41 protein-coding genes and 1 riboswitch are annotated in these 42,740 nt (G+C 72.6%); of the genes, 25 read left to right on the top strand and 16 right to left on the bottom strand.

Annotated elements, in window-relative coordinates:
* Positions 1 to 504: 504 nt before the first annotated feature.
* The 4 genes from ABD979_RS18580 to ABD979_RS18565 are packed head-to-tail and all read right to left on the bottom strand — an operon-like array spanning position 505 to position 4,652.
* Positions 505 to 1,449, bottom strand: a complete 945-nt coding sequence (locus ABD979_RS18580; protein WP_345509005.1) for a glycoside hydrolase family protein — start codon at positions 1,447 to 1,449, stop codon at positions 505 to 507.
* Between the two features lie 3 nt (positions 1,450 to 1,452).
* Positions 1,453 to 2,415, bottom strand: coding sequence for a carbohydrate ABC transporter permease (locus tag ABD979_RS18575; RefSeq protein ID WP_425584009.1), 963 nt, complete (start codon positions 2,413 to 2,415; stop codon positions 1,453 to 1,455).
* Positions 2,412 to 3,347 (bottom strand): carbohydrate ABC transporter permease, encoded by a 936-nt coding sequence (locus ABD979_RS18570; RefSeq protein ID WP_425584008.1) that lies wholly within the window; start codon positions 3,345 to 3,347, stop codon positions 2,412 to 2,414. The genes ABD979_RS18575 and ABD979_RS18570 overlap by 4 nt, the downstream gene beginning before the upstream one ends.
* Before the next feature lie 9 nt (positions 3,348 to 3,356).
* On the bottom strand, positions 3,357 to 4,652 hold the full coding sequence (locus ABD979_RS18565; protein WP_345509004.1) for an ABC transporter substrate-binding protein: 1,296 nt from the start codon (positions 4,650 to 4,652) through the stop codon (positions 3,357 to 3,359).
* A 225-nt stretch (positions 4,653 to 4,877) separates the two neighbouring features.
* Between ABD979_RS18565 and ABD979_RS18560 the strand changes: the two genes are divergently transcribed.
* From ABD979_RS18560 to ABD979_RS18550, 3 genes are all read left to right on the top strand, one after another.
* On the top strand, positions 4,878 to 5,906 hold the full coding sequence (locus ABD979_RS18560) for a LacI family DNA-binding transcriptional regulator (protein ID WP_345509003.1): 1,029 nt from the start codon (positions 4,878 to 4,880) through the stop codon (positions 5,904 to 5,906).
* Between the two features lie 67 nt (positions 5,907 to 5,973).
* On the top strand, positions 5,974 to 7,752 hold the full coding sequence (locus ABD979_RS18555; RefSeq protein WP_345509002.1) for an HNH endonuclease signature motif containing protein: 1,779 nt from the start codon (positions 5,974 to 5,976) through the stop codon (positions 7,750 to 7,752).
* Between the two features lie 188 nt (positions 7,753 to 7,940).
* Complete coding sequence (locus ABD979_RS18550; RefSeq protein WP_345509001.1) at positions 7,941 to 8,330, top strand: tautomerase family protein; 390 nt, start codon at positions 7,941 to 7,943, stop codon at positions 8,328 to 8,330.
* 18 nt (positions 8,331 to 8,348) lie between these two features.
* Here ABD979_RS18550 and ABD979_RS18545 read toward each other — a convergent pair whose 3' ends face one another.
* Together ABD979_RS18545 and ABD979_RS18540 are read right to left on the bottom strand one after the other, a co-directional pair.
* On the bottom strand, positions 8,349 to 9,392 hold the full coding sequence (locus ABD979_RS18545; protein ID WP_345509000.1) for a cation diffusion facilitator family transporter: 1,044 nt from the start codon (positions 9,390 to 9,392) through the stop codon (positions 8,349 to 8,351).
* Between the two features lie 115 nt (positions 9,393 to 9,507).
* Complete coding sequence (locus ABD979_RS18540; RefSeq protein WP_345508999.1) at positions 9,508 to 11,841, bottom strand: glycoside hydrolase family 31 protein; 2,334 nt, start codon at positions 11,839 to 11,841, stop codon at positions 9,508 to 9,510.
* A gap of 63 nt (positions 11,842 to 11,904) precedes the next feature.
* On the opposite strand from ABD979_RS18540, the gene ABD979_RS18535 reads away from it, so the two are divergent.
* The 3 genes from ABD979_RS18535 to ABD979_RS18525 all read left to right on the top strand — a co-directional run bounded on the left by ABD979_RS18535 (position 11,905) and on the right by ABD979_RS18525 (position 13,606).
* Positions 11,905 to 12,378, top strand: coding sequence for a cupin domain-containing protein (locus ABD979_RS18535; protein WP_345508998.1), 474 nt, complete (start codon positions 11,905 to 11,907; stop codon positions 12,376 to 12,378).
* Complete coding sequence (locus ABD979_RS18530; protein WP_345508997.1) at positions 12,378 to 12,776, top strand: SRPBCC family protein; 399 nt, start codon at positions 12,378 to 12,380, stop codon at positions 12,774 to 12,776. Before ABD979_RS18535 ends, ABD979_RS18530 begins: the two co-directional genes overlap by 1 nt.
* A gap of 149 nt (positions 12,777 to 12,925) precedes the next feature.
* A complete protein-coding gene (locus ABD979_RS18525) occupies positions 12,926 to 13,606 on the top strand; it encodes a hypothetical protein (RefSeq protein ID WP_345508996.1) in 681 nt (226 codons plus the stop codon).
* On the opposite strand, the gene ABD979_RS18520 is transcribed toward ABD979_RS18525, so the two are convergent.
* Complete coding sequence (locus ABD979_RS18520; protein WP_345508995.1) at positions 13,578 to 14,936, bottom strand: MFS transporter; 1,359 nt, start codon at positions 14,934 to 14,936, stop codon at positions 13,578 to 13,580. The two genes, ABD979_RS18525 and ABD979_RS18520, sit on opposite strands and share 29 nt — an antisense overlap.
* Before the next feature lie 49 nt (positions 14,937 to 14,985).
* Here ABD979_RS18520 and ABD979_RS18515 point away from each other — a divergent pair, with 49 nt between their 5' ends.
* From ABD979_RS18515 to ABD979_RS18500, 4 genes are all read left to right on the top strand, one after another.
* Entirely contained in the window at positions 14,986 to 16,008 is a 1,023-nt protein-coding gene (locus tag ABD979_RS18515; protein ID WP_345508994.1) for a pirin family protein, read from the top strand.
* Positions 16,009 to 16,090: 82 nt separating this feature from the next.
* Positions 16,091 to 17,107 (top strand): zinc-dependent alcohol dehydrogenase family protein, encoded by a 1,017-nt coding sequence (locus ABD979_RS18510; RefSeq protein ID WP_345508993.1) that lies wholly within the window; start codon positions 16,091 to 16,093, stop codon positions 17,105 to 17,107.
* Positions 17,108 to 17,259: 152 nt separating this feature from the next.
* Positions 17,260 to 17,976, top strand: coding sequence for a dienelactone hydrolase family protein (locus ABD979_RS18505; RefSeq protein WP_345508992.1), 717 nt, complete (start codon positions 17,260 to 17,262; stop codon positions 17,974 to 17,976).
* Positions 17,977 to 18,118: 142 nt separating this feature from the next.
* Positions 18,119 to 18,505 carry an iron chaperone gene (locus ABD979_RS18500; protein ID WP_345508991.1) on the top strand — a complete coding sequence of 129 codons (387 nt, stop codon included), beginning with the start codon at positions 18,119 to 18,121 and terminating at the stop codon, positions 18,503 to 18,505.
* Between the two features lie 4 nt (positions 18,506 to 18,509).
* Here ABD979_RS18500 and ABD979_RS18495 read toward each other — a convergent pair whose 3' ends face one another.
* Complete coding sequence (locus tag ABD979_RS18495; RefSeq protein ID WP_345508990.1) at positions 18,510 to 18,917, bottom strand: VOC family protein; 408 nt, start codon at positions 18,915 to 18,917, stop codon at positions 18,510 to 18,512.
* Positions 18,918 to 19,179: 262 nt separating this feature from the next.
* On the opposite strand from ABD979_RS18495, the gene ABD979_RS18490 reads away from it, so the two are divergent.
* From ABD979_RS18490 to ABD979_RS18475, 4 genes are all read left to right on the top strand, one after another.
* Entirely contained in the window at positions 19,180 to 19,959 is a 780-nt protein-coding gene (locus tag ABD979_RS18490) for a CHRD domain-containing protein (protein WP_345508989.1), read from the top strand.
* Positions 19,960 to 19,974: 15 nt separating this feature from the next.
* Positions 19,975 to 20,775 (top strand): sortase domain-containing protein, encoded by an 801-nt coding sequence (locus ABD979_RS18485; protein ID WP_345508988.1) that lies wholly within the window; start codon positions 19,975 to 19,977, stop codon positions 20,773 to 20,775.
* A 223-nt stretch (positions 20,776 to 20,998) separates the two neighbouring features.
* Positions 20,999 to 21,191, top strand: a riboswitch (cyclic di-AMP (ydaO/yuaA leader).
* Positions 21,192 to 21,195: 4 nt separating this feature from the next.
* Complete coding sequence (locus tag ABD979_RS18480) at positions 21,196 to 22,095, top strand: CHAP domain-containing protein (protein WP_345508987.1); 900 nt, start codon at positions 21,196 to 21,198, stop codon at positions 22,093 to 22,095.
* Between the two features lie 272 nt (positions 22,096 to 22,367).
* Positions 22,368 to 23,438 (top strand): alkene reductase, encoded by a 1,071-nt coding sequence (locus ABD979_RS18475; protein WP_345508986.1) that lies wholly within the window; start codon positions 22,368 to 22,370, stop codon positions 23,436 to 23,438.
* 89 nt (positions 23,439 to 23,527) lie between these two features.
* On the opposite strand, the gene ABD979_RS18470 is transcribed toward ABD979_RS18475, so the two are convergent.
* Positions 23,528 to 24,133, bottom strand: coding sequence for a GNAT family N-acetyltransferase (locus ABD979_RS18470; RefSeq protein ID WP_345508985.1), 606 nt, complete (start codon positions 24,131 to 24,133; stop codon positions 23,528 to 23,530).
* Between the two features lie 85 nt (positions 24,134 to 24,218).
* Between ABD979_RS18470 and ABD979_RS18465 the strand changes: the two genes are divergently transcribed.
* Positions 24,219 to 25,217 (top strand): DUF389 domain-containing protein, encoded by a 999-nt coding sequence (locus ABD979_RS18465; RefSeq protein ID WP_345508984.1) that lies wholly within the window; start codon positions 24,219 to 24,221, stop codon positions 25,215 to 25,217.
* Positions 25,218 to 25,248: 31 nt separating this feature from the next.
* On the opposite strand, the gene ABD979_RS18460 is transcribed toward ABD979_RS18465, so the two are convergent.
* Positions 25,249 to 25,998 carry a potassium channel family protein gene (locus tag ABD979_RS18460; RefSeq protein ID WP_345508983.1) on the bottom strand — a complete coding sequence of 250 codons (750 nt, stop codon included), beginning with the start codon at positions 25,996 to 25,998 and terminating at the stop codon, positions 25,249 to 25,251.
* Between the two features lie 113 nt (positions 25,999 to 26,111).
* Here ABD979_RS18460 and ABD979_RS18455 point away from each other — a divergent pair, with 113 nt between their 5' ends.
* The 3 genes from ABD979_RS18455 to yidC all read left to right on the top strand — a co-directional run bounded on the left by ABD979_RS18455 (position 26,112) and on the right by yidC (position 28,011).
* Positions 26,112 to 26,669: an AAA family ATPase gene (locus tag ABD979_RS18455; RefSeq protein ID WP_345508982.1), complete on the top strand. Its 558-nt coding sequence runs from the start codon at positions 26,112 to 26,114 to the stop codon at positions 26,667 to 26,669.
* Positions 26,670 to 26,762: 93 nt separating this feature from the next.
* Entirely contained in the window at positions 26,763 to 27,098 is a 336-nt protein-coding gene (locus tag ABD979_RS18450) for a hypothetical protein (RefSeq protein ID WP_345508981.1), read from the top strand.
* 91 nt (positions 27,099 to 27,189) lie between these two features.
* The gene (yidC, locus tag ABD979_RS18445) at positions 27,190 to 28,011 is read left to right on the top strand and encodes a membrane protein insertase YidC (RefSeq protein ID WP_345508980.1); all 822 of its coding nucleotides are present in this window, start codon (positions 27,190 to 27,192) and stop codon (positions 28,009 to 28,011) included.
* Between the two features lie 46 nt (positions 28,012 to 28,057).
* On the opposite strand, the gene ABD979_RS18440 is transcribed toward yidC, so the two are convergent.
* On the bottom strand, positions 28,058 to 28,279 hold the full coding sequence (locus tag ABD979_RS18440; RefSeq protein ID WP_345508979.1) for a hypothetical protein: 222 nt from the start codon (positions 28,277 to 28,279) through the stop codon (positions 28,058 to 28,060).
* 66 nt (positions 28,280 to 28,345) lie between these two features.
* Here ABD979_RS18440 and ABD979_RS18435 point away from each other — a divergent pair, with 66 nt between their 5' ends.
* Positions 28,346 to 29,848, top strand: coding sequence for a sulfatase family protein (locus ABD979_RS18435; RefSeq protein ID WP_345508978.1), 1,503 nt, complete (start codon positions 28,346 to 28,348; stop codon positions 29,846 to 29,848).
* Here the strand turns inward: ABD979_RS18435 and ABD979_RS18430 are convergent.
* The 4 genes from ABD979_RS18430 to ABD979_RS18415 are packed head-to-tail and all read right to left on the bottom strand — an operon-like array spanning position 29,834 to position 34,703.
* Positions 29,834 to 31,492, bottom strand: a complete 1,659-nt coding sequence (locus ABD979_RS18430) for a glycoside hydrolase family 13 protein (RefSeq protein ID WP_345508977.1) — start codon at positions 31,490 to 31,492, stop codon at positions 29,834 to 29,836. The genes ABD979_RS18435 and ABD979_RS18430 overlap by 15 nt on opposite strands.
* 42 nt (positions 31,493 to 31,534) lie before the next feature.
* A complete protein-coding gene (locus ABD979_RS18425) occupies positions 31,535 to 32,359 on the bottom strand; it encodes a carbohydrate ABC transporter permease (protein WP_345508976.1) in 825 nt (274 codons plus the stop codon).
* A 5-nt stretch (positions 32,360 to 32,364) separates the two neighbouring features.
* Complete coding sequence (locus ABD979_RS18420) at positions 32,365 to 33,342, bottom strand: carbohydrate ABC transporter permease (RefSeq protein ID WP_345508975.1); 978 nt, start codon at positions 33,340 to 33,342, stop codon at positions 32,365 to 32,367.
* Complete coding sequence (locus tag ABD979_RS18415; protein ID WP_345508974.1) at positions 33,339 to 34,703, bottom strand: ABC transporter substrate-binding protein; 1,365 nt, start codon at positions 34,701 to 34,703, stop codon at positions 33,339 to 33,341. The genes ABD979_RS18420 and ABD979_RS18415 overlap by 4 nt, the downstream gene beginning before the upstream one ends.
* Positions 34,704 to 34,944: 241 nt before the next feature.
* Here ABD979_RS18415 and ABD979_RS18410 point away from each other — a divergent pair, with 241 nt between their 5' ends.
* Positions 34,945 to 35,976 (top strand): LacI family DNA-binding transcriptional regulator, encoded by a 1,032-nt coding sequence (locus ABD979_RS18410; RefSeq protein ID WP_345508973.1) that lies wholly within the window; start codon positions 34,945 to 34,947, stop codon positions 35,974 to 35,976.
* A gap of 241 nt (positions 35,977 to 36,217) precedes the next feature.
* Here ABD979_RS18410 and ABD979_RS18405 read toward each other — a convergent pair whose 3' ends face one another.
* A complete protein-coding gene (locus tag ABD979_RS18405) occupies positions 36,218 to 37,171 on the bottom strand; it encodes a CHAD domain-containing protein (protein WP_345508972.1) in 954 nt (317 codons plus the stop codon).
* 106 nt (positions 37,172 to 37,277) lie between these two features.
* Here ABD979_RS18405 and ABD979_RS18400 point away from each other — a divergent pair, with 106 nt between their 5' ends.
* From ABD979_RS18400 to ABD979_RS18380, 5 genes are all read left to right on the top strand, one after another.
* The gene (locus tag ABD979_RS18400; protein ID WP_345508971.1) at positions 37,278 to 38,222 is read left to right on the top strand and encodes a S1C family serine protease; all 945 of its coding nucleotides are present in this window, start codon (positions 37,278 to 37,280) and stop codon (positions 38,220 to 38,222) included.
* A gap of 135 nt (positions 38,223 to 38,357) precedes the next feature.
* The gene (locus ABD979_RS18395; RefSeq protein ID WP_345508970.1) at positions 38,358 to 39,455 is read left to right on the top strand and encodes an AAA family ATPase; all 1,098 of its coding nucleotides are present in this window, start codon (positions 38,358 to 38,360) and stop codon (positions 39,453 to 39,455) included.
* Positions 39,434 to 40,450 (top strand): DUF58 domain-containing protein, encoded by a 1,017-nt coding sequence (locus ABD979_RS18390; RefSeq protein ID WP_345508969.1) that lies wholly within the window; start codon positions 39,434 to 39,436, stop codon positions 40,448 to 40,450. Before ABD979_RS18395 ends, ABD979_RS18390 begins: the two co-directional genes overlap by 22 nt.
* A 32-nt stretch (positions 40,451 to 40,482) precedes the next feature.
* A complete protein-coding gene (locus ABD979_RS18385) occupies positions 40,483 to 41,508 on the top strand; it encodes a VWA domain-containing protein (protein WP_345508968.1) in 1,026 nt (341 codons plus the stop codon).
* Positions 41,509 to 41,521: 13 nt separating this feature from the next.
* A complete protein-coding gene (locus ABD979_RS18380; protein WP_345508967.1) occupies positions 41,522 to 42,670 on the top strand; it encodes a VWA domain-containing protein in 1,149 nt (382 codons plus the stop codon).
* The last annotated feature ends 70 nt before the right edge of the window (positions 42,671 to 42,740 follow it).

Below are 42,740 nucleotides of genomic sequence, written 5' to 3'. Positions count from 1 at the left end.
ACGCCGCCAGCGTTCGTCCTGAGCCAGGATCAAACTCTCCGTTGATGTTCAAACACCAGAAACCCATCCACGCCCGAAGACACGAACCGGCCTGGCAAACTTTGAACCCGTGAAGGGCTCGAAAACCTGACTGAAGTCGAACAACCAGCTCTTAAAGAGATGATCATTCAGTTTCAACCAAAGGATAATTCGTCCAAGACACGACCCACCCACCCCGAACGGGGCAGAGAAGATGCGAGCCTCGGGACGAGGTAATTGGCATCGATTTTTGACACGCTGTTGAGTTCTCAAGAATCGGACGCACACCATCAACCAACTCTGCGAGCCGGCCTCCGGGGCAACCCTTCAAACTTACCCGCTAGTAGCTATCAGGACCAAATCCGGCGATCCGGCCTTCAGGCCGTCCCAGCAGGTCCTGCGCAGTCCCAGCGGTTTCTGCTCGAGCAACTCTACACGAGCTTTGGGGGTGCTCTGACCACTCCACGGAGACCCCCACGCCGCCCGTCACGAGAGGCGCAGGCGGTCGCCCTCCCAGGACACGGCATACGGGTCGGTGATCTCCCCGACGAAGGCGCCGTCGCGGTCGTGAACGAACGCGAGGAACTTCGTCTGCCCCGTCACCCGGTCATCGACGAACTTGCCGACGTAGAGCGACGGGTCGTCGACCACCTGGGCGCCCGCGACGTCGTAGGGCCCCAGCGGCGACTTGGCGTCAGCGATCCACACGCCTCCCACGACGCCACCGGCGCGGGCAGCCTCCGGCATGTCGCCCACCATGCAGTTGAAGAGCAGCACCTGCCGACCGTCGACGACGTGCGTCTGCAGCACCTCGAGCTGGCCGAAGCCGGCGCCGGGCTGCGTCAGAGGCTCACGCAGCTCCCATGTCTCGAGGTCGGCCGACCACGCGTGCCCCACCACCCCCCGGTCGACGACGTCACCGTGGTTGGCCCGGGCGGTGATGAGCATGTGCCACCCCTCGCCGTCCGGGTCCTCGAAGACCCACGGGTCGCGGAAGGCCTCGTCGTGCCAGTTGCCGTCCGCGAACGTCTCGTACCACCGCGCGTCGGCCTCGAGCACCGGGCCCGGCGCCTTGTCCCACACGTAGAGGTCGGTCGAGACGGCATACCCGATGGACTGCACGTTGGCGCCCACCTCGTTGAGGCGCGCCCCCGTGTAGAACATGAACCACCGCCCGTCCGGGTGCCGCACGACCGATCCCGTCCACGTGGCGAGCTCGTCGAACGCCGGCGCGTCCGAGCGCACGAGCGCGTCGGTGACCCGTTCCCATGTGACCAGGTCGGACGACACCGCGTGACCGACTGACGCACGGTAGTGACGGGCGTGCGGATCCTTGAGCGCGCGGGACGCGTAGAGGAAGAACAGGTGGTAGCGCTCCCCGTCGTCGACGGTCCAGAAGTCCCACACCCACGCCTCGGGCAGCTTGAACACGATTCAGCCTTTCACGCCACTGCTGGCGATGGAGTTGATGAACGACCGCTGGAAGGCGATGAACAGGACGAGCACGGGCGCCGTGATCATCGACGCGTACGCCATGATCTGCCCCCACGAGGTGTTGAGCTGCTTGAAGTAGTCGATGCCGACCATGACCGGCCGCAGCTCCTCGCTCTGCACCGACATCAGCGGCCAGAGGTACTGGTTCCACATCGGCAGGAACGTCAGGATCGCAACCGTCGCGACCGCCGGCCCCGACAGCGGCATGACGATGTTGCGGTAGATCCGCCACCAGCCCGCGCCGTCGACCTTCGCGGCCTCGTCGAGCTCCTTCGGGATCGAGTCGAAGTACTGGTAGAAGAGGAAGATCGAGAAGGCGTTCGCGATGAAGGGCACGATCTGCACCTGGTAGGTGTCGAGCCACCCCTCGCTGAAGCCGTCGGGCCCCAGGAACGGCAGCTTGTTCGACCACCACAGCAGCGGCAGCGCGAGCGTCTCGAACGGCACGATGAGCGTCGCGAGGATGATGCCGAGCACGGCGCCCGCGCCGCGGAACCCGATGCGCGACAAGGCGAAGGCGGCCATCGAGTTGACGACGATGCCGAGCACCACCGTGACGACAGTGATGACCACCGAGTTGATCATGAACTGCGCGAACGGAACCCGCCCGAAGACGCCCGAGTAGTTGTCCGTCGACAGGTCGCCCACCGGCAGGAACGCCTTGAGGCTGCCGAGGTCGCCGAAGATCTGCAGGTCGGGCTTGAAGCTGCTGACGAACATGAAGAGCAGCGGCAGGCCGAAGACGAGGCAGAGCACGACGCGCAGCACGATGCCGAGCAGGTGGCGTATGCCGTGTCGTCCCTCCCCGCCCCGGCGCGGCGCCGTCGTGGTGGCCTCGACGACGTGCGCGAGGTGGTCAGAGCCCAGGCCTGGCCCGACGCCGGGTGCGGTCGTGGTGCTCATCGGGCGTCCTTGTCTCGGGTCAGGTAGCGGTTGACGAGGGTGACGGCGAGCACGAGCACGAAGAAGACGAGCGAGATCGCCGAGGCGTAGCCGGTCTGCTGCTGCTGGAAGCCGGTGCGCACCGCCATGAGCACGACCGTCGACGTCGAGTCGAGCGGGCCGCCCTGGGTCATGATGTTGACCTGGGTGAAGAGCGCGAACGCCGAGATCGTGATGGTGATGAGGATGAAGGTCCGCGTCGCGCGCAGCCCGGGCCACGTGACGTAGCGGAACTTCTCCCAGGTGCCCGCGCCGTCGAGCTCGGCCGCCTCGTAGAGCTCGCCCGGGATCGTCTGCAGCCCGGAGAGCCAGATGACCATGTGGAAGCCCATGGCCTGCCACGCCGACATGAGGATGATCGCGAGCAGGGCCGTCTTCGGGTCGCCGAGCCAGTCGGGACCCTCGATGCCGAAGGTCGTGAGCACCTGGTTGATGAGGCCGTTCTTCTGGTACATGAACAGCCACAGCATCGACACGACGACCATCGAGGTGACGACGGGCAGGAAGTAGACGGTGCGGAAGAAGTTCGTGCCGCGCATCTTGACGTTGACGAGCAGGGCGAGGCCGAGCGCGCACGCCGACTGCACCGGCACGATGACCGCCGCGAAGATGATCGTGTTGCGCAGCGACGCCCAGAACGTGTCGTCCTCGAAGAGCCGCACGAAGTTGTCGACCCCGATGAACTCCGCCGGCCGCGGCGAGATGAGCCGCGCGTTGGTGAAGGCCAGGCCGAAGGTCAGCCCGATCGGGATGAGCAGGAAGGTGATTAGCAGGACCCCGGCCGGCGCCAGCATGAGCAGCGCCGTCGTGGTGGAGGAGCGGGAGCCCTTGACGGGCTCCCGCCTGCGCCCGGCGACGGCCGAGGCGTTCTCGGCCGCGGTGATGGTCGTCATCTCAGTCACTCACTGGAAGTAGCCGTTGGACTTCTGGTTGGCGTCGATGTTCTTGACGGCCTGGTCGAGCGCCGTCTTCGGGTCCGCGCCGTTGAGGATGTCCTGAGCCGTCTTCGTGAACTCCGTCGCGATGAAGGGGTAGCCAGGGGTGACGGGGCGCAGCACCGCGAACTTCTTCGCGTACTCGAGGAAGACCTGGTTCTCGCCGCCCTTCTCGTAGCCCTTGACCTGGGCGGCCGCGGCGTCGGTGGCGGGGATGTTGTTCGTGTCGCGGGCGACGCTCGCGACGTACTTGTCCTGCGCCGCGAACTTCATGTAGTCGAGCGCGCCGGCCGTGTCGGAGCAGTTCTGCGAGATGCCCCACTGCCACGAGCCGCCACCGATCTTCGGGCCGTTGCCGAGGTCCGGCGGCGGGAGGAAGAGGGTGTCCTTGCCGAAGGCCTTGCGGGTGTCGACCGCGGTCCACGTGCCGTTGTAGAGGATCGCGGACTTGCCGTTGATGAAGTCCTTCGCCGGGTCGGCGCCCGACTTGAGCGGCACGAGCCCGTCGGTGACGAGGCTGCGGAACCACGTCGCCCACTCGACGGCCTTGGGCCCGTTGAGCACGCCCTCGGCGCTCTTGTAGCCGTCGCGGTTGATGAGGTCACCACCGAAGCTCTGCAGCATCGGGCTGTACGCGTAGGGCCACCACTCGCCGGTGAAGCTCGTCGCGATGTCGAGCGGGTTCTGGAAGTCGCCCGAGGCCTTGATCTTCTTCAGGGCCGCGGTGAACTCGTCCTTCGTCCACGGCTTGTCGACCGACGGCACCCGGATGCCGTACTTGTCGAGGATCGTCTTGCGCGTGACCATGACGAGCGCGACGTCGTAGTAGCCGTAGGAATACGTCTTGCCGTCGACCTTGCCGAGCACGGTCGGCAGGTACTTCGAGAGCGTGTCGTCCATGCCGTCGAGCGGGGCGAGGTAGCCGGCCCACGCCCAGTTCGGCACGTTGGGGCCGTCGATGTCGAGGATGCAGGGCAGCTTCTTGCTCGCCGCGGCCGCGACGACCGACTGGTTGTACGAGTCCTGCGGGAAGGCCTGGATCTTGACCTTGTACTTGCTCTGGCTCGCGTTGTAGTCGTTGACGATCTGCGTGATGGCCCCGAGCTCGCCCTTGTTGCCGGCGTTGTGGGTCCACATGGTCAGCTCACCTCCGGCCGAGTCGGACGAGCTGCTGCCCCCCTTGGCGCACGCTGCCATCGAGAGCGGGAGCGCAGCCGCCAGCAGGCCGACGGCGAGACGCTTGGGGGTCGGGGTGAGCTTCATGGGTTCCTCCGTGGGAGTCAGGTCAGCTACGGTGCTAAAACCTTTCAGCACGAGAACGTAGCGGGTCGGGAGGCGACGCACAAGGGTTTGCTAAAACCTTTCCACCTGCGACGATGCGTCGGAGCCCCGCTACCGGTGGGTTAGGCTGACCGCGGGCGCGTCACGAACCGGACGCACCCGGCATACGGCCTCGGCGACCCACCGCGGCGACACGAGAGGGACGACGTGAACAAGCGACCGACGCTCGCCGACGTGGCCGAGCGCGCGGGCCTGTCGAAGACGGCCGTGAGCCTCGTGCTCAACGACCGCCCGGGCTCGCGGCTGTCGGCCGACGCCGTCGCGCGCATCCACGAGGCCGCGCGCGAGCTCGACTACCGCCCCAACGCCCAGGCGCGCTCGCTGCGGCTCGGCACCACGGGCACGGTCGGCTTCATCTCCGACGACGTCACCGTCACCCGGTTCGCCTCCGCGATGATCCGCGGACTGCTCGACGCCGCCGACGACAGCGACCGCGGCGTGCTCATCGCCGAGACGTTCAAGCACCCCAAGCAGCTGCGCAAGGCGATGGAGGCCATGGTCGACCGCCAGGTCGACGGGCTCATCTTCGGCGCCCTCTCCGCACGGCGGATCGACCTGCCGGCGTTGCCTGCCGGCATGCGCGCGGTCACCGTCAACTGCGTCAACCCCGACGTCCCGATCGCCGTCCTCCCCGACGAGGAGCAGGCCGGGTATGCCGTCACCCGGCGCCTGCTCGACGCCGGCCATCGCGACGGCATCGCCGTCATCGGCAATGCGCCTCTGGCGCGGGCTGATCCGCGCATCTCGGTGACGATCGGCCGTCGTTTCAACGGGATCCACCGTGCGCTCGACGAAGCAGGTGTGACACCAGTGGTCGTCGCGGACATCGAGTTCTGGGAGCCGTGGAACGGCTACGACGCGGTCAAGGGCGTGCTCGCGTCGGGGGCACCGGTCACCGCGCTGCTGTGCCTCAACGACCGCGTGGCCTTCGGGGCGCAGCAGGCCATGCACGAGAAGGGACTTCGCATCCCTGACGACCTGTCACTGGTGTCGTTCGACGACGACGAGCTCGCCAGCTACATGCGCCCCGGCATCACGACGGCCCGGTTGCCCTACCTCGAGATGGGTCGCCGCGCGATGGAGCTGCTGCTCGACCCGGCGGCCGAGAAACGTGAGCACCTGCTCGAGATGCCGGTGCAGGTGCGTGGCTCGATCCGGCCGGTGTCGGGCGGCTGATCGTCGCTGCTTCCTGGCCTGTGGATGAGCGCCGAGGACTGTCGGTGGTCGTCGGTAACGTGAGGTCATGGCAAGGGAAAGCGAGACGCTCGAGCTCCTGAGGAGCCGGCTGGCCGCCCTGGAGGCGGACCAGCACTCCCGGGCTGCCGACGCCCCGAGTCCCTTCTGGGAGGGCACCACCTCCGGTATGCCGGCGCCCTCCCCCGCAGCCACCGCCGACACCGCGACGGACACCGACGCGACCACGAACACCCACTCGGCCGCGCAGGGCAAGGCCGAGCCGAGGGCTCATCAGCGGGCCCGGCAGATCGCCCCCGAGATCCGACCCGTGCAGCGCGGCCACGGCCCGTTCTCCGACGTTCCGCTCGAACGGCTGCAGAACGTTGAGAGCCTCGAGGACCTCGGCGAGCCGGTGACGTCGAATCTGGGACAGGGGCGGGGTCAGGGGCTGGGACCGGGCGGGTTCGAGGCCATGGTCGACGACCCCGACTGGCTCCGCGCCATGGACGCCTACGCCGACCACCGCGCCGAGCAGATCGCCCGCGGCACCTACACGCCCACCTTCGAGCCCGACGTCGGCATCCAGACCGACGTCCTGCTCGGCGCACCCCTGACCCGCCACCACGCCCCCGACCTGACCCGGATGGCCGAATGGGTCACCCACCAACGCGCCAGCCACGAGGTCACCCTCCTCGGCATCCTCACCGAGCTCACCACCCGCGGCACGCAGCCGCCCGACGGCCTGTCCCGCATCGACTGGCTCCGCGCCCACGACGCCACCCTCACCGCCGGCCAGGCCCGCGCCTTCACCACCGTCGCCGCCGCCTTCGCCGACACCACCAACCACGCCGACACCACCAACCACGCCGACACCACCAACTCCACCGGCACAGCAGACGGCCGGTGGGCGCGGCTGCGCATGCTCGTCACCACCGGCCTCGTCACCGTCGCCAAGGCCGCCCAGATCATCGACTTCCACACCCGCACCGCCCCCGTCGCCGACCCCGACGACCTCACCACCGCCCTGGCCGACCTCACCGAGCACGCCACCCGACTACGCCCCGAAGAGCTCGCCCAGCTCGTGCGCCACCACACCGAGCAGATCCGCCCACCCCGCGACGAGGACGACGGCAGCCGCGACCGGGGCCGCCGCGACGCCCGCGGCCTGTGGTTCACCCAGCCCAACGCCACCGGGATGGTCGGCCTCAAGGGAACCCTCGACCCCGAAGGCGCCGCCATCATCAAGGCCGCGATCGACCCCCTGTCCGCGCCCGCGCCGGAGACCGACGACCAGGGCCACACCGTCCGCGCCGACGAGCGCACCCCGGCCCGCCGCCGCATGGACGGCCTGCTCGCCATCGTCCAGCGCGGCGTCGCCGCGGCCGACGGGGTGCCGGTCACCGACAAGGCCAAGGTCGTCGTGCTCCTCGACTACGAGACCCTCCTCGGCCAGCTCGCCGCCGGTGGCCGAACCGCCTCTGGCGCCGGGACCACCCTCACCGGTGACGTCCTCTCCCCGCGGACCGTGCGCCGGATGGCGTGCGACGCCGAGATCCTCCCGATGGTGCTCGGCGGCGACGGCGAGCTGCTCGACCTCGGCCGCAGCCGGCGCCTCTTCACCCGCGGACAGCGCCTCGCGCTCATCGCCCGCGACAGGGGCTGCAGCTTCCCGGGGTGCACCGTGCCCCCGACGTGGTGCGACGCCCACCACGTGCTGCCCTGGCAGCACGGCGGAGCGACCTGCGTGTCCAACGGGGCCCTACTCTGCCCGCGGCACCACACCACGGTCCACGACCGCGACCTCACCGCGACGGTCACCGCCCGCGGCGTCACCTGGCACACCTGAGGGCCACGCCCCGCACCCCGCCCAGCCCGGGCGGGGTCGCCGGCACGTCCGGGGTCGGTCAGCGCGGCAGCCACGTCTGGTCGCACGACGACCAGCCTGAGAGCCTGACCCAGGCAGGTCGGGTACCTCTGGAGCGCCCCCTGTCCCACCCTGTCCCACCCTGTCCCACCCTCTCCCCAGGAGCACCCATGCCGCTCGTTCGCATCGACGTCGTCGAGGGCCGGTCGGACGCCGACCTGCGCCGCCTCGCCGACACGGTCCAGGACGTGCTCGTCGAGCACTTCGCCGCCCCCGAACGGGACCGTTACCAGGTCATCCACGAGCACCGCCCCGGCCGGATCATCGCCCTCGACACCGGGCTCGGCTTCGACCGCACCGACGAGGTGGTCGTCATCCAGATCACCCAGCAGGGGCGCGACGAGGCGCAGAAGAAGGCCGTCTACGCCGCCCTCGCCGAGCAGCTCGAGGCTCGTTGCGGGCTGGCACCGACCGATCTGATCGTCTCCGTCGTCGAGAACACCCCGGCGGACTGGTCGTTCGGCCTCGGCCGCGCCCAGTTCCTCGAGGGCGACCTCTGACGGACGGCGCTGCTCGGCTCAGGACATCCGTCCGCCGGCGGGCCGGGTCGCGGGCGTCGCGGCCTCGTCGGGGTCCAGCGTCGCCGCGTCGGGCCGCGACAGCGTGATCATGGCGCGCTCGACGAGCTCGCGCTCCTCGATGCGGCGTCCGAGCTCGGCCAGCCGGACGGCCACCTGCGACTCGGAGTCGTCACCGGTCAGGTCGACGGCGGCCACGAGGAAGACTCGTCCCGGCCCGACGAACTCGAGGTGCAGGAAGGTCACCCGCTCGACGTCCTCGCTACCCGACAGGTCGTCGAAGGCGCGGCGCCACAGCTCGGGGCGCACCGCCTGGCCGACGAGGAAGTCGCGGTTGCGGCCGATGAGGAAGATCGCGACCACACCGAGCAGCAGGCCGACGAGGATCGAGCCGATGGCATCCCACATGGCGTTGCCGGTCACCTGGTGCAGCACGATGCCGAGGCCGGCGATGACGAGGCCGATCAGGGCCGCGGCGTCCTCGGCGAAGACCGCGCGCAGCGTCGGGTTCGAGGTGTCGGCGATGAACTTGAGCGGCCGCAGGCCACGGGCCTTCGCCTCCGAGCGGGCCTGGCGCGTCGCCTGCACGAACGAGACGCTCTCGAGCACGAACGCGATGGCGAGCACGGCATACGCCCACGTGTAGGACGTCTCCGGCTCCTCGTGCCCGAGCACCGAGACGCCGTGCCACACCGACACGACCGCGCCGGCGCCGAAGAGGCCGAAGGCCGCGAACATCGACCAGACGTACGCCTCCCGGCCGTAGCCGAAGGGGTGGGTGGCGTCGCGCGGCTTGCCGGCCCGCTTCTCGGCCGTGAGCAGGAAGATCTCGTTGCCCGCGTCGGCCCACGAGTGCGCGGCCTCGGCGACCATCGACGCCGACCCGGTGATCACCGCGACGACCGACTTCGCGATGGCGATGAGCGTGTTCGCCGCGAGCGCGATGAGGACGGTGAGCAGGCTCTCGCTCGACTGCCCCTGCTCCTTCGCGGGTGCGCCACCCTGTCCGGGGGCGCCAGCCGTGCCCGATGCCGTGTCAGCCATGCTCGCCAGTCTTCCGCTCGGGAGGTCGCCCGCTCAAGGGGACGTGCGAGGGGCACCGAACGGCATACCCGGTGGGGGCGTATGCCGTTCGGTGTGGTCGCGCCGCGACGCCCGGTCAGGCGGGGGTGTGGTGCACGACCTCGAAGCGGGTGCGCGCGTGGCCGGCATACCCCGGCCCGGTGGTCTCGTGATCGACGGTCACCTCGCCCGCGGCGCGGGCCACGGTGACGGTCGTCGTGAGCCGCTCGGGCGCTCCCTCGACCACGGTGAGGCCGTCGTCCTCGACGAGCCGCGACTCCCAGCGGCCGTCGACGACGGGCTCGAAGACGTGCAGCTCGACGGTCTCGGGGCGGTAGCCGTCGGTCGAGGCGGGCGCCTCGGTCCACATCGGGATCGCCGAGCCGGCGCGCGCGAAGAGCGGGATGCGCTCGAGTGGCGTGTCGACGGTGATCCGCTGGCCGCCGGGGTGCAGCTCGCCGGTGTGCCAGTCGTACCAGTCACCCTCGGGGAGGTAGACGCTGCGCGTGCTCTGGCCCTGCTCCGTGACGGGTGCGACCAGCAGGTCGCGGCCGAAGAGGTACTCGTCGTCGAGGTCCACGACGTTCGGGTCGCCCTGGAAGTCGAGCACGAGCGGGCGCTGCACGGGCTCGCCCGTCTCGGTGGCGCGGACGAAGGCGGAGTAGATGTAGGGCATCAGCCGGTAGCGCAACCGGACGGCCTCGCGGGTCAGGTCGTGGATCTCGGGACCGAACGACCACGGGTACTGGTCGATGTTGTCGATCTCGGAGTGGTTGCGGCAGAACGGCGTCAGCGTCCCCATCTGCATCCAGCGCAGGAACAGCTCGGGATTCGTGTCGCCCTGGAAGCCACCGATGTCCGCGCCGACGAAGGGCTGGCCCGACAGGCCGAAGCCGCACGCCATCGGCATGCTGACCCAGAGGTGGTCCCAGCGGGCCTGGTTGTCGCCCATCCAGTTCGCGGCGTAGCGCTGGATGCCCGCGAAGCCCGCACGCGACAGGACGAAGGTGCGCGCCTCGGGGCGGGCAGCCTTGAGGCCCTCGATCGTGCCCATCGCCATGAGCAGCGCGTACTGGTTGTGGAACCGCTCGTGCTTCGCACGGCCCCTGTCGAAGAGCATCGCCTCGGCGGGGATGTTGCCGGTGGCGGGCTCGTTCATGTCGTTCCAGATGCCGGCGAGACCCGACTCGACGTGCTTGGCGTTGAGCGCGCCCCACCACGAGCGCGCCTCGGGCGTCGCGAAGTCCGGGAAGGCCGTGTTGCCCGGCCACACCTGGCCGATGTAGGTGTCGCCGCCCTCGGTGCGGCAGAAGACGTCCTGCTCGAGGCCGTCGTCGTAGACCGCGTAGCCGGGGTCGTGCTTGACGCCCGGGTCGACGATCGAGATCGTGCGGTAGCCCTGGTTGGCGAGGCCCTTGAGCATGCCGGCCGGGTCGGGGAAGCGGTTCGAGTCCCAGGTGAAGACGCGGTAGCCGTCCATGTAGTCGATGTCGAGCCACATTCCGTCGCAGGGGAACTCGTCGTCGCGGTAGCGCTTGGCGTTGCGCTCGACGTCGGCCTGCGTGTACGCGTGCCAGCGGCACTGGTGGTAGCCGAGCGCCCACAGGGGCGGCAGCGTGGCCCGGCCGGTCAGCCACGTGTAGCGCTCGATGATGCCCGCCATCGACGGGCCGGCGAAGACGTACTCGGTCCACTGCCCGCCGTGGAAGGTGACGCGGTAGTCGTCGTCGTGGCTGAACTCGTACTCACCGCGGTAGCCGTTGTCGACGAACGAGCCGGCGGCCGCGCCGGTGGCGGCGTCGCGGAGGTGGAAGAACGGGATCGTGACGTAGTACGGGTCGAACTCGGTGCTCGTCATGTCGGCGCGCGGGTCGGCCGGGTCGAGCCCGGCGCGGAACTCGGCCGTCGCGTGCTCGTTGAGGACGTCGGTGTTCCACATCGTGAAGTCACGGCCGCGACGGTTGTGCCGGCCGCCCTTCTCGCCGAGGCCGTAGACCGCGTCGTCGCGCCCGATGCGGCGCCGGGTCGTCCACGCGTCGTTGAGGGTCGCGTAGGTCCAGTAGCGGCCCTCCGCGTCGGGTGCCGACTCGATGACGACCGAGCCGTCGGTGCGGTGCACGTCGACGCGGAACGGGTCGAGCCACAGCGTCACGACGAGCTCGTCGGTGCTCAGGCGCCACGCGGCGTTGGGACCCGAGTCACCCCCGACCGGCTGCGCCGACCACGCGACGTCGGCCTCGAACGGGTCGACGCACACGGCATACGTCGGCGTGTCGTCGAAGCGGCCGCCGCGGCTCAGCTGGAGCCGCACGACGTCGGGGCGCACGACGTCGACGCGCAGCTGCTCGCCGTGCAGGCGGGCGAGCAGCCCGTGGCCGGTCTCCTCGACGGAGTCGACGCGCTCGAATCGGATGAAGTGGTCGGTCCTCATGCGCCAACCCTGTCAAAGTCCGCGATCCGTGACGACAGCGCGTCCACGCGGTTGGATGAGGGCATGGACCAGCAGCCGGATGCCGTCACCACCGCGGACACCACAGCCGCGACGCCGTGCACGCACGTCGCGGGCGATGCATTGGAGCCGGCCGACCCGACGCCCGGCATGAGCCGGCAGGTCGCGCTGAGCACGGGGGCGATGTGGTCGGGCACGGTCGACACCGAGGCCGGCGCCGTCTCGGGCTGGCACCACCACGGCGACCACGACACGACGCTCTACGTCGTCTCGGGCCGGATGCGCCTCGAGTCGGGGCCGGGCGGGCGCCACGTCGTCGAGGCGGGGCCGGGCGACTTCCTCCGGGTGCCGGCCGGCGCGGTGCACCGCGAGTCCAACCCCGGTGGCGAGACCTCGCGCGCCGTCATCGTGCGCTGCGGGTCGGGCACGCCGACGGTCAACGTCGACGGCCCCGCCGCGGCTGCACCCGGCTCGCCCGCCGCGCCCGCCATGCCCGCGACGCCTGAGCTCGGAGACTGATGCGCGCGACGATCACCGCGACCGGGGACGCCTCGGCCGCGCTGGCGTGGCAGCGCTACGCGGACCTCCGGCTCTGGCGCACGTGGTCGCCGCAGATCCAGGGCGTCGAGGCCGCGCACGAGCACCTGCGGAGCGGACTCACCGGCATGGTCATCGGGCCGCTCGGGCTGCGGGTGCCGTTCGAGGTCGAGTCGGTCGACCCCGAGGCCATGACGTGGCGGTGGCGGGTGCGGCTCGGGCCGGTGCGCGCGGCCCTTGCCCACGCCGTGACCTCCACCGGCGGCGACGTCGCGGGGCCCGGCTGCACCACGACGCTCACGATCGAGGCGCCGGCCGCGGCCGTGCTCGCCTACCGTCCGGTCGCCGCCCTCGCGCTGCGCCGCCTCGTCCGCGCCTGAGTGGAGTCCTTCCGGCACCAGGCGCCGGAAGGACTCCGTCGTCCCGGCTCGCGGTCGGGGGACCACGGGCGGGCCCTCAGGGTCGGGTCCGGGGTGGCTGGGGGTCGACCCCGATGGGCCGGCCGCGCTGCGCGCGCCACGCTGGACGCATGACGACGAGCACGGCACCCGCCCCCACGGTCGCGACGACCGGCCCGACCGGCCCGACGGGCACGACCGGCACGACCGGCACGACCGGCACGACCGGCACGACCGGTGTCGCTGGCGTCAGCCGGCCGGTGCTCGCGGCAGGGGACCGCGCGCCGGTGCTCGCGCTGGCGGCGCCGCTCCTGCTCTTCACGCACGGCATCCTCCAGTGGGTCGACGACCTCGGCCTCCCCGCGGATGCGTTGCGCTCCGGCGACACGACAGGCGCGTGGGGTGTCGCTGCCCGAGCGGTGCTCGTCGCCGCGGTCGCGGCCTTCTGCTGGCTGGCGACGAGCCTCGGCGGTCGGCTGCAGCACCTCGACGTGGCGACGCCGGCCGGCGTGCTCGCGGCGTTCGGCGCCGGGGCCACCGGCGCCGTCTGGGTCGGCCACACCGTCGGGCTGCTCGCCGACGACCTCCCCACGGCCCTCACGGCCGGGGGACCGGTGCTCGTCGGCGTCGCCGTGGCGACCGTGCTCGGCGCGCTGGCCGTCGAGGGCCTAATGCCGGTCCGCTCCCTCGCGCTCGCCGGCGTGGCCGCGCTCGCGCTCGCGCTGCCCTGGGGGCTCGAGCCGCTCGGCGCGCTGCTGCTGCTCATCGCGTTCGCGCCGCTGCTCAACCAGCCGGAGCCTCACGCCCCGTGACACCTGGACCTGCCTCACCCGACGAACCCGTCGAACCCGTCGAACCGGTCGCCCGCACCGAGCGCAGCGTCCGCAGCAGCAGGCCGAGCGCCACGAGCTGGCTCACCGCGACGAGCACGACGAGCCACGTGATCGAGCGGTCGTAGAGCCACCCGGAGACGAGCCCGCCGACGATCGCGAACGCTCCCTGGATCCCGGCGAAGACGCCGTAGGCGCTCGCCCGCCTGGGCGCGTCGACGACCTCGGCGACGAGCGCCTTCACCGTCGAGTCCTGGATGCCGTAGGCCAGGCCCCACACGGCGACGCCGGCGAGCGCGACCCAGGCGGTGCGGGTCAGCGCGAGCACCGGAACGAGGGCGACGAGCACGGGCACGACGGTGAGCACGGCCGCGCCGCGGCGGTCGTAGACGAAGCCGACACCGAGGGCGGCGAGCGCCTCGACGGCCATGGCGCCGGAATACACGACGGGCACCGCGGCCACGGGCAGGAGGCCGGCGACGGTGAGGTGGTAGCCGAGGATGCCGAAGGTCACGAGGCCGCCGGTCATGAGACCGGCGGCGACGGCATACGCGAAGAAGGCGCGCGGCAGCTGCGACCCGACGGCGTCGGCGAACCAGCCACGCATGCCGTGGCGTGGGGCGCGGCCGTCGGCGCGCGGTGGGCGGGCCGGGCCTGCTGGGGTGGCGGTGGCGGGAGCGGGGTCGTAGACGGACGGGTCGGGCACGCGCGCCCGCAGGACGGCGAGGAGCACCATCGCGACCGCACCGGGCACGGCGAGGACGAGCAGGCCGGGCCAGATGGCGCCCGCGGCGGCGACGACCGCGGCCACGACGAGCGGCCCGGCGAAGGCGCCGAGCTGGTCGAGCGCCTTGTGCACGCCGAAACCGCGGCCGCGGCCGACCGAGGCCGCCACGTGCGCGAGCAGCGCCGACTTCGACGGGCTGCGGACCGCCTTGCCCGATCGCTCGAGCAGGATCAGCACGGCCGCGAGCGCGAGGCCCGCTCCGCCGACGAACGGCGTGACGGCGAGGAGCGGCACGCAGACCGCCGTGAGCCCGTAGCCGACGATCGTGAGGCCCCAGTAGCGACCGGTGCGGTCGGCGAGCGGCCCGAAGACGAGCCGGAGCACGAGCGCCATGGCCTCGCCGGCGCCGGTCACGAGCCCGACGACGAGGGCGGTGGCCCCGAGGGAGGCGAGGAGCGGGCCGTACATCGCACGGGCGCCCTCGTAGACCATGTCGGCGGCGAGGCTGACGAAGCCGAACCACCAGACGACACGCCACGCCGACCAGCGGCCGGCGGGAGGTCGCTGGGCGTCGGGCTCGGTCACGCGGCGAAAGGTAGCAACCCCGGCTGCGAGCGCGGCCTAGCCTGAGGGGGTGAGCAACCCGGAGCGTCACCCCACCGAGGTCGTCTGCAGCGAGAACCCGCCGCCCCCGCACGCCGTGGCGCCGCGGAGGTCCGACCAGCCGGCCGTCCTGCTGCCCTACCGCGAGGTGCCGCTCGGCGGTCCGCGGGCGATGCCGGTGCGTCGCAGCCTGCCGCAGCGCGAGCGCTCGCTCATCGGCGCGTGGTGCTTCGTCGACCACTACGGGCCCGACGACGTGTCACGGACGGGCGGCATGGTCGTGCCCGGCCACCCGCACACCGGCCTGCAGACGGTCTCGTGGCTCTTCTCGGGCGAGGTCGAGCACCGCGACACGACGGGGGTGCACGCGTTCGTGCGGCCCGGCGAGCTCAACATCATGACGGCGGGGTCCGGCATCGCCCACTCCGAGTACTCGACGCCCACCACGACCGTGCTGCACGGCGCGCAGCTCTGGGTCGCGCTGCCGGACGCGCACCGCGACACCAGCCCCGGGTTCGAGCACTACGCCCCGCCGGTGACGCGCTACGGCGGTGCGCGGGTGCTCGTCTTCCTCGGCACCCTCTTCGGCCAGACGTCGCCCGTGACGATGTTCAGCGACCTCGTCGGGGCCGAGGTGACGCTCGAGGCCGGCGCCTCGCTCGCCTTCGACGTCGACCCGGCCCACGAGCACGGACTGCTCTGCGACGCCGGCCGGCTCACCGTCGACGACGTGACGGCCGAGCCGGGCGAGATCGCGTTCGCGGCCACCGGGGCCGAGCAGCTGCGCGTGACGGCCGGGGCGGACGAGCCGGCGCGGTTCCTCGTGCTCGGCGGGGCGCCCTTCGGCGAGCAGATCGTCATGTGGTGGAACTTCATCGGCCGCAGCCACGACGAGGTGGTCGGGTTCCGAGAGGACTGGCAGCGCGAGCGCGAGCAGGCACAGCAGGGCGAGGCGCGGGCCGCCGTGTCGCGGTTCGGCGCCTTCCCCGAGGCCTGGGAGCACACCCTCCCGGCGCCCGGCCTGCCCAACCTCAGGCTCCGCTCCCGCGGCTGACCCGGGCCTCCCCCCACGCCGACCGGGGCGCGAGGACGGGCCGGGGTTGGCGCGGGGACCGGGCGGGACGAGGATGAGGGTCATGCGCGCGACGACGATCCATGCCCCCGGTGACATCCGCCTCTCCGAGGTGCCGGACCCCACGATCGAGGAGCCGACCGACGCGATCGTGCGCGTCGTGGCGGGCTGCATCTGCGGCTCCGACCTCTGGCCCTACCGCGGCGCGAACCCGATCGAGGCCGGCTCGACCATCGGCCACGAGGCGGTCGGCGTCGTCGAGGAGGTCGGCTCCGCGGTCACGAAGGTGCGGAAGGGCGACTTCGTCGTCATCCCGTTCGTCCACTGCGACAACACGTGCCCGCACTGCCTCGCCGGCATGACCTCGGTCTGCGACCACCAGGGCTGGACCGAGAGCGGCCAGGCCGAGCTCGTCCGCGTCAACCAGGCCGACGGCAGCCTCGTCGCCACCGACGGCATGCCCGACGACGCGCTCATCCCGTCGCTGCTCACCCTCGCCGACGTCATGGCCACCGGCTGGCACGCCGCCGTCTCGTCCCGCGTCGCCCCGGGCGGCACCGCCGTCGTCATCGGCGACGGGGCGGTCGGGCTGTGCGGCGTGCTCGCCGCGCGCGAGCTCGGCGCCGAGAAGATCGTCGCGATGTCGCGGCACGAGCCGCGCCAGGCGATCGCCCGGGCCTTCGGCGCCACGCACGTCGTCGCCGAGCGAGACGACGCCGGCGTCGAGGCGGTCATGGAGCTCACCGGCGGCGTCGGCGCGGACTCGGTGCTCGAGTGCGTCGGGACCGACCAGTCGATGAAGACCGCCTTCCGCATCGGCCGGCCCGGCTCGACCGTCGGCTTCGTCGGCGCACCCCACGGCGTCGAGCTGCCGGTGCGCCAGATGTTCGTGCGCAACGTCGGCCTCGCCGGAGGCATGGCCCCCGTGCGCACCTACCTGCCCGACCTGCTCGAGCGCGTCCTCGACGGCCGCATCGACCCGGGCCGGGTCTTCGACCTTACGCTCCCGCTCGACGAGGTGGCCGAGGGCTACCGCGCGATGGACGAGCGTCGGGCGATCAAGGTGCTCCTGCGCCCCTGACGCCCGCGCGCCGTCCGCAGCGTCCGGACGAGGCGCCTGTGAGACGGAGCGGCCGTTGCCGGGGGCGGTGCTGCCCGTGGCGGGGTACGGGGCGGGCATGACCCGAGCCCGCCCCGAGCCATCCGCCGAGCCGTCGGGAACGAATCCCCGGCGTGAGCGCTGAGACCGACGTGACGGCATACGACACCCCGACGCGCACGCACGCGCGACTCGTCGACACGACAACGCCCAGGCGACCGCGCGGCGTCGCGCTCGTGCTCCACGGTGGCGCGGCGCGCCAGCGGCCGACGCGCGTCAGCCCCACCCAGCTGTCCGTGCTGCGCATGGTGCCCGTGGCGGGTCGCCTCGCCGTCGCCGGCCGCGGCGAGCTCGCCGTGCAGCGGCTGCTCAACTCGAGCCGCGGCTGGGACGCGGAGCAGACGCCGGTCGACGACGTGCGCTGGGCGCTGCGCCAGGTGGCCGAGCGCTGGGGCGCCGACGTTCCCGTGTGCCTCGTCGGCCACTCGCTCGGCGGCCGGGCCGCGCTGCTGGCCGCAGGCGCCGACCAGGTCGTCAGCGCCGTCGCCCTCAACCCCTGGCTGCACCCCACCGAGGGGCGCATCGACCTCACCGGGCGCGACGTGCTCCTCGTGCACGGTGACGAGGACCGCGTGGCCCCGCGGGCGAACGCGGCCGCGGTGGCGCGTGACCTCGCGCGCACGGCCCGGGTCGGCTTCGTCACCGTCTCGGGCGCCAAGCACGCGATGCTCCGGCGCGGTCACGTCTTCGAGCGGCTGGCCGCTGACTTCGCGGTCTCGACCCTGCTCCACCGGCCCGCGACCGGCACCGTGGCGCGCGTCCTGGCCGGAGAGGGATGGCTCGACGCCTGAGCTGTTCCGTGTGCTCCCTGTTTTGCGTAGGTTTGTCACCAAGCTTCGAGATTGCACGTTTTTCTTTTGCTTGATCCCCGTGAGCGCCATACAGTCGAAGGACCCCATGAGACCGGTCCCGACGCAGAAGTGAGGACCTGGATTGGCACCGAGATTCGCGTCAGTCGATGACTACATCGCCTCCTACGACGAGGAGACGCGAACTCAGCTCGCCGGTGTGCGGGACGCCATCCGCGAGGTCGCACCCCAGGCCGGGGAGAAGATCAGCTACGGGATGGCCTCGTTCACCCTCGACGGCAAGCCCCTCATCTACTACGCGGGCTGGAAGAACCACGTCGGGCTCTACCCCGTGCCGACCGGTGACGAGGACTTCGAGGAGGCGATCGGGCCCTACCGCCGGTCCAAGGACACGGTGCGCTTCCCGATCAGCCGGCCGGTCCCGCTCGAGCTGATCGGCGAGATCACCGAGCTGTGCCTCGAGCGCCGACGGGCCAGGTCTGCCGCCGAGGCCGATGAGGCCGCCTCCTGAGGGCTCAGCCGTTCGACGAGCTCTCGGGCGTGCTCTCGATGACCGACAGCACGTTGCCCGCCGGGTCGGTGAACCAGGCGATGAGCGGTCCGCCTCCCCGGAAGACGCCCTGCGGATCGGTCTCCATCGGCGTGCCCTCGTAGCGTTCGAAGACGACGCCGCGCCGCGCCAGCTCCTCGACGGTCGAGGTGATGTCCTCGACGGGGAAGTTGAGGACGGTGAAGCTCGCCGGTGCGTGGTTCGGCTTCGGGTAGACGAGCACACGCCGCTCGCCGCCGTCGGCCGCGAGGTGCAGCGTCAGCATGCCGTTGGCCTCGCTGACCGACAGCCCGAGCGTGTCGGCATAGAAGGTGCGGGCCGCGTCGACGTCGTCGACGGAGAAACCGCTGAACGCGTGGGAGCTCTCGAGCACGGCGGTGCTCCTTGTCGTCGTCGTTGTCGTCGTTGCTGTTGCCGTCGTCGGAGGGGTGGTGCACGGGGGGCGCGGGCGGTCCGGCACCACTCCAGTGAAGCCCGCTCGGAGGCCGCCCGGGGTGCGATCGGGAAAGTTTTTCGCTTGAACCCCAATCCAACCTGCTGGTGGCGGCGAAGCACACCTCGGAGACGGTCGACGACGACCCCGTCTGAGCCCCACGATGGACGGCTCTTGTCTCCTCATCAAGGAGGAAGAACAGATGCGCACCACCACCACTCGGATCGCCGGCGCCACCCTCGCGGCCGGCGCCGCCATGGCCCTCAGCGTCGGGCCGGCCTTCGCGGCCGACGCCTGGGTCAGCGCCAACCTCAAGCCGGTCGCCGGCAGCGACGTCGCCGGGAGCGGCACCGCGATGGTCGAGGTCGACGGCAACCGGATCACCGTGACCATGGCCGCCAACGGCCTGCTGCCCGACAACCCGCACGCCGCCCACATCCACTTCGGGGCCGAGGCCCGCCACGAGTGCCCGGTCCTGTCCGACGACAAGAACGGCGACGGGCACCTCAACACCACCGAGGGCGGACCGGCCTACGGCGACATCGTCGTCTCGCTGACGAAGACCGGCGACACGAGCCCCAAGTCGGGTCTCGCGATCGACCGCTTCGACACCGCGCCCGGCGGCAAGCTGACCTACCAGCGCGGCAGCATCAAGGTCTCCGACGCGGTCGCGACGGCCATCTCGGCCGGCCAGTCCGTCGTCGTCATCCACGGTGTCGACCACAACCACGACGGCAAGTACTCCGGCGACACCAAGAGCGACCTCGACCCGAAGCTGCCCACCGAGGCCACCGACCCGGCCCTCTGCGGCGCCCTGCGCGTCGCCCCGGCCGGCGGCATGCACACCGGTGGCGGCCTGCCCACCGACACCCTGAAGAGCGGCGGCACGAACGACGCCCTCCTCCTCGTCGGTGGCGGCGCGCTCGTCGCGGCCCTCGGCTCCGGCGTCTTCGCGGCCCGTCGCGCGCGGTCGCGCGCCTGATCGGCCGGATCCACCATGCCTGAGCACACCGAGCCGACGCCCCGTCGCACCACCTCCCGTGGTGCGGCCGGGGTGGCGGCCGCCGCGACCGTGATCCTGCTCGTCGTCGGGGTCGTCGCTCTCGTGCTCGGGCTCCGCGGGACGTCCGGACCGCCGCAGCCCGCGGCGGCCGGCGTCCCGACGACGAGCACCATGACGAGCACGGCGCCCACCGCGACGCCGACCACTCCGACGACCAAGAGCACCGCGACGACCCCGAGCACGGCCCGCACGCCGGGCACGGGGACCTCCGGCCCGTCGGCGACCCCCGGTCAGGGCGGGACGCCGGCGGGCGGGACCGGCATCGGGCCCTTCCTCGAGGCGTCCGCCCTGACGTCGATCGAGATCCCGTCGATCGGCTTGCGCTCGAGCGACTTCGTGCCGCTCCACGTGCAGGGCGACGGAACCATCTCGGTGCCCGGAACCGCCCAGGAGGTCGGGCTCTACGACGACGGGCCGACCCCGGGCCAGCTCGGGCCGGCGGTCGTCGCGGCCCACGTCGACACCCCGTCGGGCGTGCCCGGCATCTTCGCCGAGCTCGGCAAGGTCAAGGCAGGCGACGTCGTGAAGGTGTCGCGCCAGGACGGCACGCACCTGACGTTCACGGTCGACCGGGTGGCCAGCTACCGCAAGTCGAGCTTCCCGACCGAGGCCGTCTACAGGGGCGACTTCACCCGCTCGGAGATCCGGCTCGTCACGTGCGGCGGCCCCACCGACGCGCGCAACGAGTACCGCGACAACGTCATCGTCTTCGGCCACCTCACGTCGGGCGCCTGACAAGCCCACCCCCGCGCCACGCCTCTGTGACGTGCGTCTCATTCCCGGGCGGTCCTGGCGAAGGTAAAGGGCTGGTCAAGTACCTCAAAGCCGACAATCGCGGCTGAGCACGGCGCGGCACCGTTACCTTGGCGTGACTTTTGCCAGTTGATTCGTCTACAGTTCCGGGAGTCCGGCCACCGGTCGGACTCTCGTGAGGCGGACCGCCTAGTCCTGTCACCGCCTTCCGGGAGAGCACAGACCTTGTGACAGGAGCGGAGGAACCACACGTTTCTCCGGGCGTCCGGCGCAACGACTTCGGACGCCCTTGGGGTGAAGTCCTTCCACCGGGCCGCGACTCGTTCGCTTCCCGGCCACGGACCGGGCACCTTTCCGCCCGAACCCGACAGCTAACTTCGTAGGCGCGGAGAGGTAGAACCCGTGAACCACGAGACCACCCGCGGGCGCCACCGTGCGCCGGGCCGTCACAACCCACTCAACGAACTCAAGCTCCTCGCCCGCGAGTCGGCCCAGCCGGCGATGAAGGGCGCGGCCGTCGTCGCCGCCACCGGTGGGCTCGTCGCCACCTTCGCGAACCCCGCGAGCGCCGACACCGTCTCGTCGGCGAACGGCGCCGTCGCCGCCGCCGGCGTCGAGGCAGCCCCGGCCGCGGTCGGCCCGGCCGCCGCAGCCGCCACGACCACCGCGCCGAGCGCCCTGTCGAAGATCGGCTTCGCGCCGGCCGTGCAGCAGGCGATCGCCAAGCGCACGCCCACCAAGGTGCGCGTCATCGAGGACGTCCAGGTCAAGGAGCAGCGCGCGGCCGCCAAGGCCGCGAAGGCTGCGAAGAAGGCCGCGCAGAAGGCCGCGGCCGAGCGCGAGGCCTCGCAGCGCGCCTCGCGCGACCTGACGCGTCGCAGCCTGACGAAGAGCACGTCGTCGTCGAAGTCGAGCAGCAACGACTACACGCCGAGCGCCTCCTCGGGCTCGCACTCCTCGCGCAACTGGGCCACCCGTGGCCAGTGCACGTGGGGCGCCCTCAACAAGTGGTACCAGTCCGAGGGCTACTACCCCGGCGGCTGGGCCGGGAACGCCATGGCCTGGGCCTCGGGCGCCGCGAGCGCCGGCTACACCGTGAGCGGCACGCCGCGCGCGCGCTCCATCCTCGTCATGCAGCCCGGCGTCCACGGCTCCTCGAGCGTCGGCCACGTCGGCTGGGTGACGGCCGTCAACGGCAACGAGGTGACCATCGTCGAGATGAACGCCCTCGCCGGTGCGTACAACTACAACACCCGCACGCTGACCGACCAGGGCGGCATGCGCTACATCTACGCGCCGTGACCCACGGGGGTCTGACGCGGTCCCACGCGTTCTGACCCGGTCTCACGCGTTCCGCGAAGGGGAGGATGCCACTGGCGTCCTCCCCTTCGTCGCGCCCGGACGCACCCGGCACACGGCGGCGTGGTGCTCGCCACACGGGCGCCGAGGAATGCGGGGCGACGGCCCGGACTTGTCTTTCGGGTAGGTGGTTGAAGGCTCTACCAGTCCGGTGGGCCTCATCACGTGAGTGACCACCCGTTCGACCGTCGTCCGCGACAGTGAGGAGCAGGCCTGTGTCCACGGCCTTCGAGAGCATCCGCATCGGCCGCTGGGACCTCCCCCAGCGTTTCGTCATGGCACCGCTGACGCGCAACCGCGCCGGCGAGGGCCAGGCGCCCACCGAGCTCAACGCCGAGTACTACGGCCAGCGCGCCAGCGCGGGCCTCATCATCACCGAGGGCACCCAGCCCAGCGCCGTCGGCCAGGGCTACCTCGACACCCCCGGCATGCACTCCGACGAGCAGGTCGCCGGCTGGCGCCTCGTCGCCGACGCCGTGCACGCGGGCGGCGGCCACGTCGTCGTCCAGCTCATGCACGCCGGCCGCATCGCGCACCCCGACAACAAGGGCGGGCTCGAGAGCGTCGCACCGAGCGCCATCGCCGCGCCCGGCGAGATCGTGACCGCGAACGGCCAGCAGCCGTATGTCGTCCCGCGCGCCCTCGAGACCGAGGAGATCCCCGGGCTCGTGGCGGAGTTCGTCCACGCCGCCCGCCAGGCGGTCGCCGCCGGGCTCGACGGCGTCGAGGTGCACGCGGCCAACGGCTACCTGCCGCACCAGTTCCTCGCGCCGAGCAGCAACCAGCGCACCGACGCCTACGGCGGCTCGCCCGAGAACCGCGCCCGCCTGACGATCGAGATCACGAAGGCCGTGGCCGAGGCCATCGGCGCCGACCGCGTCGGCATCCGCGTCTCGCCCGCGCACAACATCCAGGGCGTGCTCGAGCAGGACGAGGCCGACACGGCCGCGACGTACGAGGCGCTCGTCGAGGGCATCGCCCCGCTGGGCCTGGCCTACCTCAGCATCCTCGGCGACCCGGAGGCCGACGTCGTGCGCGACCTGCGCAAGCGCTTCGGCGGCCCGGTCATCCTCAACAGCGGCTTCGGCTCGGTGACCCAGCTCGCCGACGTCGAGGACATCCTCGAGCGCGACCTCGGCGACCTCGTCGCCGTGGGGCGCGAGTTCCTCGCCAACCCCGACCTCGTGCGGCGCTGGCGCGAGGGCGCCCCGCTCAACGAGCCGAACGCCGACACCTTCTACGGCGGCGGCGCCGAGGGCTACACGGACTACCCGACCCTGCCCTGACCGCAGGGGGCAGACGCCCCCTCGCGACTCACGACGGTGCCCACTCGACCTCCCGGTCGGGTGGGCACCGTCGCGCCTCGGGCGCGCCGTCAGGCGGGGCCGGGCGGGTCCTGGCCGTCCGGCGGGTCGGGCGAGGCGAGAGGATCGCCGAGGGCGCGCTGCACCCACGTGACGTCGCGCCAGGCGCCGAGCTTCCAGCCGATGGCGCGGTAGGTGCCGACGGGCTCGAACCCCAGCGCCGCGTGCAGCCGCGCGCTCGCCTCGTTGGGCTGGGTCATCCCGGCCGCGGCCGTGCGGTAGCCCCGGGCAGCCAGCCGCTCGAGCAGCGCCTCGTAGAGCCTGCGCCCGCCCCCGAGCCCGCGACGGTGCCCGGCGAGGTAGACCGACACCTCGCACGACCACCGGTAGGCCGCGCGCGCCTTGAACGGGCCGGCATACGCGTAGCCGACGACCACGCCGTCCTCCTCGAGCACGAGGTAGGCGTGCCGTTCCTGCGCCGCGGCGATGCGCCGGGCCACCTCGGTGGCGTCCGGCGGCTCCGTCTCGAAGGTGACCGTCGTGCCGGTGACGTAGGGCGCGTAGATGGCCGCGCACGCGGCCGCGTCGTCGGCCGTGGCGTCACGCACGAGCCAGCGGGTCGGCAGGGGCACCTCGGCCGCGCCGGGCAGGTCGGGGAGGACGGGTCGGTCAGGCATGGCGCCGATGCTAGGGGCTTTGGCGACCGGGCCCGACGGCCGGGAAACGCCCACGCGAGCGGTCGTCCTCCAGCAGACTGACGCCATGCTCACGGCCATCCGGGCCCGCGTGCTGCCCGAGCGGCAGCGCCGCACCTTCGAGGAGCTGACCGCCGACCTCGACCTCAACGAGGGCGACACGCTCTCGAAGCGATCGGCCTTCTGGACCATGCTCGTGCTCGCCGCGTGCATCGCGAGCGCCGGGCTCATCGCCGACTCCACCGCGACCGTCATCGGCGCCATGATCATCGCGCCGCTGTCGACGCCGATCATGGGCACCGCCCTCGCCCTCGTGAAGCGCGAGCGCACGGGCGGCGTGAAGTTCGTCGTGCTCGGCGGGCTCGTCGTGATCGGGCTCGGCGCGCTCTTCTCCCTGCTCCTGCCGAGCCCCTACGACCTGCTGTCGAACTCGCAGGTGGCCGCCCGCACGAGCCCGCGCCTCGTCGACCTCCTCGGCGCGCTCGCGACGGGGTTCGCCGGGGCCATCGCGCTCGCCCGGCGTGACGTGGCTGCGATCCTGCCCGGCGTGGCCATCTCGATCTCGCTCGTGCCGCCGCTCTGCGTCGTCGGCATCTGCCTCGCCGAGGGCAGCCCCAGCCTCGCCTTCGGCGCGCTCGTGCTCTTCCTCTCCAACTTCCTCGCGCTCGTCTTCGCCGGGAGCCTCGTCTTCACGACCCTCGGCTACACGAGCGCCGTCCGGGAGCAGGGCGGTCGGGCGCGCCACCGGGTGCGGGTCACCTTCGCCCTGCTCGTGCTCCTCGTCCTCGTGCCGATCGTGCTCAACAGCCTCATCGCCCTCGCCGTGGCGAAGCTGACCGACGTCGGCCGCGCGTCGGCGGGCAGCTGGCTCGCGTCGACGCCGGGCGCGGAGGTCGTCGACGTCACCAACCAGGGCTTCAGCCTCGTCATCGAGGTCAGGGCACCGACCGACCTGCCGCCGACCGCCACGCTGATGCGCGACCTCAGCACGCAGCTGCCGACGGGTATCCCGGTCGTGCTCGAGCGCTCCGTCGGGGAGAGCCTCGACCTCGGCTCGACGACCTGACACCACCTGAGCCCAGTGGCCCGCGCCACGGTCAGTCGTCCGCGTGCTCGGCGTCGTCCGCGTGCTCGGCGTCGTCGCGCGCGCGCCGCGCTCCCCGACCCGGCCCGGCCGCGAACCGCGACACGATGAGGGCGACGAAGGTGACGAGGAAGACCTGGCCCACGACGGCCTCGCTCGTGGCCGCGAGCCGGGCGAGGTCGGTGGCCGGGACGAGGTCGCCGTAGCCGACCGTCGAGATCGTCGTCAGGCTGAAGTACGTGTACGCGGTGGTCGAGACCTGCGCGCCGAAGAAGTGCGTCGCCGTCAACCCGTCGACGGTCTGGAAGAGCGTGGCGTAGGCGACGGCGATCTGCAGGTAGGCCGCGACCGCGCCGAGCACCGTCTGGACCCGCACGACCGGGTGCTCGAGCAGGCGGCGGCCGATGATGACGGGCAGCGCGACGGCCGCGCCGAGCCAGACGCCCTCGGGCTGCAGGTCGTCCGGCGACACGGGCCGGCCGCCCGACGACAGGAGGAGCACGACGTTGCTGACCACGGTGAGGGCGACGAGCACGTCGAGCGCGCGGCGGACCCGGCGTCGGGCTCCCGAGGCACGGGTCGCGACGACGAGCGCGAGGCCGGTCGTCGCGTGCGTGACGAACGAGCCCCACACCGACCCGCGCGTGTCGAGCAGCGCCTGGCTGACGATGACGGCGAGGACGAGCAGCAGCACGAGGTCGAACCGGTCGAGCAGCCGGTTGTCCGCGACCGCGCCCGGCCGACGTGGAGCCGGTGCCGTCATCCGTCCCGCCTCCTCCCCGTCGCCCGCGGTGCCCCCGAGGCCGAGGATAGGACCACCACCCGGCCGCGGCACCGGAACGGGCCCGGCCACCCGGCATACGACAGCATGGTCGTATGCCGTCACGTGCCGTGCTCGTGCTGACCGGACCACCCGCCGTGGGCAAGTCCACGACGGCGCACGCCCTCGCCGCCGCCCGCGAGCGGTGCGCGGTCGTCGACGTCGACGACGTGCGCCAGCTCGTCGTGTCGGGCGGCGCGGCGCCGTGGGACGGCGCGGAGGGGCTGCGCCAGCAGCGGCTCGGCGTCGTCAACGCCTGCGCACTGGCGAGCACGTTCGCGGCGGCCGACATCGACGTCGTCGTCGCGGACGTCCTGACGCCCGCGACGGTCGGGACCTACCGCGCCCTGCTCGAAGACGTCGTCGTGGTCCACCTCACCGTGACGCTCGAGGAGGCGTGGCGTCGGGCGGCGACCCGCACGGTCTGGCTCACCGACGACGAGTTCGTCGCCCTCCACCGCGCCGACGCGGCCACCGGCCTCGGTGCCGACCACGCCCTCGACGTCACCGGCCTCGCCCTCACCGAGCAGGTGGCAGCCGTCGACGCGCTGTGGGCCGAGCCTCGTCGGCACGCCCCGCCGCGCAGTGGGACAATGGAGCCGGACGAGCGCTGACCCGGCACCGAACCGGCACCGAGCCGGCACTGAACCGGCGCTCAGACGGCTGAGACGACCGGGACGACTGGGACGACGCGCAGGAGGTGGCCCGTGGACGACCGACGAGACCGCCTCCACGCCCTGACGACGGAGGCCGCGCGCGTGCGGGTCGTCGTTGCGACGCTCCTGACCTCGCTCGTCGCCACGCTCGTCGTGCTGCTCGCGACGACCGGCGACGCGAGCCCCCTCCACGTGCTCGTCACGGCGGGCGCCGTCGGCCTGCTCGCGATCGCGCTCACCGCCCGGCAGGCCCGGCCCGTGGGGCCGGTGCCGGTGCGGGCGCGGCCCTCGGGTGTGGCCGGCGCGGTGCCGGCGTCGACCGCCTACTGGTGCGCGGTCGACGCGCCCCGCTGTCCTCGGCGACCCCGGGCACCGGGCCGGCGCTGACCCGTCCGTCGCGAGAGCGGCGCGCGGGCCCGTGCCCACCCAGTCACCCGGCCGCGTCACCCGACGCCGGCCCGAGCCGAGGAGCTCACCCGTGCCCGACGTCCTGTCCACCCTCCTGACCCCCCTCACCCATGCCGTCGCGGCCGTGCTCGCGGCCGCCCACCACCTCGCCACCGCCCTCGGGCTCGGCCCCAGCTCGGCAGGTGGCTGGCTGCTCGCCGTCGCGCTGCTCGTCGTCGCCGTGCGCACCGTGCTGCTGCCGGTGACGGTCCACGGCGTGCGGTCCGCGCACGCCCGCGCGCACGCCGCGCCTCAGCTGCGCGAGCTGCGACGCAGGTATGCCGGCAGCCGTGACCTCGAGCAGCTGACGGCGATGCGCGCCGAGCAGCGTCGCATCCACGCCGAGCACGGCGTCTCGGCGTGGGGGCTCGCCCCGGTGCTGCTGCAGCTGCCGCTGTTCTACGCGCTCTACCGCGTCGTGTCGGACCTCGCGGCCGGTCACTCGGTCGGCGCGCTCGACGCCGGCCTCGTCGCCTCCGCGTCGGCCGCCTCGGTGGCGGGCCTGCACCTGACGGGCCACCTCGGCACGACCTTCGGCGCGAGCGTGCCGGGCGGCCTGTTGCTCGCGGCCGTGGCGCTCGGGGCGGCCCTGCTCAGCCTGCTGACCCAGCGGTGGTTCGTGCTGCCGATGACCGACCCGACCGACCTGCCCGAGGCGATGGCGACGGTCCAGCGGCTCATGCCCTGGGTCGGCGGCCTCGGGGTGCTCGCCGCCGCCGCGTTCGTGCCGGCCGGGCTCGTCGTCTACTGGTTCGTCAACAACGCCTGGACCTTCGCGCAGCAGGGCCTCGTGTGGCGCTTCGCGCCGACGCCCGGCTCGCCCGCCGCCCTCCGGCGCGCGACCACGACCTAGACCACGACCACGACCACGACCTCGGCCTCGGCCTCGGCCTCACGTCTCACTGCCGGTCTGGGGCGGGCACGACGACGGTGCCGCAGGCGTCACAACGCAGCGCGCGGGCGCTGTGGTTGAAGATGCCGCGCGTGATGAGCGTGCCGGTGAGGTCGCCGAGCAGGCCCGGGCCCGACGACTTGAACTTGACCCCCGGCGAACGGCCGACGATGTCGCCGGGGGTCATCGTCGGGGCGGCGCAGATGGGGCACGGGAGGTCGACGTCCATGCCGCTCGGACTCCACACCGGGCGGCTGCGTTCCACGGCGCACGATGGGCGGTGCACGATGAAGCCATGACCGCCGAGCCCCCGACCCGCAGGCCCAACATCGTCTTCCTGCTGAGCGACGACCACGCGGCGCACGCCATCGGCACCTACGGCTCGGTGGTCAACCGCACCCCGCACATCGACGCGGTCGCCGCCGCGGGCGCCCGGCTCGACAACCTCTTCGCGACGAACTCGCTCTGCGCGCCGAGCCGGGCCTCGATCCTCACCGGCACCTACAGCCACGTCAACGGCGTGACGACGCTCGACACCTTCATCGACGCCTCGCAGCCGACCTTCGTCACGGCGCTGCGCGAGGCGGGCTACCGCACGGCCTTCGTCGGCAAGTGGCACATGGGTGAGGGGTCGAGCGAGGGCGTCGGTCACGACCCGCAGGGCTTCGACCACTGGGAGGCGCTCATCGACCAGGGCGAGTACCACGACCCACGCTTCCGCTCCCCGGACGGCGTCCGCGTCGAGCCGGGCTACGCCACCGAGCTCATCACCGACCTCGCCATCCGCTGGGTCGAGTCGCAGGGCGGCTCCGGCAGCGACGCCCCGTGGTGCGTGCTCGTCTGGCACAAGGCGCCGCACCGCCCGTGGGAGCCCGATGCCGCCCACGCGGGGCTGTATGCCGAGGGCGGGCCCCTCGGCGGCACGCCGATCCCGGTGCCCCCGACCTTCACCGACGACCTCGCCGGACGGTCCGACACCGCCCGGCGCGCCGCCATGCGCGTGGCCGACCACCTCACGGCGGAGGACCTCAAGCAGCCCGTGCCGGAGGGCCTCTCGGCGCAGGAGGAGGCGCTGTGGAAGTACCAGCGCTACATGGAGGACTACCTCGCGTGCGTGGCCTCGGTCGACGACAACGTCGGTCGGCTCACCGGTTGGCTCCGGGATCGCGGCGAGCTCGACGACACGATCGTCGTCTACGCCTCCGACCAGGGCTTCTTCCTCGGCGACCACGGCTGGTTCGACAAGCGCTTCATGTACGAGGAGTCGATCCGGATGCCCTTCGTGCTCTCCTACCCCCGCGCGGTGGAGCCGGGCCGGGCGCTCGACCGGATCGTCACCAACGTCGACATCGCACCGACCCTGCTCGAGGCCGCGGGAGTGCCGGTGCCCGCACGGATGCAGGGCCGGTCGTTCTGGGCCGACCTCACCGATCCCGTCGTCTCACAGGCCGACAGGGACCGCGACGACGAGGGCTTCTACTACCGCTACTGGATGCACGACGACCGCAGCCACCAGGTCGGCGCGCACTACGGCTACCGCACCCACCGCCACACGCTCATCTACTTCTACAACGACGGGCTCGGCCTGCCGGGCTGCTCGGACCGCCGCTTCGACCCCGAGTGGGAGCTCTACGACCTCGAGGCCGACCCCGACGAGCTGCACAACGTCGCCGACGACCCGGCCCACGCGCAGGTGCGGGCCGAGCTCGAGGCACGCCTGTGGCTGGCCCAGGCGGAGCTCGGCGACGAGCCCCACCCGGACCAGCCGGTCCCGCGCCTGCTCTCAGACCGGCGCTGAGGGCACGAACCACACCGCTGCCTCCGGGGCCAGCGTCGGCCCCAGGTCACCGGTGCTCGACAGCAGCGGCCGACCGGGCACGTCGACCTCGCGCGCCGAGAAGTTGACGAGGCACTCCCAGCCGTCTCTACGGGCGAAGCGCAGGACCTCGGGGTCACCGCTCTCGACCCAGGCGAAGTCGTCGTCGGTCGCCAGCGTGCGCCGCAGTGCAAGCGCCGAGCGGTACAGCTCGAGGGAGCTGCCGCGGTCGCCCGACTGCGCCGACACGGCATACGCCCCGAACCAGTCGGGCTGGGGCAGCCACGAGCCGTCGGCACCGAAGCCGAACGACGGCCCCCCGCTCGTCCACGGGAGGGGGACGCGGCAGCCGTCACGCCCCTTGAGCTCACCTCCGGTGCGCTCGAAGACCGGGTCCCGCAGGCTCTCGGCCGGCAGGTCGGCGACCTCGAGCAGGCCGAGCTCCTCGCCCTGGTAGAGGTAGGCCGAGCCCGGCAGCGCCAGCATCATCAGCGTCGCCGCGCGGGCGCGCCGCCGGGCCGTGGCCTCGTCCAGCTCGACGCCCCGACCGTCGCCGGCCAGCCAGGCGTAGAGATCGGTGTCGAGCGGCAGGGCGTAGCGCGTGGCGTGCCGGGGCACGTCGTGGCTCGAGAGCACCCACGTCATCGCCCCACCGATCTGCGAGTGCTCCCTGATCGATCGGGTGATGACGGAGCGGAACTGCTCCGGGTGCCACTGCGCCTTGAGGAGCGAGAAGTCGAAGACCTGCCCGAGCTCGTCGGGCCGCGCGTAGAGGTAGGTGCGGCTCGACGTCGGGGTCCACGTCTCCGCGACGGCCATCCGCGGCGGGTCGTACTCGTCGAAGACCTTCCTCCACGAGCGGTAGATCTCGTGCACCTCCTCGCGGTCGTAGAGCGGGTCGGTGCCGTCGAGCGGCAGCACGGCGTCGAGGTTGGGCTGGCTGCGCAGCGGGTGGGAGAGGTCCTTGGCGAGCGAGTGCGCGACGTCGATGCGGAACCCGTCGACGCCCCGGTCGGCCCAGAAGCGCAGCGTGTCCTCGAAGTAGGCGCGCACCTCCGGGTGGTCCCAGTTGAGGTCGGGCTGCTCGCGGGCGAAGAGGTGGCAGTACCACTCCCCGTCCCCGGCGCGCTGCCACGCCGAGCCACCGAAGTGCGAGCGCCAGTCGGCCGGCGGCTCGCTCCCGTCCGGTCCGGTGCCGTCGCGGAAGATGTAGCGCTCGCGCGCGGGGGAGCCCGGGCCGGCCTCGAGCGCCTCGACGAACCACGGGTGCTGGTCGGAGGTGTGGTTCGGGACGATGTCGACGACGATCCGGATGCCGAGGCGGTGCGCGTCGGCGACCACGTGGTCGAAGTCCTCGAGGGTCCCGAGCCGCGGGTCCACGTCGCGGTGGTCGGTGATGTCGTAGCCGCCGTCGGCGAGCGGCGACGGGTAGAAGGGGCTGAGCCAGATCGCGTCGACGCCCAGGGCCGCGAGGTAGGGCAGCCGGCTGCGGATGCCGGGAAGGTCACCGATGCCGTCGCCGTCGCCGTCGGCAAAGCTGCGCGGGTAGATCTGGTAGATCACCGCGCGGCGCCACCAGTCCCGGTCGGGGGTCACCGGCGTCGCGGACGCGAAGGACGTCGACATGTCGGTCAGGCTCTCTGTGACGAAGGGGGACGGCATCCGTGCTCAGCCCTTGACCGCGCCGGCGAGCATCGCCTGGATGAAGTACTTCTGGAAGACGAGGAAGACGAGGATCGTCGGCGCCATGATGAGCAGCGCGCCCGCGTTGAGCAGCACGACGTCGGTCGAGTGGGCACCGACGAAGCCCTGCAGCGCGCCGGCCATGGTGCGCTTGTCCGGGTCGTCGATGAGCACGATGGCGAGCAGGAACTGGTTCCACGTGCTGAGGAACATCAGCACCCCGAGCGAGGCCAGCGCCGGCACCGCGAGCGGCAGCTGGATGTGCCGGAACGCCTTCCACGGACCCGCCCCGTCGATCGAGCTCGACTCGGAGATCTCGGCCGGCACCGACTGGAAGTGCGTGCGCATCCAGAAGACGGCGAAGGGCATGTTGAGGCCGATGAGCGGCAGGATGAGGCCGATCTGGGTGTTGAGCAGGCCGAGCTGCTGCATCTGGTAGTAGAGCGGCACGACGACGATCTCGTAGGGCAGCGTCAGCCCGAGGAGCAGCAGCAGGAAGAAGACGTTGCCGAAGGGGATCCGCAGCTGCGCGATGGCGTAGGCGGCCATCGACGAGATGAGCATCGCGATCGGCACGACACCGAGCACGAGCACGGCGCTCGACTGCACGAGGGTCGTGATGTTCGCGACGTTCCAGGCGTCGACGAAGTTGTGCCACTGCGGGTTCGTCGGGAACGAGATGCCGGCCGGCGCGCTGCCCTGCGGCTGCAGGGCGGCCGAGAACATCGACAGGAGCGGGAAGACGGAGAAGAGCGCCGCGGCGGTGAGCAGGACGGTCTTGGGCGCGGTGTCGCGCAGGCGAGCGAGCACGGGGATCACTTCTCTCTGAAGAAGCGCTGGATGGGCAGGATGACCGCGAGCACGATGAGGCTGAGCACGACGGCGAGGGCCGACGACTGGCCGATCCGGTTCTCGGTGAAGGCGAGCTGGTAGACCTGCACGCCGGGCACCTGGGTCGAGTAGCCGGGGCCGCCCTGGGTCGACATGAAGACGACGTCGAAGCTAGCGAGGGCGGCGATGATCGTGATGGTGACGCAGACGCCGATCTCCTGGCGCAAGCCGGGCAGCGTGATGGCCCGGAACTGCTGGATGCGGTTCGCGCCGTCGAGCGAGGCGGCCTCGTAGAGGCTCGCGTCGATCTTGCCGATGCCGGCCATGAGCAGCAGCGTGCAGAGGCCGGTGGCGAGCCACGTGCCGATGATGCCGACGGCGGGCAGGGCCCACGTGAAGTCGCCGAGCCAGGCCCGCGTCAGCGACTCGAGGCCGAGCGCCCGCAGCATCTGGTTGACGGCGCCGTCGGGCGAGTACATCCACGTCCACGCGATGGCCGACGCCGCGCCGGGGATGATCTGCGGCAGGAACATCAGGGTGCGCGCCGCGCCGCCCGCCCACTTCGACCGGATCTCGCGCACGATCGAGGCCACGACGAGACCGAGCAGGACGGGCAGGAACGTGAAGAAGATGATGAGGATGAAGGAGTGCACGATCGAGGCGAGCAGCTGCGGCTCGGTGAAGACCCGGGTGTAGTTGGCGAGGCCGACCGGCGTGCTGGCACTGATGCCGTCCCAGTCGAAGAACGAGTACTGCACGGCCGTGACGATCGGGTAGAGCTCGAACACGGCGTACATGACCAGGGCGGGGAGGGCGAAGAGCCAGCCGGCCCAGCGGGCGCGGGAGCCGACCGACCGTCCCGCGGACCACCCCCCGCCCCCGCGCCGCAGGACGCGGCGCGAGGTCGGATCGGTGGCCTCGGCGACGTCGACGGGGGCCGTGAGGCCGTCGACGGTGGTCATCGCTTCAGCTCGTCTTCGTACTTGGCCTGCACGTTGGTGAGGAACTGCTCGGGCGTCGAGCTGCCCCCGAGGAGCAGCTGGCTCTCGGGCGTCCACGCGCGGTTGCTGATGCCGGCCGTCGCGTTCTGCACGAAGGGCACCTGGCCGCCGGCCGCGGAGACGTCGCCGAAGGCCTTTGTCACGTCACCGAGCACCGAGCCGCTCTTGATGGACGGGGCCGCCTGCGAGCTGAGGCCGCTCGGCATGAAGCCGTTGTCGACGGCGATCTGGCGGGCCTCGTCGCTCGAGAGGAAGTCGAGGAAGGCCGCGGCGGCGTCCTTGTTCGCCGACTTCGACGGGATGCCGAAGGCGGTGGCGGCGTCGGACATCGCGGCGACCTGCCCGCCGGCCGTCGCGGGCGGCATCGGGAAGAAGCCGACCTGGCCGGGCATCGTCGTGTCGAGGTTGGCCGCGTCCCAGTTGCCCCACGGGAAGAAGAGGCCCTTGCCGGAGGCGAAGAGTGCGTCGGCCGCGGTGGCGTCGAGGGCGTTGACCGAGGCCGGGAAGAGCCCGGCGGAGTTCCAGCCCTGCACCGTCTTCGCGGCGGCGACGGCCTCCGGGGTGTTGATCGTCGCACCGGGGGCGTTGAAGACCCACTGCGAGACCTTCTCGGGGCCCATCGCGGAGTTGAGGAGCAGCTGGATCGGGAAGACGCCACCGCCCTCCTTGTTGTGCACGACCATGCCGGTCAGCCCGGCCGCCTTGGCCTTGTCCATGTAGCCGACGAGCTCGTCGACCGTCTTCGGCGGCGAGCTCATGCCGACCTGAGCCGCGAGCTTCTTGTTGTAGTAGAGGCCCGTCATCGTGAAGCCGCTCGCCTTGGCGTAGAGCGAGCCGGAGCCGGCCACGCCGTCCTTCGCGCGGAACTGCGCGAGCTGCGAGGGGGGCAGCTCGTCCCAGCCGTATGCCGTCGCGTACGCGTCGAGGTTCGTCAGCAGGCCGTTCTTCGTGCCCGCCGTCACGGAGATGACGCGCACGAGGTCGGGCGGCGTGGCCGAGGCGAGCTGGCGCGGCTGGTTCTGCGTCGTCACGTTGTCGGGGTCGTAGGTCGGCGTGATCGTCACGGTGGGGTGCTTCTTCGTGAACGCGGCGATGAGCGCGTCGTCGACCGCCTTGAGGCCCTGGCCGTCGTAGAGCTTGAGGGTGACGGGGGCCGTGCCGAGCGACGTGCTGACCGAGGTCGGCGTCGAGTTCGCGGCCGCGCCTCCGGATGCCGCCGGGCCGGGCGCCGAGCACGCGGCCGCGCCGGCGACCCCGAGGACGCCGAGCATCCCGAGGATCGTCCGTCGGGTGGGACGGGAGAGCTGTGCTGCGACCTGCATGGTGATCCTCCTGCGCCGTTGAAGGGCCGGGGCCTCGTGCCTCCGGCGGTGCGTCCCCGTCGAGCGGCGGCCTTGGGACCGATGCTGGAAACGCTTCCAGTTTCGAGAGTGAGGCTCACCGGGCGCGCTGTCAAGAGCTCCCGTGGGGAATCTCGTGGCTGAACGCTCCCAACCTCGCGATCAAGGCAGAACTCGACCATGGATCTGGTGGGAGCGTTTCCAGTGGCCTAGGGTGGGACAGGTGACGGACGCGACACCGCCGAAGGTGACCCTCGTCGACATCGCGCGCCTCGCGGGCGTCGGCGTCGGCACGGCCTCTCGCGCTTTGAGCAACGCGAAGAACGTCGCGCCGGCCACCCGGGAGCGCGTGCTGCGCGTGGCCGAGGAGCACCACTACGTCGTCTCCCCCGAGGCGTCCCGGCTCGCCAAGGGCAACACCGGCCGCGTCGCGCTCGTCGTGCCGCACCTCTCGCGCTGGTTCTTCGGGGCCGTCGTCGAGGGGCTCGGCTCGGTGCTGCGCGGGGCGGAGCTCGACGTGCTGCTCTACCAGGTGGGCGACGTCGCCGACCGGCAGGACTTCTTCGACCGGCTGCCCGCGCGCCGCAAGGTCGACGCCGTCGTCGTCATCGGCTTCCAGGTCGAGGAGGCCGAGCGCACCCGCCTCGAGACCATGGGCGTGCACATCGTGGCGGCCGGTGGCCAGTGGGCGAGCTACCCCTCGGTGCACATCGACGACCACGAGGCGAGCCGCCAGGCCGTCGACCACCTGCTCCACCTCGGCCACACCCGCATCGGCATGCTCGAGGCGCTCGACCCGGACCAGCCACGGCTGCGTTCGACCCGCTCCCCGGCGTACTACGAGGCCCTCGAGCGCGCCGGCATCCCCGTCGACCCGAGCATCGTCGTGACCGCGCCGTGGGGCGGCGAGCACGGCGCGGCCTCGATGAGCCGGCTGCTCGGCCACCCGGACCCTCCCACCGCGGTCTTCGCGCACTCCGACGAGGTGGCCCTCGGTGCGATGCGCACGCTGCGCCGGGCCGGGCTGCGCCCCGGCACCGACCTCTCCGTGGTCGGCATCGACGACCATCCGCTCGCCGAGCTGTGCGACCTGACGACCGTGCGGCAGCAGCCGGGCGAGCAGGGCGCCATCGCCGGGCGCCTGCTGCTCGACCTGCTGGCGGGCGGCGCCGCGCCGCACCGCTCCACGACGGTGCCGACCGAGCTCGTCGTCCGCGGGAGCACGGCCCCACCCCGCCCGACGGGCCGGCCCTGAGGGGTGGCCCTGAGGGGTGGCCCTGAGGGGTGGCCCTGAGGGGTGGCCCTGAGGGGTGGCTCTGAGGGGTGGCTCTGAGGGGTGGCTCTGGGCGCCGGAGGCCGCGGCGTGGCGCGGGCGGCTCGACCGCTGCGTCAGTGACCCGCGAAACGGGTCACTGACGCAGTGACCGGAGGACGAGGTCCCAAAGGAAGGTCCGGAGGTGTGGTCCGGAGGTGTGGTCCGGGGTGTGGTCGAGCGCTCAGTCGGCGAGGGCGCGCTCGGCGGCGTCCTCGAGCCGCGCGACGGCCTTGGTGGCGCGGCGCTCGAGCCGCGCCACGGCGCGCTCCTCGTCGGCCTCGAGGTGGCCGAGCAGGAAGGCGGCCGCCTCACCGGCCCCCTCGTCGAGCGCGAGGTGGCGGAGCGTGCCCACGGCGACGGTCCCGTCGTGGTGGTCGCCGAGCACGGTCTGCACCTCCTCGGCGCGACTGGCCAGGCGACGCACCCGCTTGCCCGTCACGGGGGCGACGGCCTCGGCGGCGTAGCGCAGGCGCTTGACCGCCTTGCGCAGCTCGTGGAGGCGCGCGGCGACCGGCTCCGACGGCCGCTTCGGGCCCAGGCGGTCCTCGTCGACGGGCAGGCCCTCCCCGGCCCGACGCGCGGCCCGCGACTCGGCCACGGCCTCGCGGGCGGCCGCCACGCGGCGGCGCACGCGCTCCACCTCGTGCTGCAGCACCTCCGCCGCCACCTCTTCGGCCGGGCGTGCGGCCTCGTCGGTGAAGGGCGGCGTGGCCACGATCGCGTCGAGCAGCGCCAGCGCCGCCGCGAACCGCTCCGAGCCGAGCGTGTCGTCGACCGCGTCGGAGGCGGCCACGGCATCGAGCCGCATCCGGGCGCGCAGGCCCGAGACCGCCTCGCCGAGCCCCGCCGGCCGCCCGGCCCCGAGCAGCCTCTCGGTCAGCTCCGCCACGACCTCGGCGTCGCGCGCGGAGCCCAGACGGCCGGCGGCCCACCGCAGCTCGTCGCGCAGCGGCTCGGTCACCCCGGGGTCGACGAGGGAGCGGAACGAGGAGAGCGCGCTGCGGAGGCGGCGCATCGCCACGCGCACGTCGTGCAGCCCGGTCGGCTGCCCCGCCCGCGCTGCGGCCTCGGCCGACCTCAGCGCACCGCGCTGCTCGGTCAGGCGCTGGTGCAGCAGGGAACCGGCCGACGGCATAGGCCATGTCTACCCAGCCGGGGGCCTCCGCGTCCCCACTTCGCCGGAACCTGTGAACCCTCGGCAGCCCTCCCGCTCGGGCCGATCGAAACGTAGAGTCGCAAGGGTGGCCCGGGTCTCCGCTCCACCCGCCCCCGACGCCGCCGCCCCCGGGCCCGGTGCCAGGGTCTCCGCGCCCCCGCACGGGCTGCTCGACCGGGACGGTCCGGACGAACCGGCACGGGCCGACCCACCCGGGCGGTGGGCCCGCGGACGGCGCCGTCTCGCCGCCGTGCCGCGTCGCGCGTGGTGGTGGGCGCTCGCGGCGCTCCTCGTCGTCGCCGTCGCCGGCACGTATGCCGTGACGCGGCCGCCGGGTCCACCCGTGCTGACGCAGCGCGACGTCGACGTGAGCGTGCAGCGCGGCCTGGCGAGGCAGGCGGAGGCCGACGCTGCCGCGCCCGCGGACGGCTCGGTCGCGCACGCGGCGATCGCCCCCTCGCTCGTGCTCATCCAGACGGAGGACACCGTCGCCGGCCGGGCCCGCGAGGGCAGCGGCGCGGGAGTCGTCGTCAACGAGGACGGCACGGTGCTGACGGCCCTGCACGTCGTCGACGGCTCGACCGCCATCACCGTGACGTTCGCCGACGGCACCCGGTCGCCGGCCAAGGTCGCGAACGAGCAGCCCGAGAACGACATCGCGACCCTCACCCCGTCGCGGCTGCCCGAGACCGTCGTGCCCGCGACGCTCGGCGGCGGCGTGCAGGTGGGCACCCCGGTCTTCGCCGTCGGGCACCCGCTCGGGCTCGTCGACTCGCTGTCGGCCGGGGTCGTGTCGGCGCTCGACCGCTCGGTGCGCGTCGAGGGCAGCCGCCGGCTCGACCACCTCATCCAGATCGACGCCGCGGTCAACCCGGGCAACTCCGGCGGGCCGCTGCTCGACCGGGCCGGCCAGGTCGTCGGCATCGTCACGGGCCTCGCCAACCCCACCGACGAAAGCCTCTTCGTCGGCATCGGCTTCGCGGTGCCGATCTCGACCGCCGGCGGGGCCGCGGGCAGCCCGCCCCGCTGACACCGCACGGGCACGCCCAAGGCGCTCCCGGCATACGCGATCGACCCGAACGACGTGCACGACCTGAACGACTGGACGATCTGAACGACTGGACGATCGGAACGACTGGACGACCCGGACGACGAGGAGGACGAGATGGACGGTGACGCACCGACCGGTCGGGCGGCGCTCGAGCAGGCGCTCTACGAGGTGAAGCGCACCATCGTCGGGCAGGACGTGCTCGTCGAGCGCATGCTCGTCGCGCTCCTGGCGCGCGGCCACCTGCTCGTCGAGGGCGTGCCGGGGCTCGCCAAGACGATGGCGATCAAGACCCTCGCGCAGGCCATCGGCGGCGAGTTCCAGCGCATCCAGTTCACGCCCGACCTCGTGCCCGCCGACCTCGTCGGCACCCGGATCTACAACCAGAGGGACGGCGAGTTCCAGGTCTCGCTCGGGCCGGTCTTCGCCAACCTCGTGCTCGCCGACGAGATCAACCGCGCGCCGGCCAAGGTGCAGAGCGCGCTGCTGGAGGTCATGCAGGAGCGGCAGGTGACGATCGGGCGCGAGACGTTCTCGGCACCCGACCCGTTCCTCGTCATGGCGACGCAGAACCCCATCGAGTCCGAGGGCACGTATGCGTTGCCGGAGGCGCAGGTCGACCGCTTCATGCTCAAGGTGCTCATCGGATACCCCTCTGCCGCAGAGGAGTTCGTCGTCGTCGAGCGCCAGATCGCCTCGGCGGTCGCGACCGTTCAGGTGCTCGACGCAGAGATGCTGCGCGGCTTCCAGCGCCAGGCCGACGCCGTCTACGTCGACCCCGCCGTCATCGAGTACGCCGTCCGGCTCGCCACCGCGACCCGCGAGCCTGCGGGCGTCGGCCGCGACGACCTCGCCCGGCTGCTCACCTACGGCGCGAGCCCGCGCGCGTCGATCAACCTCGTGCTCGCGGCCCGCGCGCTGGCCTTCCTCCGCGGTCGCGACCACGCCCTGCCCGACGACGTGCGCGAGCTCGCGCGCGACGTGCTGCGCCACCGGATCGTGCTCTCCTACGAGGCGCTCGCCGAGGACCTCTCGCCCGACGACGTGCTGACGCCGCTGCTCGCGGCCGTGCCCGTGCCGACGGCGCCGATGCGCGAGCGGTCGCCCCAGGTCGACGACGCAGGGCCGGCGGGTGGGGCTGCGGGTGGGGCGACGGCTGACTCCTTCGGCAGCCCGGCAGCCGAGAGCGCGACATGGACGCGACCGCCGCGCTGAGCGCCGAGAGCCTGCTCCTGCGCCTCGAGTGGCGGGTGGTGCGGCGGCTCGACGGCCGGCTCCAGGGGGACTACCGCAGCCTCTTCCGCGGGTCGGGACTCGACTTCACCGACCTGCGCGAGTACGCGCCGGGCGACGACCTGCGCCACATCGAGTGGAACGTCACGGCCCGCCTCGACGAGCCCTACGTGCGCGAGTTCGTCGAGGACCGCGAGCTGACCGCGTGGCTGCTGCTCGACGACTCGGCGTCGATGGGCTTCGGGCCGGTCGACCGGCAGAAGGACCTCGTGCTCGCCGAGGTGGCCACGGTGCTCGCGCACGTGCTCGTGCGCGGGGGCGGCCGCGTCGGGGCGATCGTGCTCGACCGCACGGTCGAGCTCGTCGTGCCCCCGGCGTCGGGCCGCACGCAGGTGCTGCGCATCGCGAAGACCCTCCTCGACCGCCGCGAGTCGCGCTCGGACGTGCCGGGCCCACCGTCGCCGGCCACGGGCCGGGGGCGACTCGCGGCGCTCGGACGACGGGCTCGGGGCCGACGTGCTGGCACCACGCGCGACGGGCGTCACACGGCACACGCGGACGCCGGGGTGACCGACCTGTCGGTGCTGCTGACGGCGGCGGCCGGCATCGCCCGGCGGCGCTCGCTCGTGCTCGTCGTGTCGGACTTCATCTCCGTGGACGGCTGGGAGGCGCCGCTCGCGCGACTGGCGCGGCGGCACGAGGTGGTCGCGCTGCAGGTGCTCGACCCGCGCGAGAGCGAGCTGCCCGACGCCGGTGGCGTCTACGTCGAGGACGCGGAGACGGGCGAGCAGATCTTCGTCGACACGAGCGACGTGGCGTTCCGTCAGCGGCTGGCAGCGGTCACCGCGGAGCGGCAGGCCGACCTCGAGGCGCGCGCGACGAGGGCCGGGGTCGACCTGCACGTCGTGCGCACGGACGACGACCTCGTGCGGACGCTTCTGCGCGTCGCCGAGCTGCGGCGCCGGAGACGGCGGTGACGGGGGTGTCGGGGATGAGTGTGGTGTCGGGGATGAGCGGTGTGTCGGGGATGAGCGGGGTGTCGGGGATGAGCGGGGTGTCGCTGACCTGGCCCTGGGCGCTCGCGGGGCTGCTGCTCGTGCCGCTGCTCGTCGCCGGCTACCGACGCGCACTGCGCTCGCAGGAGGTGCGGTGGCGCGAGCTCGCGGCGCAGGGGCTCGTCGTGGCGCGGCCGCGGGGTCGGGGGCGCCACGTCGGGCCGGCGCTGCTGCTGACGGCGGTCACCGTGCTGCTGCTCTCGCTGACGCGACCGGTGGCGGCCGTCGCGGAGCCGCACCGCGAGGGCACCGTGGTGCTCGCCGTCGACGTGTCGAACAGCATGGCGGCGACGGACGTGAAGCCGTCGCGGCTCGAGGCGGCCAAGGCTGCGGCGCGCGCCCTCGTGGCGCGCCAACCGGCATCCGTGCGGATCGCGGTCGTGGCGTTCGGCGGCACGGGCCTGGTGACCCAGCGCCCGACCGACGACCGCGCCGCGGTGCTCGCGGCGGTGGCGCGCCTGCGGCCGGCGGGGGACACCTCGCTCGCGGACGGCATCCTCGGCGGGCTCGGCGCGATCGTCGGCAAGCCCGTCAAGCCGCCCGGCGACGCGGAACGGGGCGCGGCCGACGAGACGCCCATCGGCTACCACGGCGGCACGGCGATCGTGCTGCTCACCGACGGCGAGGACACGACGGAGGGCGGGCCGAAGGCCGCAGCCGAGCTCGCGTCGGCCGCGGGGGTGCGCATCGAGCCGGTCGGACTCGGCACCCCGGCGGGCGCGACGATCTCGGTCGACGGCTTCAGCATCGCGACGGCGCTCGACGAGACGGCGCTGCAGCAGGTGGCGGACACGACCGGGGGGACGTACCGGCGGGCGACGGACGCGGCCTCGCTCGCCGCGGTCTACGACGCCGTCGAGCTGCAGTGGACGACGAGGACCGTGCCGCACGAGGTGACCTCGTGGGTGGCGGCGTTCGCGGCGCTGCTGCTCCTCGGCGGGGCGACGATCTCGGTGCTGCGGCAGGGGCGGGTGGTCTGACGTGTCGTTCGGGGTGCCGCTGCTGCTGGTCTCGCTGGCCTTCGTGCCGGCGCTCCTCGCGGTCTACGGGTGGCAGCTGCGCCGCCGGCGCAGCCAGGTCGTGCGGTTCTCGAACGTCGCGGTGCTGCGGGCCGCCGGCGCCGGGACGGGGTCGTGGCGGCGGCACGTGCCGATCGCGCTCGTGCTCGGCGCGCTCGCGCTGCTCGGGCTGGCGGCCGCACGGCCGACCGTGCGGGCGCAGGTGCCGACGTCGAGCTCGACGATCATCCTCGCACTCGACGTGTCGGGGTCGATGTGTGCCACCGACGTGGCGCCGAACCGGCTCAGCGCCGCGCAGGCTGCCGTGCGCACGTTCGTCGAGGGCCAGGACGACGAGACGAAAGTGGGCCTCGTCGTCTTCTCCGGCTTCGCCCAGCTCGCGGTGGCCCCGACGGCCGACCGCGACGAGCTGCTCGCGGCGCTCGACGCGGTCTCGACCGGGCGCGGCACGACGATCGGCGCGGCGATCCTCCGCTCGATCGACGCGATCGCCGAGCTCGACCCGAACGTCGCCCCGGCCGACGTGGTCGACGAGCCCACGGGCGACGGGCCGGCTGCGTCCGACCCGTCGCCCACGCCGACACCGTCGCCGTCGTCGACCGGCGGTGGCGCGGCGGGCGGGCCGGGCGGCGCCAGGGCCGACGTGGCGCCCGAGATCGTCGTGCTGCTGACCGACGGGGCGAACACGCGCGGCGTCACGCCCGGCGAGGCGGCCGAGCAGGCCGCGGCGCGGGGCGTGCGGGTCTATCCGATCGGCTTCGGCACGGCGAACCCGACCCAGCTGGCGTGCACCCCGGACCAGTACGGCGGCGTCGTCCCGCGCGGACGCGACCTCGGCGGGTTCGGCGGGTTCGGCGGGTTCGGTGGTGTGGGTGGGGGCTCGTCGGGCGGGCGCAACTTCCTCGTCGTCGACGAGGTGGCGCTCAAGCAGGTGGCGCAGACCACCGGCGGCGAGTACTTCGCCGCGACGGACGCCGACGGCCTCAGGCAGGTGCTCGCCGACCTGCCGAAGCACGTGACCGTGAGCGAGCAGGACGTCGACCTCAGCGCGGCCGCGGGGGTGCTTGCCGCAGTGCTGCTGCTGGCCGGCATGGTGGTCTCCCTCCGCCGCGCGACGAGCTAGGTGTACTCGGTCATGACGTTGGTGACAGACGGCTGACGGGTGGGAGTCCCTTCAGGGCGGTGTGGCGTCG

It is taken from the genome of Terrabacter aeriphilus (assembly GCF_039542985.1).
GTDB lineage: Bacteria > Actinomycetota > Actinomycetes > Actinomycetales > Dermatophilaceae > Terrabacter > Terrabacter aeriphilus.
This window is presented reverse-complemented; position numbering and strand designations above follow the sequence as displayed.

Bases quoted from the DNA above. Each gene is read 5' to 3' on its own strand.
- ABD979_RS18575 (WP_425584009.1), bottom strand. From the start codon at position 2,415: ATGAGCACCACGACCGCACCCGGCGTCGGGCCAGGCCTGGGCTCTGAC.
- ABD979_RS18570 (WP_425584008.1), bottom strand. From the start codon at position 3,347: ATGACGACCATCACCGCGGCCGAGAACGCCTCGGCCGTCGCCGGGCGC.
- ABD979_RS18565 (WP_345509004.1), bottom strand. From the start codon at position 4,652: ATGAAGCTCACCCCGACCCCCAAGCGTCTCGCCGTCGGCCTGCTGGCG.
- ABD979_RS18555 (WP_345509002.1), top strand. From the start codon at position 5,974: ATGGCAAGGGAAAGCGAGACGCTCGAGCTCCTGAGGAGCCGGCTGGCC.
- ABD979_RS18550 (WP_345509001.1), top strand. From the start codon at position 7,941: ATGCCGCTCGTTCGCATCGACGTCGTCGAGGGCCGGTCGGACGCCGAC.
- ABD979_RS18545 (WP_345509000.1), bottom strand. From the start codon at position 9,392: ATGGCTGACACGGCATCGGGCACGGCTGGCGCCCCCGGACAGGGTGGC.
- ABD979_RS18540 (WP_345508999.1), bottom strand. From the start codon at position 11,841: ATGAGGACCGACCACTTCATCCGATTCGAGCGCGTCGACTCCGTCGAG.
- ABD979_RS18535 (WP_345508998.1), top strand. From the start codon at position 11,905: ATGGACCAGCAGCCGGATGCCGTCACCACCGCGGACACCACAGCCGCG.
- ABD979_RS18530 (WP_345508997.1), top strand. From the start codon at position 12,378: ATGCGCGCGACGATCACCGCGACCGGGGACGCCTCGGCCGCGCTGGCG.
- ABD979_RS18525 (WP_345508996.1), top strand. From the start codon at position 12,926: ATGACGACGAGCACGGCACCCGCCCCCACGGTCGCGACGACCGGCCCG.
- ABD979_RS18510 (WP_345508993.1), top strand. From the start codon at position 16,091: ATGCGCGCGACGACGATCCATGCCCCCGGTGACATCCGCCTCTCCGAG.
- ABD979_RS18490 (WP_345508989.1), top strand. From the start codon at position 19,180: ATGCGCACCACCACCACTCGGATCGCCGGCGCCACCCTCGCGGCCGGC.
- ABD979_RS18485 (WP_345508988.1), top strand. From the start codon at position 19,975: ATGCCTGAGCACACCGAGCCGACGCCCCGTCGCACCACCTCCCGTGGT.
- ABD979_RS18470 (WP_345508985.1), bottom strand. From the start codon at position 24,133: ATGCCTGACCGACCCGTCCTCCCCGACCTGCCCGGCGCGGCCGAGGTG.
- ABD979_RS18465 (WP_345508984.1), top strand. From the start codon at position 24,219: ATGCTCACGGCCATCCGGGCCCGCGTGCTGCCCGAGCGGCAGCGCCGC.
- ABD979_RS18460 (WP_345508983.1), bottom strand. From the start codon at position 25,998: ATGACGGCACCGGCTCCACGTCGGCCGGGCGCGGTCGCGGACAACCGG.
- ABD979_RS18455 (WP_345508982.1), top strand. From the start codon at position 26,112: ATGCCGTCACGTGCCGTGCTCGTGCTGACCGGACCACCCGCCGTGGGC.
- ABD979_RS18440 (WP_345508979.1), bottom strand. From the start codon at position 28,279: ATGGACGTCGACCTCCCGTGCCCCATCTGCGCCGCCCCGACGATGACC.
- ABD979_RS18435 (WP_345508978.1), top strand. From the start codon at position 28,346: ATGACCGCCGAGCCCCCGACCCGCAGGCCCAACATCGTCTTCCTGCTG.
- ABD979_RS18430 (WP_345508977.1), bottom strand. From the start codon at position 31,492: ATGTCGACGTCCTTCGCGTCCGCGACGCCGGTGACCCCCGACCGGGAC.
- ABD979_RS18420 (WP_345508975.1), bottom strand. From the start codon at position 33,342: ATGACCACCGTCGACGGCCTCACGGCCCCCGTCGACGTCGCCGAGGCC.
- ABD979_RS18415 (WP_345508974.1), bottom strand. From the start codon at position 34,703: ATGCAGGTCGCAGCACAGCTCTCCCGTCCCACCCGACGGACGATCCTC.
- ABD979_RS18405 (WP_345508972.1), bottom strand. From the start codon at position 37,171: ATGCCGTCGGCCGGTTCCCTGCTGCACCAGCGCCTGACCGAGCAGCGC.
- ABD979_RS18395 (WP_345508970.1), top strand. From the start codon at position 38,358: ATGGACGGTGACGCACCGACCGGTCGGGCGGCGCTCGAGCAGGCGCTC.
- ABD979_RS18390 (WP_345508969.1), top strand. From the start codon at position 39,434: ATGGACGCGACCGCCGCGCTGAGCGCCGAGAGCCTGCTCCTGCGCCTC.
- ABD979_RS18385 (WP_345508968.1), top strand. From the start codon at position 40,483: ATGAGCGGTGTGTCGGGGATGAGCGGGGTGTCGGGGATGAGCGGGGTG.